Annotated in this window: 40 protein-coding genes, 3 tRNA genes and 1 pseudogene (1 of these 44 running past the window's edge); 8 read left to right on the top strand and 36 right to left on the bottom strand. The window is 69.1% G+C overall.

Translation table 11 applies throughout. The features are described 5' to 3' along the window. From WFG93_RS12830 to rplM, 4 genes and pseudogenes are all read right to left on the bottom strand, one after another. A pseudogene (locus WFG93_RS12830) lies at positions 1 to 1650 on the bottom strand (hypothetical protein); the annotation flags it as partial. A 171-nt stretch (positions 1651 to 1821) separates the two neighbouring features. Beyond that, complete coding sequence (gene glmM / locus WFG93_RS12825) at positions 1822 to 3183, bottom strand: phosphoglucosamine mutase (RefSeq protein WP_336646721.1); 1362 nt, start codon at positions 3181 to 3183, stop codon at positions 1822 to 1824. Between the two features lie 17 nt (positions 3184 to 3200). After that, the gene (gene rpsI, locus WFG93_RS12820) at positions 3201 to 3686 is read right to left on the bottom strand and encodes a 30S ribosomal protein S9 (protein ID WP_336646720.1); all 486 of its coding nucleotides are present in this window, start codon (positions 3684 to 3686) and stop codon (positions 3201 to 3203) included. Between the two features lie 29 nt (positions 3687 to 3715). After that, positions 3716 to 4162, bottom strand: a complete 447-nt coding sequence (rplM, locus tag WFG93_RS12815; protein WP_336646719.1) for a 50S ribosomal protein L13 — start codon at positions 4160 to 4162, stop codon at positions 3716 to 3718. 219 nt (positions 4163 to 4381) lie between these two features. Between rplM and WFG93_RS12810 the strand changes: the two genes are divergently transcribed. Beyond that, a complete protein-coding gene (locus tag WFG93_RS12810; protein WP_336646718.1) occupies positions 4382 to 5476 on the top strand; it encodes a LacI family DNA-binding transcriptional regulator in 1095 nt (364 codons plus the stop codon). Here the strand turns inward: WFG93_RS12810 and WFG93_RS12805 are convergent. The 11 genes from WFG93_RS12805 to WFG93_RS12755 all read right to left on the bottom strand — a co-directional run bounded on the left by WFG93_RS12805 (position 5388) and on the right by WFG93_RS12755 (position 18192). Continuing rightward, entirely contained in the window at positions 5388 to 6728 is a 1341-nt protein-coding gene (locus tag WFG93_RS12805) for an amidohydrolase family protein (RefSeq protein ID WP_336646717.1), read from the bottom strand. The genes WFG93_RS12810 and WFG93_RS12805 overlap by 89 nt on opposite strands. Next, on the bottom strand, positions 6718 to 7545 hold the full coding sequence (locus WFG93_RS12800) for a carbohydrate ABC transporter permease (protein ID WP_336646716.1): 828 nt from the start codon (positions 7543 to 7545) through the stop codon (positions 6718 to 6720). The genes WFG93_RS12805 and WFG93_RS12800 overlap by 11 nt, the downstream gene beginning before the upstream one ends. Then, entirely contained in the window at positions 7542 to 8579 is a 1038-nt protein-coding gene (locus WFG93_RS12795; RefSeq protein ID WP_336646715.1) for a carbohydrate ABC transporter permease, read from the bottom strand. Before WFG93_RS12795 ends, WFG93_RS12800 begins: the two co-directional genes overlap by 4 nt. Before the next feature lie 22 nt (positions 8580 to 8601). Next, positions 8602 to 9912: an ABC transporter substrate-binding protein gene (locus WFG93_RS12790; RefSeq protein WP_336646714.1), complete on the bottom strand. Its 1311-nt coding sequence runs from the start codon at positions 9910 to 9912 to the stop codon at positions 8602 to 8604. 28 nt (positions 9913 to 9940) lie between these two features. Further along, on the bottom strand, positions 9941 to 11167 hold the full coding sequence (locus tag WFG93_RS12785; RefSeq protein WP_336646713.1) for an adenosylhomocysteinase: 1227 nt from the start codon (positions 11165 to 11167) through the stop codon (positions 9941 to 9943). Then, positions 11164 to 12504 (bottom strand): adenosylhomocysteinase, encoded by a 1341-nt coding sequence (locus WFG93_RS12780; protein ID WP_336646712.1) that lies wholly within the window; start codon positions 12502 to 12504, stop codon positions 11164 to 11166. Before WFG93_RS12780 ends, WFG93_RS12785 begins: the two co-directional genes overlap by 4 nt. Positions 12505 to 12533: 29 nt before the next feature. Next, a complete protein-coding gene (locus tag WFG93_RS12775; RefSeq protein WP_336646711.1) occupies positions 12534 to 13937 on the bottom strand; it encodes an amidohydrolase family protein in 1404 nt (467 codons plus the stop codon). Between the two features lie 97 nt (positions 13938 to 14034). Beyond that, positions 14035 to 14703 (bottom strand): endonuclease/exonuclease/phosphatase family protein, encoded by a 669-nt coding sequence (locus WFG93_RS12770; RefSeq protein ID WP_336646710.1) that lies wholly within the window; start codon positions 14701 to 14703, stop codon positions 14035 to 14037. A gap of 75 nt (positions 14704 to 14778) precedes the next feature. Then, complete coding sequence (truA, locus tag WFG93_RS12765; RefSeq protein WP_336646709.1) at positions 14779 to 15624, bottom strand: tRNA pseudouridine(38-40) synthase TruA; 846 nt, start codon at positions 15622 to 15624, stop codon at positions 14779 to 14781. 58 nt (positions 15625 to 15682) lie between these two features. Continuing rightward, complete coding sequence (locus WFG93_RS12760) at positions 15683 to 15865, bottom strand: YbdD/YjiX family protein (protein ID WP_336646730.1); 183 nt, start codon at positions 15863 to 15865, stop codon at positions 15683 to 15685. A 53-nt stretch (positions 15866 to 15918) separates the two neighbouring features. Next, entirely contained in the window at positions 15919 to 18192 is a 2274-nt protein-coding gene (locus tag WFG93_RS12755; protein ID WP_336646708.1) for a carbon starvation CstA family protein, read from the bottom strand. A 250-nt stretch (positions 18193 to 18442) separates the two neighbouring features. On the opposite strand from WFG93_RS12755, the gene WFG93_RS12750 reads away from it, so the two are divergent. Further along, complete coding sequence (locus tag WFG93_RS12750; protein ID WP_336646707.1) at positions 18443 to 19816, top strand: HNH endonuclease signature motif containing protein; 1374 nt, start codon at positions 18443 to 18445, stop codon at positions 19814 to 19816. Between the two features lie 57 nt (positions 19817 to 19873). Here WFG93_RS12750 and WFG93_RS12745 read toward each other — a convergent pair whose 3' ends face one another. The 3 genes from WFG93_RS12745 to WFG93_RS12735 are packed head-to-tail and all read right to left on the bottom strand — an operon-like array spanning position 19874 to position 25423. Beyond that, the gene (locus tag WFG93_RS12745) at positions 19874 to 23227 is read right to left on the bottom strand and encodes an ATP-binding protein (protein ID WP_336646706.1); all 3354 of its coding nucleotides are present in this window, start codon (positions 23225 to 23227) and stop codon (positions 19874 to 19876) included. Continuing rightward, positions 23224 to 23961 carry a DUF4194 domain-containing protein gene (locus tag WFG93_RS12740; protein ID WP_336646705.1) on the bottom strand — a complete coding sequence of 246 codons (738 nt, stop codon included), beginning with the start codon at positions 23959 to 23961 and terminating at the stop codon, positions 23224 to 23226. Before WFG93_RS12740 ends, WFG93_RS12745 begins: the two co-directional genes overlap by 4 nt. Next, positions 23954 to 25423: a DUF3375 domain-containing protein gene (locus tag WFG93_RS12735; RefSeq protein WP_336646704.1), complete on the bottom strand. Its 1470-nt coding sequence runs from the start codon at positions 25421 to 25423 to the stop codon at positions 23954 to 23956. Before WFG93_RS12735 ends, WFG93_RS12740 begins: the two co-directional genes overlap by 8 nt. Before the next feature lie 140 nt (positions 25424 to 25563). On the opposite strand from WFG93_RS12735, the gene WFG93_RS12730 reads away from it, so the two are divergent. Further along, entirely contained in the window at positions 25564 to 26043 is a 480-nt protein-coding gene (locus WFG93_RS12730) for a hypothetical protein (RefSeq protein ID WP_336646703.1), read from the top strand. Next, positions 26040 to 27029 (top strand): cation transporter, encoded by a 990-nt coding sequence (locus WFG93_RS12725; protein ID WP_336646702.1) that lies wholly within the window; start codon positions 26040 to 26042, stop codon positions 27027 to 27029. The genes WFG93_RS12730 and WFG93_RS12725 overlap by 4 nt, the downstream gene beginning before the upstream one ends. A 39-nt stretch (positions 27030 to 27068) precedes the next feature. Here the strand turns inward: WFG93_RS12725 and WFG93_RS12720 are convergent. From WFG93_RS12720 to WFG93_RS12670, 11 genes are all read right to left on the bottom strand, one after another. After that, positions 27069 to 27142 (bottom strand) — tRNA-Met (locus tag WFG93_RS12720). Between the two features lie 29 nt (positions 27143 to 27171). Continuing rightward, positions 27172 to 27243: transfer RNA gene (locus WFG93_RS12715), tRNA-Thr, on the bottom strand. 66 nt (positions 27244 to 27309) lie between these two features. Next, the gene (locus WFG93_RS12710) at positions 27310 to 28662 is read right to left on the bottom strand and encodes a M23 family metallopeptidase (RefSeq protein WP_336646701.1); all 1353 of its coding nucleotides are present in this window, start codon (positions 28660 to 28662) and stop codon (positions 27310 to 27312) included. Between the two features lie 122 nt (positions 28663 to 28784). After that, positions 28785 to 29579, bottom strand: a complete 795-nt coding sequence (locus tag WFG93_RS12705) for an inositol monophosphatase family protein (protein ID WP_336646700.1) — start codon at positions 29577 to 29579, stop codon at positions 28785 to 28787. Then, on the bottom strand, positions 29576 to 30670 hold the full coding sequence (locus tag WFG93_RS12700; protein ID WP_336646699.1) for a hypothetical protein: 1095 nt from the start codon (positions 30668 to 30670) through the stop codon (positions 29576 to 29578). Before WFG93_RS12700 ends, WFG93_RS12705 begins: the two co-directional genes overlap by 4 nt. 74 nt (positions 30671 to 30744) lie before the next feature. Further along, a complete protein-coding gene (locus tag WFG93_RS12695) occupies positions 30745 to 31575 on the bottom strand; it encodes an enoyl-CoA hydratase/isomerase family protein (RefSeq protein WP_336646698.1) in 831 nt (276 codons plus the stop codon). 81 nt (positions 31576 to 31656) lie between these two features. After that, entirely contained in the window at positions 31657 to 32148 is a 492-nt protein-coding gene (locus tag WFG93_RS12690; protein ID WP_336646697.1) for an FBP domain-containing protein, read from the bottom strand. 25 nt (positions 32149 to 32173) lie between these two features. Next, a complete protein-coding gene (locus WFG93_RS12685) occupies positions 32174 to 32656 on the bottom strand; it encodes a nucleoside deaminase (RefSeq protein WP_336646696.1) in 483 nt (160 codons plus the stop codon). Positions 32657 to 32805: 149 nt separating this feature from the next. Beyond that, entirely contained in the window at positions 32806 to 35475 is a 2670-nt protein-coding gene (locus tag WFG93_RS12680; protein WP_336646695.1) for a multicopper oxidase domain-containing protein, read from the bottom strand. Continuing rightward, entirely contained in the window at positions 35472 to 36659 is a 1188-nt protein-coding gene (locus tag WFG93_RS12675) for a hypothetical protein (RefSeq protein WP_336646694.1), read from the bottom strand. Before WFG93_RS12675 ends, WFG93_RS12680 begins: the two co-directional genes overlap by 4 nt. 140 nt (positions 36660 to 36799) lie before the next feature. Then, positions 36800 to 37462: a helix-turn-helix transcriptional regulator gene (locus tag WFG93_RS12670; protein ID WP_336646693.1), complete on the bottom strand. Its 663-nt coding sequence runs from the start codon at positions 37460 to 37462 to the stop codon at positions 36800 to 36802. Positions 37463 to 37519: 57 nt separating this feature from the next. On the opposite strand from WFG93_RS12670, the gene WFG93_RS12665 reads away from it, so the two are divergent. Next, the gene (locus WFG93_RS12665; RefSeq protein WP_336646692.1) at positions 37520 to 37837 is read left to right on the top strand and encodes a DUF2249 domain-containing protein; all 318 of its coding nucleotides are present in this window, start codon (positions 37520 to 37522) and stop codon (positions 37835 to 37837) included. A gap of 18 nt (positions 37838 to 37855) precedes the next feature. Here WFG93_RS12665 and WFG93_RS12660 read toward each other — a convergent pair whose 3' ends face one another. From WFG93_RS12660 to WFG93_RS12650, 3 genes are all read right to left on the bottom strand, one after another. Beyond that, positions 37856 to 38617 carry an SDR family oxidoreductase gene (locus WFG93_RS12660; protein WP_336646691.1) on the bottom strand — a complete coding sequence of 254 codons (762 nt, stop codon included), beginning with the start codon at positions 38615 to 38617 and terminating at the stop codon, positions 37856 to 37858. A 344-nt stretch (positions 38618 to 38961) separates the two neighbouring features. Next, a complete protein-coding gene (locus WFG93_RS12655; protein WP_336646690.1) occupies positions 38962 to 39984 on the bottom strand; it encodes a DUF4236 domain-containing protein in 1023 nt (340 codons plus the stop codon). A gap of 1205 nt (positions 39985 to 41189) precedes the next feature. Next, on the bottom strand, positions 41190 to 42050 hold the full coding sequence (locus tag WFG93_RS12650; protein ID WP_336646689.1) for a DUF4062 domain-containing protein: 861 nt from the start codon (positions 42048 to 42050) through the stop codon (positions 41190 to 41192). A gap of 122 nt (positions 42051 to 42172) precedes the next feature. On the opposite strand from WFG93_RS12650, the gene WFG93_RS12645 reads away from it, so the two are divergent. Continuing rightward, positions 42173 to 43078: an LEM-3-like GIY-YIG domain-containing protein gene (locus WFG93_RS12645; protein WP_336646688.1), complete on the top strand. Its 906-nt coding sequence runs from the start codon at positions 42173 to 42175 to the stop codon at positions 43076 to 43078. A 7-nt stretch (positions 43079 to 43085) separates the two neighbouring features. Continuing rightward, complete coding sequence (locus tag WFG93_RS12640; protein WP_336646687.1) at positions 43086 to 43340, top strand: hypothetical protein; 255 nt, start codon at positions 43086 to 43088, stop codon at positions 43338 to 43340. Positions 43341 to 43572: 232 nt separating this feature from the next. Here the strand turns inward: WFG93_RS12640 and WFG93_RS12635 are convergent. Together WFG93_RS12635 and WFG93_RS12630 are read right to left on the bottom strand one after the other, a co-directional pair. Continuing rightward, positions 43573 to 43653 (bottom strand) — tRNA-Tyr (locus WFG93_RS12635). Between the two features lie 86 nt (positions 43654 to 43739). Beyond that, positions 43740 to 44657 carry a PfkB family carbohydrate kinase gene (locus WFG93_RS12630; protein ID WP_336646686.1) on the bottom strand — a complete coding sequence of 306 codons (918 nt, stop codon included), beginning with the start codon at positions 44655 to 44657 and terminating at the stop codon, positions 43740 to 43742. Between the two features lie 226 nt (positions 44658 to 44883). Between WFG93_RS12630 and WFG93_RS12625 the strand changes: the two genes are divergently transcribed. Continuing rightward, a complete protein-coding gene (locus WFG93_RS12625; RefSeq protein WP_336646685.1) occupies positions 44884 to 45489 on the top strand; it encodes a hypothetical protein in 606 nt (201 codons plus the stop codon). A 201-nt stretch (positions 45490 to 45690) separates the two neighbouring features. Here WFG93_RS12625 and rpoC read toward each other — a convergent pair whose 3' ends face one another. After that, positions 45691 to 49566, bottom strand: coding sequence for a DNA-directed RNA polymerase subunit beta' (rpoC, locus tag WFG93_RS12620; protein WP_336646684.1), 3876 nt, complete (start codon positions 49564 to 49566; stop codon positions 45691 to 45693). Positions 49567 to 49627: 61 nt separating this feature from the next. Next, on the bottom strand, positions 49628 to 51541 hold the 3' portion of the coding sequence (gene rpoB, locus WFG93_RS12615; protein ID WP_336646683.1) for a DNA-directed RNA polymerase subunit beta. The gene runs 1587 nt beyond the window's last position; only the last 1914 of its 3501 coding nucleotides appear in the window; its start codon lies beyond the right edge, outside the window; its stop codon occupies positions 49628 to 49630.

The raw sequence follows: 51541 nt of genomic DNA, 5'->3' as shown, positions 1-51541 counted from the left end.
GTCGGGGAACGTCGCACCATTCGCCACGTACGCCACCGGCACACCGGCGCCGAACGATGCCTTCGAGATCGCCGCCGACGTCTCATACCGACTCGCACCAGACAACCGCGTCACAGTCGCGGGGGTCGTCACCGACACCGCCGCGCTCGTGCGAACTTCGGTCAGATAGCCGTTCTTCGAACCCGTGACCTCCACCTTGAGCTGCTTGCCTGCGTCTGCGGAGGTCACCTTGTACGTTGAAGCGGTGGCGCCGGAGATCGCTGCTCCGTTGCGCAGCCACCGGTACCTCAACGTGACGGGCGCGGGCGACCACGTGCCCGCGTTCACGGTCAGGGTGGACCCGACAGTGGGCGAGCCCGAGATCTTCGGCGTGGCCGCCGACAGCTTGCGCGCCACTGTGAGGGAGTACGCCTTGCCCCAGGAGGCGTCGTAGCGTGAGCCGTTCACGTCGATGAAAGAGCGACCTGCAGGCAATGTCACGGAGGTCCCCCGCAGCGCGGCTCCGTTCGCATTCGCGCTGTTCAGATCGAAGGCGTAAAGACGGTCGCCTTTCGCGCTGGTCACCGTCAGCGTGTACAACGTGTTGGACCCCAGATTCGCCGGGAATCTGAAGTCGATTCCGACGGTTCCGGGCGCGGGCATGTCGACGACGTAGTAGTCATCGTCGTAGGAGCTGTTGGCTGCGAGGATGGAGCCGCGAATCGTCTTCCCCAACGGCAGCGCATCGGCAGTGGCGGACGTGTCGTTGAACTCCGTCTCCACGTACCCCGCCGTCGATGTCACCGCCAGCGAGTACTGCTTGCCCCAGCTCGCGTCGTACCTGCTCCCGCTCACGCGCAGGTAGTAGCGACCCGCCGCCAAGAACGTCTCCTGGCCACGAAGGAACGAACCGTCCCAATCCCCGCCATCGAGCGACCACGAATAGTGCGTCTTCCCGGACGCGTTCGTCACCATGAAGTCATACGCGTCGCCCGTTCCCAGATCAGCAGGGAAACGCAGGTCGAAAGACACTCGCCCCGCCGCGGGAACGTCGATCGCGTAGTAGTCGTACTCATAGGAGCTGTTGGACGCGAGAATCGAGCCGCGAATCGTCTTCCCCAACGGCAGCGCATCGGCAGTGGCGGACGTGTCGTTGAACTCCGTCTCCACGTACCCCGCCGTCGATGTCACCGCCAGCGAGTACTGCTTGCCCCAGCTCGCGTCATATCTGCTCCCGCTCACGCGCAGGTAGTAGCGACCCGCCGCCAAGAACGTCTCCTGGCCACGAAGGAACGAACCGTCCCAATCCCCGCCATCGAGCGACCACGAATAGTGCGTCTTCCCGGACGCGTTCGTCACCATGAAGTCATACGCGTCGCCCGTTCCCAGGTCACCAGGGAAACGCAGGTCGAAAGACACCCGCCCCGCCGCGGGAACGTCGATCGCGTAGTAGTCGTACTCATAGGAGCTGTTCGACGCGAGAATCGAGCCGAGGACCGTCGTGCCCAACGGCAGTGCATCCGCCGTCGCTGTCGTGTCGTTAGGCTCCGATTCGGTGATCGTCGCGGCGTTTGCTGGCGCGGCACCGAGCGTGAGCCCGGCCGCGACGAGTGCAACGGTGCTGACCCCGGCGAGGGAGTGCCGAAGGCGCTGCCATGCAGCTGATTTCATGACGGTGGATCCTCTCTGATCCGCGATGAGATGCTCGTCCCCGGAGCATTCGCGCTCATGCTATCCAACCTGTGAACTCGCTGACTACAGAATTCCATCTCAGCACGCATCCGCCGGGATGCAGAAGGGCGGCCACCCGGAGGTGACCGCCCTTCTATCTGGAACGTCTGCTCAGAGCGCGAGATGCGTGCGCACGACCTCGGCCAGCGATTCCGCGTGGGCGTTGGCGGTCTCGGCATCCGCTGCCTCGACCATCACGCGCACGAGCGGCTCAGTGCCGGACTTGCGCAGCAGCACGCGGCCGCTCGAGCCGAGCGCGGACTCGACGTCCTTGACGGCGCTCTGCACGCCGGCGTGGTCGGAGACGGCGTCCTTGTCGACGTCCTTCACATTGACCATCACCTGCGGGTAGACCGTCATGATCGAGGCGAGCTCGGCCATCGACTTCTTCTGCCGCGCCATCTCGGCCACGAGGTGCAGACCGGTCAGCACGCCGTCACCGGTGGTGGCGAACTCGCTCATGATGACGTGGCCCGACTGCTCTCCGCCGAGGGAGTAGCGTCCGGCGTTCATGTCCTCGAGCACGTAGCGGTCGCCGACGCCGGTCTGGCGCACGGTGATGCCGTGCTCGCGCATGGCCATATGCAGGCCGAGGTTGCTCATCACCGTGGCGACGAGGGTGTCGTCGGCGAGCTTGCCGCGGCTCTTCATCGCCACGGCGAGGATCGCCATGATCCGGTCGCCGTCGACGATGTTGCCGTCCGCGTCGACCGCGAGGCAGCGGTCGGCGTCGCCATCGTGGGCGATGCCCACATCGGCGCCCACGCGCACGACCTCGGCGGCCAGCTTGTCGAGGTGCGTCGAGCCGACGCCGTCGTTAATGTTCAGCCCGTCGGGGTCGGCGCCGATGACGGTCACCTTCGCCCCGGCCGAGGCGAAGACCTCGGGGGATGCTCCGGATGCCGCGCCGTTGGCGCAGTCCAGCACGACGTGGATGCCGTCGAGCCGGTGCGGCAGAGAGGCCAGCAGATGCATGATGTAGCGGTCCTCGGCATCCGAGAACCGGATCACGCGACCCACGTCGGCACCGGTCGGCTGCAGCTTCGTGCCCGCGCGCATCGTCTCCTCGATGCGCTGCTCGACGTCATCGGGCAGCTTCACTCCGCCGCGGGCGAAGATCTTGATGCCGTTGTCGGGCGCGGGATTGTGCGACGCCGAGATCATCACGCCGAAGTCGGCGTCGACGTCGGAGATGAGGAAGGCCGCCGCCGGGGTGGGCAGCGTGCCGGCATCCAGCACATCCACGCCGGAGGAGGCGAGACCCGCCTCGACCGCGGCGCTGAGGAAGTGCCCGGAGATCCGCGGATCGCGAGCGACCACGGCGGTGAGCCGCTTGCCGACGGTGCGACGCGCGTCGGCGATACGGCCCTGGCCCAGGACGACAGCAGTCGCCTGGGCCAGGTTGAGCGCGAGTTCGGCGGTGAGGGGGCCGTTGGCCAGCCCCCGCACCCCGTCCGTCCCGAACAGTGCCATAGAAGGAACCGTGCGGATCAGCGCTTCGAGTACTGCGGAGCCTTGCGGGCCTTCTTCAGACCGGCCTTCTTGCGCTCGATGACGCGGGCGTCGCGCGAGAGGAAGCCGGCCTTCTTGAGGGTCGGGCGGTTGTTCTCGGCGTCGATGTTGTTCAGCGCACGGGCGATGCCGAGGCGCAGCGCGCCGGCCTGACCCGAGTCGCCGCCACCCGAGATGCGGGCGATGACGTCGTACGAGCCCTGCAGGTTCAGCACCGTGAAGGGGTCGTTGATCAGCTGCTGGTGCAGCTTGTTCGGGAAGTAGTCCTCGAGGGTACGGCCGTTGACCGTGATGGTGCCCGAGCCGGGAATCAGACGCACGCGGGCGATGGCCTGCTTGCGGCGGCCCACGGCTGCACCGGGAACCGAGAGGACGGGGCGCGGAGCGGACTCCTGCACCTCGGTCTCAGGGGTCGAGGTCGAGAAGTTCTGCGGGAATTCGGTGGTGTCCTGGATTTCAGCCACGAGTATGTCCTTTGAAATCTGAGCGGCGCTTACTGGGCGACCTGGTCGAGGGTGTACGGCGTGGGCTGCTGTGCGGCGTGCGGGTGCTCGGCACCTGCGTAGACCTTGAGCTTCGACAGCTGCTGACGACCCAGGGTGTTCTTGGGGAGCATGCCGCGGACGGCCTTCTCCACCGCGCGAACCGGGTTCTTCTCGAGAAGCTCGGCGTAGCTGGTGGCCGTCAGGCCGCCCGGGTAGCCGGAGTGGCGGTACGCCATCTTCTTCTGAAGCTTCTGACCCGTGAGGGCGACCTTGTCGGCGTTGACGATGACGACGAAGTCGCCGGTGTCGACGTGCGGGGCGAAGGTCGGCTTGTGCTTGCCACGCAGGATGGCGGCGGCGTGCGAAGCCAGGCGGCCGAGAACGACGTCTGCGGCGTCGATGACGATCCAGTCGCGCTGGATCTGCCCGGTCTTCGGGGTGTAAGTGCGCGTCACGATAGTGCTGCTTTCTTGGAGTCGAACGGAGAGGTTCGTGAATCCCACTCCGGGGTGGTTCTCGTCTCTGTGCGGGGACGGGAACACGCCAGTGGAGGGCTCACGTTCGTCGTACGTGCGCTGCAGCCAGGCTGCACAGCACGCACCAAAGAGTCAGCTTACAGCATCCGGGGTGCGGGAAGAAACTCGGCGGGGGCACTCTCCTTCTATAGTGAGGGCGTGCCCGCACTCCGACGACCGACGCTCTCCGACGTGGCCGCCGTCGCGGGCACATCGACCGCGGTGGTGAGCTATGTCGTCAACGGCGGCCCGCGCGCGGTCGCACCGGCGACACGCGAACGTGTGGAGCGGGCGATCGACGAGCTGGGTTATCGCCGCAACCTGCTCGCGGGCGCGCTGAGCTCGGGCCGCGCCGACGTCGTGGGGCTGGTGGTGCCCGACTCGTCGAACCTGTTCTTCAGTGAGCTCGCTCGCAGCGTCGAGCAGGTGGCCCGCGAACGCGGACTGCTGACGCTGCTCGGCAACAGCGGCTACTCGATCTCGGCTGAGCGCGCGTACCTGCAGGCCTTCTCGGATCTGCGTCCGCACGGTCTGCTCGTGGTCAGCATCGCCGACGCCGCCCCGGTCGGCGTGGACTGCCCGCACGTGCACCTGTACTCCGCGCCGGAGGACGGCCGCCTGCGGGTCGCGGTGGATGATGAACGCGCGGCCGCTGACGCGGTGCGGCATCTGCTCGCGCACGGCGAGGCGAGAGTCGACTGCGTGAGCGGACCGGACGGCTTCGGCCCCACCGGCCTGCGGGAGCAGGGGTGGGCGCGTGCGCTGGCAGCCGCTGGGGCCGGCGGCGGACAGCTGCATCGCGCGCCCTTCGACCGGCTGGCCGCCCGGCCGCACCTGACGCAGCTGCTGGCGGGTCCGTCGCGCCCTGCGGCGATCTTCGCCACGACCGACGAGCACGCTCTGGCACTGCTCGATGCGGCCGCCGATCTCGGCCTGCGCGTGCCCGACGACCTCCGCATTGTCAGCTTCGATGGCGTGCGCGAGGCACTGCACGGGCGCACCCGTCTGACGACGGTGCAGGTGCCGCTGACCGAGCTCGCGACCGCCGCGCTCGACGCGCTCGCCTCCGACGAAAGCGCGGCCGGGAGCGCGGGTGCGGGTGCGGGTGCTGGTGCGGCTGCGGCTGATGCTGATGCTGCGGCTGATCTGGGCCGGGCCCGTGTGGTCATCCGCGCGCGGCTGCGGGTCGGCGATACGTGCGGTCCGCATCCGGCCGGGAGCCGGAGTGACGCACGATCCCCGCGCACACCGTGAGCGCGCACCGGCCGGCGCCGTCGACGACCACCGCCTCGCGCGGGTCTCGCTCGCCCACCACCACGTCGAAGCGCGCGAGATCGGCCGGACCGCCGACCGCCAGCGCACCGTAGCCGGAGGTGTCCAGTCCCATGGCGATCGCTCCGCCCAGGGTCGCCGCGCGGAGCATGCGCTCGTGCAGGTCGTCGCCGCGGTAGCCCTGTGCCCGGGCGAGGCGCGTGAGCTCGCGCACATCGGCCATCAGGTCCAGCGATGGGGAGGACGCCAGCGAGTCAGTGCCCACCGAGATCTCGTGCCCCTCAGTGAGGTAGGCAGCCACCGGCGCGTCATCCAGCCCGATCACCGCGTTCGAGCGCGGGCAGAGCGCGACCTGTGTGTCACGGGCGCGCAGCAGATCACGTTCGGCCCGATCGAGGTAGATGGCGTGCGCGACATGGGTGGCGGGCCCCAGCAGCCCCAGTCCGTCGGCGTACTCCGCGGTCGCGACGCCGGTGCCGCCGATGCGCACCAGCTCGAATTCGTCGCGTAGATCGCCGTAGGGCCCGAGCACGCGATCATCGCCATGCCGGTACAGGTCGGCCTCGACCGCGGACTCGCCGAGATGCGAGTGCACGCGCAGTCCGCGTTCGGCGGCGATGCGCATGAGGTCGGTGATCACCGAGCCGTCCAGGCTGTAGGGCGCGTGCGGTGAGATGCCCACGCGCACGGATGCCGGCCCTTCCAGCCAGGCCAGGAAGCCGTCTCGCCCACCGGCCGCCCAGGTGTCATTGCGCTCGGCGATCGACTCGAGATACTCGATGCCGCCGGCGCCCGTCTCGGCCAGAGCACCGCGCGCGGGATGGTCGGTGACGATCTCGGCGAACACCGTCGTCCCCGACTGCAGCCCCATCCGTGCACCGCGACGTGCGGCCGGCGCCCACGACGCAGGGTCGACCGCGTCGTAAGCTTCGCCGAACACATCCGACCAGTGCTCGAAACCGTCGTACCGCTGGGCTCCCACGTCGAGGAAGCCGGTGTACTGCAGATGCGTGTGCGCGTTCACCAGCCCCGGCACGATCACGCCGCGCTCGATCACCGGTACGCCGAACTCGGCGGGCACGTCGGCCGCGCGGCCCATCCACGCGATGCATCCCTCCTGCACTACCACCGCGCCGTGCTGGATCGGCGGCGCGCTCACCGGAACCAGCCACTCGGCGGCGTACACGGCGGCGGTCAGGTCACCCTCGCCTCGGCGCTGCCCGTCACTTGTCACTGACGCCTCCGAACCCCTTGGCCAACGCGCGCTGCGCGACGGCGAACACGACGAGCGTCGGGAGCAGCGCGACGAGCGCCGCGGCGGCCTGGCCCTGCAGGTTGACGTCCTCTCTGGTCGACAGCGACGTCGCCGCGAGAGTCACCGTATAGACAGACGTGTCGCCCTGCAGCAGCGTGGCGGCGACGAGCAGGTCGCCGAACGTCCACACGAACACCAGCGCAATCACCGACGCGACCGCCGGCATAGATAGCGGCACCGCAATCGACCGGAACGCCCGCATCACCCCGGCGCCGTCGAGCATGCTCGCCTCGAGCAGCTCAGCGGTGAGCACCTGACCGAAGAAGGTGTGCACGAGGTACAGCGCGAACGGGATGCTGGAGACTCCGCTGACCACGCCGGCGACGACGAGGTTGTCGGTCAGCCCGCCATTGGCCAGGATCACGAACACTGGGATCAGCCACGCGATCATCGGGATGGCGTACCCGGCGACGAGGATCCATCGCAGACCCTCGGCGATCCGGCCCGACGCGATGCGGAACCAGTAGGCTGCGGCGACCGAGGTCACCACGCAGACCGCGCACGCGACGACGGTCACGACGAGGGTGTTGAGCAGCGCCCGGCCGAGATCGGCCTGCGTCCAGGCGTCGGCGATGTTCTGCCAGGTGAAGGAGCGCGGCAGAGACCCGGGGCCTGCGATGTAGTCCTCGCGGGTACGTACCGCTGTGCCGATCAGGAAGACGAACGGCAGGACGAACGGGATCGCGATGACGGCCGCGATGGTGGTGCGCACGCGGCGCTGCATCCGGATGCTCATGCGCTCCTCCCAGAGGGGTCAGAAAACGCGGCATCCGCACCTCTTAACCCGACATTTATTGACCCCTCCTCCTTCGTGGCTCGGCCGACACGGCCCGCCGCGGCGCGCGCCGCGCGCTGGACGAGCAGACCGATCACCGCGACGAAGACGATCATGATCACCAGCACGACCGACTCCGCGGCCGCGGATCCGAAGAAGCCGAAGCGCATGAACTTCTGATAGATCGCGAAGTCGAGGGTGGCGCTGGCGAGCCCCGGGCCGCCGCCGGTGAGCACGTAGATCCACGAGAACATGAACAGGAAGATCGAGATGATCTGGAACATCGTCCACAGCGCCACGGCAGGCCGGATGCTGGGCACGGCGATGTCCCAGAACTCGCGCCAGAATCCGGCGCCGTCCAGGCGCGCCGCCTCGAAGATCTCCTGAGGGACAGCGCCCAGCGCCGATGCGAAGATGAGCACGCCGGTTCCGAATCCCGCCCACAGCACGAGCACGATGATCACCGGTTTGACGAGTGTGGCGTCGGTCAGCCACGGCAGGGCGAGCTGCGGCAGACCGATCGAGGTGAAGAAGCTGTCGAGCGGACCACCCGTCGACAGCAGTGACCGGAAGACGAGGCCGACGATGGCCGGCGACATCACCGCGGGGAGGAAGTACACCGACCGCCACAGCCCCGGTCGCGCGACGTGCTCGCGCAGCAGGTAGGCGACGATCAGCGGCGCGACGACCCAGAGCGGCAGGCCGAGCAGGAATACGACCTGGTTGACCACGACCTCCCAGAACTGCGGGTCGACGAACAGCTCGGCGTAGTTGTCCCACCCCACGAAGGGCGATTCGGCTCCGGGCTGCCAGTCGTGCATCGACTGGACCGCGAGATAGATCAGCGGCGCGAACAGGACCGCGAGCTCGAGCAGCACCACCGGTCCCAGCAGCACCAGGGTCGGGCCCCAGCCGGGTCCGCGCCGCGACGTGCGCCTGCGCACCGCGGAGGACGGATGCCGCGCCGCGGCGGCATCCGCCCTCTTCTCAGTCACTGCGACCATCGTGTGCAGACGATCACTTGCTCTTCGCGAACGCCGCCTGTGCCTGCTCGGTGAACTCGTCGGCCGTCATCGTGCCGCCGATCAACGAGGACGCGTTGCGCTCGTACACCGCGAGGACAGGCAGCGGGAACGAGGCGAACCCGGTGTGGTTCTCAGGGTTCTCCATCAGCGGCAGGAACGCCTGCTGCATCGGAGTCGTGCCGGTGACCTTCAGGCTCTTCAGGTTCGGCGGCACGCCGACGCCGTCCCAGATCAGCTGCTGAGCCTCGGGACCGGCGAGGAAGTTCACGAATGCGGCAGCGGCCTGCGGGCTCTTCGACCACTTCGTCACCGCCCATCCGGCCTCGGCACCGGCGTCGATCATCGAGGTGTGCTCTGAGCCGGGTACCTGCGGCAGCGCCAGCACGGTGGCCGCGCCGAGAGTATCGGCCGCCTGGGCTGCGGTCGACAGCGAACCGCTCGCCATCATCGCCGCCTTGCCGGCGTAGAACTGGTTGAACGCATCGTCGTACATGTTCAGGCCGAGGTTCTCATCGCCGCCGAAGCACCCGGCCTCGTTCATGTCGACGATCGCGTCGGTGGCGGTCGTGAAGATGTCGTCGTCGACGGGGATCTCCCCGGCGACCCACTTGTCGAGCGTCTCGTCGTCCATGAGCTGGCTCGAGATCATGTACATGAACGTCTCGAAGAGGTAGCCGTCCTTCCAGCCCGCCGCGATGGGCTGAATGCCCTTTCCGCTGAGCGTCTCACACGTCTTCAGCAGACTCGCCCAGTCGGTGAGACCGGCGGTCGGGTCGACACCCGCCTGCTCGAAGAGGCCCTCGTTGATGAGCATCGCGTACCCGTAGGTGCCGGTGGGCAGGATGTAGAGGTTTCCGTCCTTCGAGTAGTTGTCGGGAACGAACTTCAGGTCCTTCTCGACCTCGGGAAGCATGGCGTCCTGCAGCGGCTGCAGCCCGTTGCGGTAGCTGTAGGCCTGCGCCCCGCCGTACATGGTGATCACGTCCGGACCCTTGCGCGCGACCGTGGCGTTGCGCACCTGGTCGAAGTAGGTCGGATACGGCATGTCGTTCAGCTTCACCGTGACCTGCGGGTACTTGTCCTCGAACGCGGCGATCACCTTGTCGTAGGTCTCGGCGCCGGCATCGTAGTTGCCGGGCAGGAACGACCACACGGTGAGTGTGGTCTTCTCGTCGGGCACCTCGGCCGGGTCGAGTGCTGATGCATCGGAGCCGGCGCCGCTCGAGCAGGCGGACAGTGCGAGGGCGCCGATCGTGATCATCGCCGCCGCGGATGCGCGGTACCGGCGTCGGGAAGTGCTCACAGGGTCATTCCTTTCGTTGCCGCATCCGTCACCAGGCGGTGCGCGCGGATTCCAGCTCAGGGGTCAGGGGTTCCAGCGATGCGCCGTCGTGCCGCAGCCGTTCGCGGGCGACCGCCTCTTCCGTCTCGACGGGGATCGGGTGCACGCCTGCCGGCCAGTCCTTGGCCTCGGTCGCGATCAGCTCTGCCGCCAGCGCCTGCAGCGAGAGCGACAGGTCCATCACCTCGATGGGGTTGCCCTCGCCGTCGGCGCAGTTCAGGCAGTCGCCTTCGCTGATCACCAGCACGGTGCGGCCCGACGGCTGCGTGTAGCTCGTGACGCCAGGGCGCACCGAGACGGCGGTGCCCGTGGCGTCCAGCTCGGGCATGGGCAGCTCGAAGGCGCCGCCGCCGGCGGTCGCCAGGATGACCCCGTCGGGCATGAGGGCCACCTGCGCAGCCGTCACCGCACCCGCCAGTCCGGTCGAAGCGAACACGACCTCTGCGTTCGGCGCGGCCTCGGCCAGGCTCATCACCCGGTGACCGTCGTGCAGCGCCTGCAGCGCCTTGATCGGGTCGAGCTCGGTGACCACGACATCCGCTCCGAGCGCGGCCGCGTGGCGGGCGACGCCCGAGCCCACCCATCCGTAGCCGACGACCACGACAACGCGCCCCGCCAGCTGCAGGTTCGTCACGTCGAGCAGGGTCATCACACAGGACTGCCCGGTGCCGTACACGTTGTCGAAGAGGTACTTGGTGCGCGCGTCGTTGACGGCGACGACCGGGATGCGCAGCGCGCCATCGGCGTGCATCGCGCGCAGGGGACGCACGCCGCTGGTGGTCTCCTCGGACGCGCCGAGCATCCGCCCCACCATCTCGGGGAACTCCCGGTGCGCCAGGCGGGTGACCCAGGCGCCGTCATCGAGCAGGATGTCGAGGCCGGGGCTGAGGAAGGCGCGAGCGAGTTCAGTGTCGCGCGCATCCGAGGCGTCGTGCTCGGCGAACACCGCGAAGCCGTCGGCTGCGAGAGCATCCGCGGTCTCCTGGTCGGTCGACCGGCCCGCGCAGAACACGCTGACCTCCGCGCCGGCCTCCCGTAGTGCGTGCGCGAGATTCGCCGTCTTCGGCTCGAGCACGAGGCTCACGCCGATGCGCAGTCCGCGCAGGCCGCCGGACTCGGCGAGTCGGTCGGCGATGCCGGTGAGCACCGGCATCCCGCGCCGCGCCCAGTCGATGCGCGCGCGGCCCGCGGCGGCGCGCTGCTGCATGGTGCTCATCGTGCTCCCTCAGAGGTGGTGGGCTGCTCGAGCCACTGGGCGGCGTCGTCGGTCTGGTCCTCGCGATGCGCGTCGAGCACCACGCCGCGGGAGGCGAGCTTGGCGGCGGCGATCGCGTCGTCGAGCTCACGCGGGATGACATGCACGCCCGGCTCGAGCTCGGAGGTGATCAGGTGGTGCGCGCCGAGCCCCTGCACCGCGAAGGTGAGATCCATGATCTCGACCGGATGCCCGCTGCCGCCGGCGATGTTCACCAGCGCACCGCCGGTGAGCACGTGGAGGTCACGACCGTCGACCGTGTAGGTGTCGACGCCGGGACGCGGCGACGAGGTCGCGGATGCTGCGGCGGCGATCGCCTCGACGTCCACCTCGAGGTCGTGGTGACCCGCGTTGGCGAGCACCACGTCGTCGTCGAGGTGCGGCAGGTCGACGGCGCCGATCGCGCGCATCCCGCCGGTCGCTGTCACCACGAAGCCGGCGCCGGGCAGCATCTGCCGTGCCGGTCCGACCGCGTGCCCGTCCATCAGCGCCTCCAATGCGCGTACCGGATCAGTCTCGATCACGCGGGACTGCGCGCCCATCGCCTTGGCGTACTCGGCGATGCCGCGGCCCACGTAGCCGTAGCCGACGACGACGATGACCGCGCCCGCGATCTGGCGATTGGTCAGTCGCAGCAGCGCCTGGATCGTCGTCTGCCCGGTGCCGAAGCGGTTGTCGAAGAGGTGCTTGCAGCGTGCGTCGTTGGCGGTCAACGCGGGGAACGGCAGGCTGCCGGCGGTCTGCAGCGCGTGCAGCCGTCCAGTGCCGGTGGTCGTCTCCTCCGACACCCCGCGCAGGCGCGCGAACAGTTCGGGGCGGTGACGGAGCATGCGCATGGTGAGCTCCGCGCCGTCATCGATGACGTAGTCGGGCGCATGGTCGGCGGCTGCGAGCAGCTCGGCCTCCCAGCTCTCGATGTCTCCGCCCTCCTCGGCGACGACGGTGATGCCGCGCTCACGCAGCGCAGCCACCACGTCTGCACGCGTCGTGCGAGGGTTGCTGCCGGCGGCGATCACTTCGGCGCCCGCGTCGGCGAGCACCGTGGCCAGGAACGCGGTCTTCGCCTCGAGGTGCACCACCACGGCGATGCGGACGCCCTGCAGCGAGCGCCCGATGCGCTCGCGAACGAACCCGTCGAGCACCGGGGAGTTCTTGCGCACCCACTCGATCTGCGCGCGGCCGGCGACCGCGTCGCCCTGCACCGTCTTCGGCGGATTCTCCATCTGCTGCTCCTTCAGGCGCCCGTGATGGCCGCACGTGGGCGGCACCTGCGCGGGCTCCACTCCCGTGCGATCCATGTCCACGTGCTGCTCTCCCGCACAGTGATCTAAGCGCTTAGATCGGAGTCACGGGCAGAAGACTCCCGGGCGGTTGCTGCATAAGCTATCGTCGCGGCGGACCGCGCGCAATGCTCGTCGTCATATGACGACTCCGATGACGCCGCTGACGCCGCTACGGGGAACGCGGGTGTCGCGAACCGGATGTCCCCGGCGATCATCGTGGCAGCGGTGCGCCCGCCGCCGTACTCGACCAGGTCGATGAGGGCGTCGGTGCTGATCGGGATGTCGAAGAAGGTCATGTTCGCGAGAGCGCCCACCGCGAGGTATCCCGTGCGGCGCCGACCCACGTCGATGCCGAGAGCGTGCGCGCCGCCGATCGTCGCCGCGCCGAGCAGCCGAGCATGCAGGTCGCGGTCGAGGTAGTCCTGCTCGCGGGCGATGCGCGCAAGCGCCGCCACATCGTCCATCAGATCGAGCGAGGGCGACGAGGAGAGCGAGTCTGTACCCACAGCGATCGCGTTGCCCTCTTTGAGATAGGCCGCGATCGGCGGCTCCTCGAGCCCGATCACGGCGTTCGAGCGCGGGCACAGCGCGACCGAGGTGCGCCGCTCGCGCAGGATCGCGCGATCGCGCGCGGTCATGTACACCCCGTGGGCGATATGGCAATCCGGACCGAGCACGCCGAGCTGGTCGACGAACTCGGTGGCGCTGACTCCGAATCCCGCCCGCCGCAGCTCACGGAAGCTGCTCAGCCCCGCCCGGTGCCACGGTCGCTGCTCGGGGTCGTCGAGGCCGCTCTCGAACGCCGCCTCACCCAGATGGATGTGGATGCGACCGCCGCGTTCGCGCACGATGTCGGGGATCTCGAGCAGTGGTTCGATGTCGAGCGAGTACGGCGCGTGGGGCGAGAGCCCGCGTCCCGGTGGGACAGGCAGCCCATCCAGGGCCTGCTCGACGCTCGTGCGTCCGGTGCGCGCCCACTCCTCGTTGGTCCAGCTCATCACCTCCCAGTAGGTGATGCCGTGCAGTCCGGAGTCGTGCAGGACTGATGCGGCCTCGGGGTCGGTGACGATGTCGGCGACAGCGGTCGTGCCCGAACGGATCATCTCGTGCGCACCGGCGGCGGCATCCGCAGCCCAGTCCCGCCCCTCGGCGTAGACGACGCTGAACGCGCGTGACCAGTCCTCGAAACCGGCATAGCTGCCCTGCCCGACGGCGGCCATGCCGCTGTACTGCAGGTGCGAGTGCGCGTTGACCAGGCCCGGGGTCACCATGCCGTCCCAGTGCACCTCGGTCACGTCAGCGCCGCGCTCGCGCAACGACCGCAGCACCCACGCGCGATCGCCGACGTGCATGATCCGATCCCCACTGATCGCGACGGCGCCGTCGCGGATGGGTGGGGCGGTGACGGGCACCACGAGTCGCGCGCTGTAGACGGTCACCGACACCATGTCCTCCAGTATCGGGGCTCGTGGAGCCCGCCCTGTACTGTGCGACGAACGCCGCGGAGGAGGACGCGGACGCCCGCGGGCGTCGGCGGGCTGCGACCTACGCGGCTTCGGCGGTGATCAGGATCGGGCGGTGATCGCTCGTAGCCTGCGGCAACGTGGTGATCTGTGAGATGTCGAAGCCCACCGACGTCGCGAAGTCGTAATGTCCTTTGAACACCCGATAGCGCGTGTAGGTGCGATCGTCACTGAGGGTCAGGGTGTAGCCATGCTCGCGCACCGTCTGACCGAGGTTCTCTTTGAAGACCGGGTAGTTGTAGTCGCCGACCATGAGCACGGGCTTGCCGGGAGCAAGCCCCTGCAGCGCATCGAGTGCCGCACGGATCTGATTCCGTCGCAGCGAGTTCAGCGCGGTGAGCGGGGCGGCGTGGAACGACGCCACGATCACCCGCCGACCCGTGTCGATGTTCGTCAGCAGCGCGCCCAGCACCCGCTCGTGAGCGGGTTTGAGCACCCGATCGTGCAGCGACTTCTTCAGCCCGATCGTGCGCACCTGCTCGACGCGGAACTGATTGCGGCGCAGATACATCGCCAGTCCCAGCCGATTGCCGCTGGTCGCCCGCACGAGCGAGAGGCCCTCGATGGCATCCGGAAGCGCCTGCGTGTCGCACTCCTGCAGGCACAGGATGTCCGGATCGTGCTCGCGGACCAGGTTGACCAGCTCGGTCGCCGCGCGATGCTTGCGAAGGTTGTACGAGATCACTCTCATGCCTTCACGTTACCGCCGGGCTTCCGTGCGAAGACCGGGGTTGCGCCGACGCGGCATCGCACTCTTCGGTCGTCGTCAGCTTCCGCTGTCGCGGCGCGCGCGGGTCTGCTCGGCGCGTGCGGCGAGCAGGTCGTCGGCCGGATATCCGACCTCGGCGAGCGTCAATCCGCGCGCCGGCAGCACCTTGAAGGCACTCGTGCGAGTGAGTTCGTCACGCAGGCGCGCGACGTCCTCAATCTCGAGCTTGCCCTCCCCCACCGCCGCGCACGCGCCGACCAGCGCGCGCACCATGCTGTGGCAGAACGCGTCGGCCTTGACCTCGGCGATCAGGACGCCGTCGCGGTCGCGCATCCAGCGGTAGTCGAGCAGCGTGCGGATCGTCGTCGCCTCCTCGCGCGGCTTGCAGTATGCGGCGAAGTCGTGCAGCCCGATGAGGGTGCGCGCAGCGGCATCCATCCGATCGACGTCCAGAGCGACGCGCAGGGTCGTGGTGTCGTTTCGGCGCATCGGGTCGTACCCGGCGGCGGCGTCGGCGAGGCGGTAGGTGTAGCGACGCCACACCGCCGAGAAGCGCGCGTCGAAGCCGTCGGGCGCGATGCTCGTGCGCGTGACGGTGACGTCCGGGTAGTTGCCGAGGACGCCCCGGATGCGACGCGCGAGCGAGCCGGCGGGATCGGATGCCGCCTGCCCGTGACGAGTCTGCACGCGCGCCCACTGCGCCTCGTCGAGATCGACGTGCGCGACCTGGTCGGCGGCGTGCACGCCGGCATCCGTCCGTCCGGCGACGACGAGCTGCGCCTCGGAGCCGACGATCCGAGCGAGAGCCGCCTCGAGCGTGCCCTGCACGGTGCGCATGCCGGGCTGCTTCGCCCAGCCGCGGAAGTGGGTGCCGTCATAGGCGATGTCGAGACGGATGCGCACCCGACCAGCCTAGATGCGGCCCACCCGCACCGGCAGACGCCGGACGGGCGGGCCGATTTCAGCAGCAGCGCGCGCCGGGGTTGCGGTCCTGCTCGTCCATCCGCTCCCGCCAGAACTGCCGCTCGGTGAGCGCCGGCACGTCGGGGTGGTTGACCCGGTGGTGCGCGACGTAGGTCTCGTACGCCCGGTCACCCATCAGTGTGGTGACGTACCACCGGATGCCGGATGCCGCACCCCGCATCCGCTGCCAGATGGCGACGGATGCGGAGCGGACCTCGAGGCCCGGCGCGCTCATCAGTGTCCGCCTCGTGTGCGGACGGTGCCGGTCGCGCTGTCGTGCTCCCGCCACTGCTCCTCGATCTCGCGTTCGGCCTTCGTGGCGATGAATCCCGCCGGGGCGAAGCGGCGCGAGGGCACCGGCGCGTCTTCGCCGTCGTCGGTCACGCCCTGGCGGATGGACTTCACCGCCGAGATGACAGCCACGGCGAGCACGACGATCGTCAGCACCACGAACACGATCGACAGGGTGCCCTGCACGGCCGTGTTGCGGATGACCGCCTCGACGACCTCGGGCGCACCGAGGCTGCCGTCGCCGGCGGCCTGCGCGGCACGGTACTTGGCGTTGTTGGCCCAGTATCCGATGCCCGGCACCGGCGAGAAGATCTTGTACATCGACGCGGTGATCGTGATGACGGCGGTGAAGGCGAGCGGAACGGCGACGATCCACAGCCAGCGCACGTAACTGCGGCCGCGCTTGGCGACGATGGCGAACACCACGGCGAGCGCGATCGCCGCCAGCAGCTGGTTGGCGATGCCGAACAGCGGGAAGAACGTATTGATCCCACCGAGCGGGTCGGTCACGCCGAGGATGAGGATGTATCCCCAGCCGGCGACCATGATGGCCGTGCAGATCCACACGCCCGGACGCCAGCTGATGTCGCGGAACTTCGGCATCCAGGCGCCGATCGAGTCCTGCAGCATGAAGCGCGCCACACGGGTTCCGGCGTCGACGGCGGTGAGGATGAACAGCGCCTCGAACATGATCGCGAAGTGGTACCAGAAGCCCATCATCGCGGTGCCCCCGCCGATCTGGTGCATGATGTGCGCGAGCCCGAGCGCCAGGGTCGGCGCGCCACCGGTGCGCGAGACCACGGTCTCTTCGCCGACCGCCGCGGCGGTGCTGGTGAGCATGTCTGGGGTGAGGTTGACGCCGGTCAGGCCGAGCGAGTTGACGAAGGCCACTGCCCCCTCGACCGAGCCGCCGGTGAGCGCGGCAGGCGAGTTCATCGCGAAGTAGATGCCCTGGTCGATCGAGATAGCGGCGACGAGCGCCATGATCGCGACGAACGACTCCATCAGCATCCCGCCGTAGCCGATGAAGCGCGTCTGACGCTCCTTCTCGATGAGCTTCGGGGTCGTGCCCGAAGAGATCAGCGCGTGGAAGCCGGACAGGGCGCCGCAGGCGATGGTCACGAACAGGAACGGGAACAGCGTGCCCGAGAACACCGGTCCGAGACCGGTCGCGGCGAACTCGGTGAACGCCGGCACCTCGATCTCGGGACGCACCAGGACGATGGCGCCGGCGAGCATCACGATGACGCCGACCTTCATGAACGTCGACAGATAGTCGCGCGGGGCGAGCAGCAGCCAGACCGGCAGCACGGCGGCGACGAAGCCGTACACGATGATGGCCCACGCGATGGTGGTGCGATCGAGGTGGAAGATCGCCTGACCCCAGTCGGTCGCGGCGACCGCGCCACCGCCGACGATGGCCGCGATGAGCAGCACGAAGCCGATCAGCGACACCTCGGTGATGCGGCCGGGGCGCAGGAAACGCAGGTACACGCCCATGAAGATCGCGATCGGCAGGGTCATGCCGACGCTGAACACGCCCCACGGGCTCTCGCCGAGGGCGTTCACAACCACGAGCGCGAGGATCGCGATGATGATCACCATGATGAGCAGCGAGGCGATGATCGCCGCTGTGCCGCCGACCTTGCCGAGCACGTCGCGCGCCATCTGCCCGATCGAGCGTCCGCCGCGTCGCATCGAGAAGAACAGCACGGTGTAGTCCTGCACGGCACCGGCCAGCACGACGCCGACGATGATCCAGATCGTGCCGGGGAGGAAGCCCATCTGCGCGGCGAGCACCGGGCCGACCAGCGGACCCGCGCCGGCGATCGCGGCGAAGTGGTGACCGTACAGCACGCGACGGTCGGTGGGCACGAAGTCCTTGCCGTCCTCGCGCACCTCGGCGGGAGTCGCCCGGCGGTCGTCGGGTCGGGTGATGTACCGCTCGATGACCTTCGAGTAGAACCGGTAGCCGATCGCGTAGGTGCAGACCGCCGCGAACACGAACCAGATGGCGTTGACGGTCTCGCCGCGGACGATGGCGAGCATGGTCCAGGCCACGCCGCCGAGCAGCGCGATCGCGACCCAGAGCACGATCTTGGGCAGCGTCATGCGGGATTCGCGCTCGAGCTCGGCCTCGGGGACGGCGACGGGCGGCAATGCCGGGTCGTGCACGAGCGCATCAGCGCCCCTGCCGGATTCTGGGGTGAAGGTCATGGATTCTCCTTGGAGCGTCATCGCACTATGGATCGTGCTTTCGCATTTGGGGGGTCGGTTCACATTAGCGGGGCGGGGACGCGGCGCCCGCGCGCGTGTCGCACAGTGGAGCGGAGTGGACGACGCGTCGCGGGGGTGTCGAGTTTCGAGACGTGAGATCGTCATTATGTTCGGTTCTTATCGAGTGCACGTGTTATTCACCCTCGAATATTTGCTTGCCTTTGCTCACTCCCCGCTCTACACTGGAGGTATGTCAGCAGCGGCGTTGACCCCCTTGCGAGAGGCCTACACGGCCCTCGGTGAGGTGTGGGCGGATGCTGACACCGCCGCGGATCTGAACCGGCCCGATCTGGTCTTCATCACCCGCTTGATCGGCTCGGCGCGACGGGCTCTTGATGCTCTGCAGGCGGATGTCGCGGCGGTGATCGCGCACGAATCACGCCCCGAGCTCGGTCCGGATTCGCTGGCGAAGCAGCAGGGCTTCCGCACCCCCGCGCAGCTGATCGCGACGACGACCGGCACGAGCGCGGGCGACGCCGCACGACTGGTGAAAGTCGGCGAGGCCATCGCCGCACGACAGAACCTTCTCGGCGAACCGGCACCGGCGAAGTACCCAGCCGTGCAGGACGCCGTCACCGCGGGTCGGCTGGGAGCCGCCGGAGCGGCGCTGATCGTGGAGTTCCTCGACCGGGCACGCGTCGGGGCAGACAAGACCCTCGTCGCGGACGTGGAGCGGCAGCTCGTCGAACGAGCCGTCGACCTGTCGCTGGACGACGTGCGCCGCCTGGTCAAGCGCGCCGAAGCCGTGCTCGAAGCCGACAAGCTCGAAGCCCGGGAAGAAGAACGACGCGCAGCGCGGTCGCTGAGCATGTTCGAACGCGACGGGATGCTGCACCTGAACCTCATCACCCCCATCGAAGCGGGCGCTGCGATCAAGACCGCGATCGACGGGTACGTCTCCGCACAGTTCCAGGCCCGCAAAGACATCGCCGACTCTGGAGTCGTCGACGGCGACGAGGCGGACGCCGATCGGCGCACCGTCACCATGATGCGCGCCGACGCCCTCGCCCTCTTCTGCGCCCACGTGCTCGACTGCGAGAGCCGACTGCCGCTGGCCGGGGCATGCGTGATCGTCCGCATCAACCTCGAAGACCTCCAAGCGGGCACCGGATCGGGCACGATCGACGGAATCGACCAGCCTGTCTCGATCACCGCGATCCGCCGCATGGCCGCCGCAGGAAGCGTGATCCCGTGCGTCCTCGACTCCGCCGGAGACATCCTCGACTGGGGACGCGAGAGACGCCTCTTCACCAGAGCGCAGAAACTCGCCCTCGTCGACCGCGACGGCGGATGCGCGATGTGCGCACTGCCACCGGACATGACCGAGGGCCACCACATCAACTGGTGGACCCGAGACACCGGACCCACCGACCTGACCAACGGCATCCTGCTCTGCTCCACCTGCCACCACCGCATCCACGACAACGGCTGGAACATCCGCATCGAAAACTCCGACGCACGCTCCGGCATCAGGGGACGAGTGTGGTTCATCCCACCACCCCACATCGACCCGGAACGCCGACCCCGCCTCGGCGGCAGGGCCCGCTACGACATCGCCGCCTGATCCAGGGGCGCGCTCGGACGCCTAGGGGCAGCGAGTGACGGCGCCTCCTGCCGAACGTCAGTCCACCGCCACCTTCGGCTTCGCCCACGAGCGACCGCGGGTGTCCTTGAGGATCGTGTACTCGACATCCACATGCGGCTCGATCGCGCTGTACTTGTCGTTCGGCGCGCCGATCACCAGCTGGAAGCCCAGCCCCCGCCACGCCCCGATCGCCCGCTTCGTGAAGTGCGCGTCAGCCTTGATCAGCGCCTCGTCCATGAACACCGGCGCGTAGCGCGGCCGCGAGGCGCCGGCATCCCCCAGCTGATACCGCAGAGCAGCCCCGACGATGAACGCGACCAGCTCCTGCGATTCGCCTCCGGACTTCTCGCCGATGTGGTCGTACAGCGCGACGTGCTCGCCCGTCTCGGCGAGCACCCGCTCCGCGGACACGCGCACGTGATTGCGCACATCGATCAACTCGGCGAAGTCAGGCGCAGAGCGCCGCATCCGCCCGATCAGCCGGCTCATCCGCTTGTACGCGCTCTCGCGCTCGTCATCGTTCGACGCCGCCTCGATCAGCCCGCGCACCTCGCGCAGCTCGCGGCGGAACCGCCGACGCGCCTCGGACTGATTCTCACGCGGCGAGATCTGCAGACGATGCCGGTCGTCGTAGAACGGCAGCTCGCGCATGATCGCGTTGATCGGCTCGATGCGCTCCCTGATCTCGCGCACCGAGCGGCTGAGCGTCGAATCGAGGCTCGTCAGGTCGTTGCCCGACAGCTTCAGCAGGCTGTCGCGCCACTCCCCCTCCAGCTCGTGCAGCCCGTTGGTCTGCAGCGCGTCGAGGATGCCGACGAACTCATCGACCGACGCGTCGGGATCCGGCAGCAGGTTCAGGTTCGGCCAGCGCTCGAGGAACGACGTCATCAGCTGCCGCATCCGCTCCCGCTGCTCCTGCTGCGCCTCAGCGGCGGACCGCCGGTCGGCGGCGAGGCGCGCGCCGGCGCTCTTCAGCGCGAGATCCAGCCGCGCCAGCCGCTCATCCGCGGTGAGCGCCTCGGCATCCGCCGCGGTCAGCAGGAACCGCTCGGCGAGGAACGCACGCTGCCGCTCGTCCAGCACCAGCGCGCCCTGCTCGGCCGCATCGATCACCCGCTGACAGTCGTCGACGTCGTCGGTGACAGCCGCCCAGCGCTCCTGCGCCTGAGCCCGCTGCGCGCTGAGCGCCCCGATCTCGTCGCGCAGCACCGCGGCGGCCAGCTTCAGCCCCGCCGCCCGCTCGGTCAGCTCGGCGATCTGCGGGTTCGCGGTGGTCACCTCGGCCTCGACGGCCGCCCAGCGCTGCTGCTCCTGCGCCACCGCGTCGACGTCGATCTGCTCCCAGCTCAGGTCGCGCACCACGGCGAACGCCTGCAGGCGGGCCTCGATGGCATCCATCTCGCTCTCCGCGGCGGTCACCGCAGCGGTCGCCTCGGCCACCCGGGCCTCCAGCGCAGCCGCTTGCTCGTCGAGCGCGCGCAGGCGCCGCTCGTTCGAGAAGCCCAGCACGTTCTCCCGCCCGTGCCCGCCGTGCCCGCCGCGACTGCCGTGGGACATCTGCCCGGTGATGGTCAGCGCCATGGCGTGCGCCGACAGCTGCGACGAGGAATCGACGCAGACGAAGCCGAAGCGCTCGTCGAGGCGCTGCTGCAGCCACCCGGTGAACGGCGTCGGGCGATGGTCGAGCCGCCCCGGCAGGGTGCGCTCGTCCGCGCTGGCGGATGCGGCGAGCCCGGTGTGCACGCCCTCGTACCGCAGCCGCATCGGCAAGCGCACGGCGTCGATCGCCGCGCGGAACCGGTCGAGATGCGCCACGTCGATCAGCAGCGTGGTCGCGAATCCGCCGAGCGCGAGGTTGAACGCCTCCCGCCACGGCTCGAACTCGGTGCGCACCTCGATCAGCTCACCGACGAACGGCAGCGCGTCGGCGTCGAGGCCGGCGGCTTCCGCGAGCAGCGTCCGTGCACGATCGAGAGCGGGAGGGATGCTGCCGCGCAGCCGCCCGGCCTCCGCGCGCTCCTCGGCCAGCTCGCGACGCTGCTTCGCGAGCGCCTGCCGCGCCGACTCCGCCTCGGCGAACGTCGCGCGCGCGGAACGCCGCACACCCGCCTCCGACTGCGCGGCGCGGGCGGCGGCGAGCACCTCGGCGAACTGCTCGGCCGACTCGGCCGACAGCCCGAGCTCGGCCAGCACGGCATCCACCCGCTGCCGCTCACGCTGCACGTCGGCCAGCCGCCGCTCCACCGCGCGCAGCTCGCGCTGCGCGGTCTCGAGCCGGTCGCCGCCGGACTGGCGCAGCAGATCCAGAAGACCGTCGCGCTCCACCTCGGCCGCATCGACCTGCGCCTTCTTCTCGCGCAGCACCGCATCGAGGGCATGCGTGCGATCACGCAGCTCGTCCTCCACCTCCCGCAGCAGGTCGAGGCGCCGCTCGGCGCGCCAGAGCGACGCACGGGAGTCCGGGTCGGCGAATTCGCCCAGCTCGTCGACGAGGCGCAGCTGCTCGTCGGCGGCGGCGATGCGCTCACGGATGCCGTGGATCGGTGCCAGCGCGTTCACCTGCTGCCGCGCAGTGACCATGCTGAGGCGCGTGCTCTCGAGCTCGTCGAAGTGGGCCACGACGGCATCCGCCGCCGCCATCGTCTCGGGCTCCTCGAGCACGAGACGCTTGTACAGGTCGTCGACCGTGGTGATCTGCTGACCGGCCTGGATGCGCGCGAGCAGACTCATCGCCTTCGCGCCCGACCCCGCCGCGCCGATGCCGAGCACCGCGTGCAGCCGCGCCGAGAACTCCCGGTCGGTGCCGAGGGTCTCCAGCCCCGCAGCGCGCAGCGCCGAGTCGGCCAGGCGCAGCCCGGCCGCCTGCTCGAGCCGGGCGAGGTCGAAGAAGCCGTCGGTCGTCGCGCGCACCCGGACGGTGTCCTCGAGGATGCGCGCGCCGGCGGGGATGTACCAGGCGCGCAGCGCCGTGAAGCGCGAGCCGTCGTGGTCGCGCCAGGTCATGGCGATGGCCGTCCAGGTGTCCTCACCGTCGCCGCGCAGCACCCGCAGCTTCGTGCCCTCGTCGGTGCGGGACTCGTCGATCTTCCCGCGCCCGTAGGAGAGGATGTTGCGCTGCTCGTCGCCGCGGGGACGCCCGGTGATGCCGCCGTTCGAGGCGCCGTTGAAGGGGGTGGTGTGCGGCATCATCAGCGCGATGTACGCATCCATCAGGGTGGACTTGCCCGATCCCGACCCGCCGCACAGCAGGGTGGCGTCGGGCGAGAAGCGCACGCGGTGCGGCCCGCCGTCGTAGCCGCCCCAGTTGATCAGCTGCAGCTCCTCGGCCACCCACTGCTGGCCGCGGGAGGCGGCGGGGATCAGCCCGAACAGGGTGTCGAGCATGGTCACAGGGCGGCCTCCTTCGGCATCCGGTCGGCGTCGGCGATCGCCTGCGAGCGCAGCCACGTGCGCAGCTCGGCGAGCTTCTCGGCGCTGAGCACCACCTCGATCAGCGCGCTGATGCGATAGCGGCCGACGCTCTCCTCATCGATCACGCCCTCGCGGTCGAGCCGCTCGAGCGCGGCGCGGATCGCCTTCTGCTGACGCGCCGTGCTGCCGTCGGCGTCGGTCAGGTAGCTGAGCACGGTCTGCTCGACGTCCTCGATGTCGATGCGCGGGGCCGCCTCGCCTGCCGCCGACTCGCGCTGGAACACCGTGCGCAGGTGCACGAGCACGAGCGTCTCGGTGCGGTTGTAGGGCGCGTCCTTCAGCAGGATCGGCACCTCGAACTCGTCCGAGCGCACCTGCTGCTTGTACGCGAGGCCGCGGCCGAGGTCGACCACGAGGCGCAGGTACAGATCGTGCAGGCGCGATTCGATCACCTGCTGGTGCGCGAGCAGCAGCGCCCACTCGGCCCGGTTGTCGGCGCTGAGGAAGCGGCGCTGCAGCACGTGCACGAGAACGCGCCGCACCTCCGGGTCGAGAGTGCCGCGGTCCCCGGGGAAGAGCTCGTCGGGGTCGTCCTCCATCGCCACGGGGGCGATGAACGGCGCCGGATGCTGCGCTTCGGCATCCGGATGCTGCGCCTCGGCGTCCGTTTCGAGGCCGACCTCGGGGGCGGATGCGGTCGTGGTGTCAGTCATCCTCGTCCTCCTTCGCGCGCCGAGCGGTCGCCGACACGAACGCGAAGCGCCGGGTCGTGCCGTCCGGGCGCTGCGTCTCGACGGTCGAGAGATCGTCGATCTCGGCCATGCCGTTTCGGTGCGCGATCTCGAGCAGCCCGACCAGGTCCACCGGGCGACGGGTGCCGTCCGGTGCCGCGGTGAACGCCTCCGCCAGATCGAAGCTGTCGCCGAGACCGGCGACGTGCGCCTCCAGCTCGGCGTAGCGCGGCCCGCCCCACGAGCGCGAGTCGGTCTCGAGGTACTCCACATCATCGGCATCCGTCAGCGGCGCCGGGGCGGTCGGCGGACGCACGTCGCCCACGCTCTGGCGCAGCCGTCCGAGATCGATCAGCGGCAGGCTGCGCACCGGCTCGACCGCCGCACTCGCCGGAGCGGTCTGCGCCCACTGGTGCAGCCCGGAGATGACGTCGCGCAGCAGATCGTCGATCTGCCGGTCGCGCAGCGGGTCGTGCGTCTTGACCTGCCCGGTGATGACGTGCGACGCGCGGCGCTGCGCGGCCAGCACCTCCTCGACGCCCAGCTCGACGCGGCGGCCGATGGCATCGAACTCGGCCCGCTGAGCAGGGTCGAGAAAGCGCGCGAACGGATGCGCGAGCAGGTCGTGCAGCTGCTCGGCCAGCGCGTCGATGCGCTCGGGATCGCCGATCAGTCGCAGCGCGCCGGCGAACGCCCGCCCCTCGGGGGTGGCCTGCATGACGTCCTTCGCCCGCTGCAGGTATTCGCGCAGCACCTCGCCGGTGGGCCGCTCATCACGGCGCAGGTGCGCGACGACATCGCGCTGCATGGCCTTGAGCGATTCCGCGACGCGGGTGAAGTCGGCCGGCAGCTCGCGGGCGAGGTGCAGGATGTTCTCGGCCTCCTCGTAGAGCTCCTCGTCGTCGACGGGCACCGCGCCGTGCGCCTGCACGCGCAGGATCTCGGCGTCGAGGGCGTCGCGCTCGGCGGTGAGGCGGGCGATGCGCTTGACGGGGTCGGCCTCGGCCTCATCGGCGAGCCGCTCGACGGCGTCGAGCAGCGTGCGCACGCGCGAGTTCGACACGCGCGTGCGTCCGCCGCCGGTGCGTCCGGTGATCTCCAGCGCCTCGACGGCGTGCGCGGAGAGGCGGTACACCTCGCCGTCGTCGTCGATCTGCTGCACGAGCCAGCCCTGCTTCGCCCAGGTGCGGCACACCTCGCGTCCGCTGCCGGCGGGCAGGCGGCGATCGTCGTCGTCGAAGCCGGCGGCCCGCAGCTCGTCGAGCGCCTCGGCGACCTCGGCATGCGCGTCGGCGACGGCGACGGCGGGGCGGTCGGCGGTGAACAGCATCGACAGCGCGGCGATGACGAACGGCGCCTGGCGTCCGTGCAGCAGCCCCAGCGTCGGCGTGCGGAACGCCGCGAGGGAGCGAGAGTATGCCGCCTCGGCACGCGCGCCAGTCACACGCTCCAGTTTATCCGCAGCGTTAGGCGCTCCCCCGCGCCGCCGTCGCCGCCGTCGCTGCCCGCCTCCGGCTCTGCCGCGGGCGCCGGCATCCTGTCAAGGACATTCCGTGCGCGGCATCCGTCCGTCACCGTCTCAGCATGAGACATCGTCCTCGTATCGCTCTCGCCGCGATCGCGACGCTGTGCGCCCTCGTGTCACTCGCCGGCTGCGGCATCCGCATCCCCGCCGACCCCCACGGCACCCTCACCGGCGTCGAAGGAGACGAGCTGCACGTCGGCGTCTCCCCCGACCCGGGACTGATCGACGTGTCCGGCGCGACGCCCACCGGAGCGCTCATCGATCTGGCGGAGGACTACGCGCGCACCCTGGACGCGACCCCGACCTGGACCGTGGCCAGTGAGGAGACCCTGGTCGGGATGCTGGAATCCGGCGACATCGACCTCGCCGTCGGCGGGTTCACCGAGAAGACCCCGTGGACCGCGCGCGCCGCGCTCACGCGCGGCTACGCGAACATCCCGGGTGCGGACGGCCGGAAGCTGGTGATGCTCGTCCCGCTCGGCGAGAACGCGATGCTCAGCGACCTCGAGCGGTTCCTCGATGAGGAGGTGGGCTCGTGACCGAGACCAAGGCCGCCCAGTTCGGGCGCACCGATCTGCCCGAGAAGCAGCAGCGCGCGCTGAAGAGCGCGATCCGGTGGGAGATCTTCACCATGTGCTACACCGGCATGACGATCACCGTGGTGGCGTTCGTGCTCGGCGGCTCGCAGGCCATGCGCACGGCGTGGATCGAGGACATGCTCTCGCTCACCCCGCAGGTGGCGTTCCTCGTCGCGATGATCTTCGTGCGACGTCGGCCGACTCGCCGGCATCCCTACGGACTGCATCGGGCGATGGGCGTGGGGCACATGGTCGCCGGAGTCGCGCTGCTGGTGATCGGACTGAACCTCGCCGTCGAGTCGACGATCGGGCTCGTCTCGGGCGAGCATCCGACGATCGGCACCGTCAAGCTGTTCGGGCACACGGTGTGGCTGGGCTGGCTGATGGTCGCGGTGATGGTCGTCATCGTCGTCGGCCCGGTGTTCATCTACGGCCCGGCGAAGGCGCGGCTCGCGCCGGTGCTGCACAACAAGCTGCTGTACGCGGATGCCGACATGGCGAAAGCCGATTGGCAGACGAACGCCGCGTCGATCGTCGGCGTGCTCGGCATCGGGGTGGGCTGGTGGTGGCTCGACGGCGCGGCAGCCGTCTTCATCTCGCTGGGCATCGTGTGGGACGGCTTCCGCAACACGAAGGGTGCGCTGCTCGACCTGATGGACCAGCGCGCCGCGACGCCCGATGACAAGCACGCGCACCCCGTGGCGAACGAGATCCTCACGCTGCTGCATGCGCAGAGCTGGGTGGCGGATGCCGCGGTGCGCATCCGGGACCTCGGCCAGGTGCTGCACGTGGAGGCATTCGTCGTGCCGACCGGACGCAAGGTGCGCGTGGCAGAGGTGGACGCCGCATCCGAGGCGATCGCGCGCCTGGACTGGAAGGTGCAGGACGTCGTGGTCATCCCCGTCTCGCAGCTGCCGCAGGAGGCGGACGACGGGCGAGGGGAGTGAGACGACAAAACCCCCGGCTTCACCGGGGGTTTCATGCTGTAGCAGGAGCGGGGCTTGAACCCGCGACCTCACGATTATGAGTCGTGCGCTCTCACCAACTGAGCTACCCTGCCGCAGGGCATCCGAGAGATCGAATGCTGCGAGCCCCGAGTCAGGATTGAACTGACGACCCCTTCCTTACCATGGAAGTGCTCTGCCACTGAGCTATCGGGGCGTGCTGCCCGCTTCCGGGCAACCAGATGAGATTATCACCTCACGGTGTCTCGCGCGAAATCGAGCCTCAGTACTCGTACCGGCCGGCGTTCTTCTTCATCCACGGCAGCGGATCGACCGTCGAGCCGTTGATGATGATCTCGAAGTGCAGGTGCGCGCCGTAGGAGCGGCCGGTGTTTCCGACGTGGCCGATGACGTCGCCCACCTTGACCTTGTCGCCCGCCTTGACCTGCATCGAGCCGTGCTGCATGTGCGCGTAGTGGCTCGTCACGACCTGGCCGTCGATGACGTGATCGATGTAGATCGTCACGCCGTACGCGCCGCCGGACTCGGTCGCGATGCGCACCGTGCCGTCTGCGATCGCCTGGATCGGCGCACCTTCGCCGGGAACGAGGTCGATGCCGGCGTGCAGCCGGCCCCAGCGCTGGCCGTAGGGAGAGCTCATCGCCACACCGACCTTGAACGGCCACTGGATGGCCGCGTCGGGGTCGTTCGTGTACAGGCTCGTCGAGAAGCGGATGCCCTCTTCGGCGGCGACGTCGGCCATCGACACCGACGAGAAGGAGTCGGAACGCACAAGTGCCTCGTCCTGCACGTCGGAGGAGGCGACGAACGCCTGAATCTCCTCGTCAGCAGCCGTCGAGCCCTTCGCCGCGCTCGACCCGGCGACGAGGGAGGATGTCGACGCGGTGCCGTTCGAGGCGGCGACGGCCGAGACCGGCAGCGTCATCGACACTGCGATCAGTCCGGCGATGCCCATCACGCCGAGGCTCGCGCCGGTGGCGATCACGCGGCGAGCGATGCGCGGTCGACGGGCGGCGACGTGCGCGGCGTCGTTGAGCGCCTCGGGGGTCGCACCGGCCGAGACGGGGTCGGCGGCGACGGGGACAGCGGTCGGCTCGTCGTCGACGGATTGAAAGCCGAAGGCCTCGGATGCCGCAGCGAACGCGTCATCGCCGAGCTCGGCCTCGACGTCGACGACGATGTCGGTGATCTCGTCGGCATCCGCGACCACCGGCTCGACGACCTCGGGCGCCGACTCGGGCACGTCCGGGGTGGCGGCCACCGCACGCTCAGCGACCTCGCCGGCGGGCTCCTGGGCCACGGCGGCAGCGGCGATGACGATGTCGGCGATGACAGCGCTGGGTTCGACGACGACGGTCTCGGGCTCGGTGAGCACCTGCACCGATGCCGCGCCGGCGGCGGCCGCGCGACGGGCGCGGCGGCTGGTGGCGGCGGCCGAAACAGCGGCGGCGGTCACGGCCGCGGCAGCCGTCGCGGCGACGTCGGCGGATGCCGGCGACCCGGCATCCTGCGCATCAGCGAAGGTCGACGAGAGCGCAGGGGCCGCGGAGGCGGCGCGGAGTCGGTTCGAACGACGCGTGGGCGCAGCGCTGTTCTGAAGATGCTCAGGGGGCAAAACGAATCTCTCGGTCGGTCAAGCTTGGGGGGCTTGGTCAGCCTCGCTCTTCGGGAAGCGAAGGTAACGATCAGGTAAACGATACAACGCTCAAGCTGAAAAAGCCATGAGGCGGAGGGCGGTCACCCCGCCCCGTCGGCGATGAGCGCGCGCAGCCGCTCGTGCACGCCGGGTCCGCCGGCGATCAGCATCGGCCGCGCCGATTCGACCTCCAGACGCGTCACCGTTCCGCCGGCCTCCTGCACGAGCAGGGCCCCTGCGGCGAAGTCCCAGGGGTTCAGCCCGCGCTCGAAGAAGCCGTCGAGCCGGCCCGCGGCGACGTACGACAGGTCGATGGCAGCCGAGCCCATGCGGCGCAGATCGCGCGCCATGCTCATCACGCGGCGCACGGTGGCGAGGTCGCCGTCGTGGGTGGCGGGGTCGTAGCCGAAGCCCGTGCCCAGCAGGGCGCCGGCCGGAGTCTCGGTCGTGACCGCGAGGCGGGCGTCGCCCAGCCACGCCCCCTCGCCGCGGACGGCGGTGAACAGCTCGCCCAGCGCCGGCGCGTACACCGCCGAAGCGACTCCCTGCCAGCGGTCGGGGTGCGGCTCGCCCTCCACCACGGCGATGCTGACGGAGTACGTCGCGATGCCGGAGGCGTAGTTCACGGTGCCGTCGATCGGGTCGACCACCCAGGTGAGGCCGCTGGCGCTGTGCGCGGCGCCGGTCTCCTCGCCGAGGAAGCCGTCGTCAGGACGCTCGGCGCGCAGACGATCGCGGATCAGCCGCTCGACCTCACGGTCGGCCTCGGTGACGATGTCGGCCAGCGTCGACTTCGTCGCTGCCAGCGAGACTCCCTCCGCACGGCGACGCCGCGCGAGATCTCCCGCCTCGTGGGCGATGTCGGCGGTGAGCGCGCCGAGTTCAGCCGCGCTCATCGGGGAGCCTCCGGGCCGCGCGCAGCGTCCGGGGCGGGCGGCACCGGCGGCGTCGGCGGCGCCGGTGGCGTTGCGGGGGCACCGGGTCCCTCCGGTGCGCCAGGCGCGCCCGTCAGACGCCCGTCGGTCACGTGCGCGAACGGCGCCGTGGCGGCATCCGGAGTCCGCTCGGTGCGCGGGGCCACCGGCACTGCGGGCGGAGGCGGCGGGAAGCCCTGCTCGCGACCGGCGTGCGCCGAGCCGGCGTGCGGGGTCGGCTGCGTCCCGGCATCCGGCACGGGGAAGCCCTGCGCGAGCTGCGGCGCGTACGTCGGACGGCCGGTGTAGTACGCGTTCCAGTCGGGGCTGCCGTCGGGCATCACCGGCAGCGGCGTGCGCCCGTCGGCGTAGGTCGGCCACTGCTGCTGCGCGGCGACCGGCTGCGCAGCAGGACGCGGAGCGCGCGGCGCGAACAGCGCGTTCAGCAGCGGGATGAGCGTGGTGCCCACGGCGGCGAGGATGGCCAGGGCGATCACGATCCGCCAGTACAGGTCGCTGTAGTCGACCTGGTCGGGGAAGGTGAGGAAGAAGACGAGCATCGCCACGAGCGCGGCGAGCATGGCGAAGGTGACCATGACGATCACGCGCGTGAACGTCGTGACGTAGCGCTGCGACGCCCGCACGTACATCCGCACGTGCAGGAGCGCGAGCTGCAGGATTCCGATCACCAGCAGGAACTGGAAGAAGCGGCCCGGCCCCCACCCGAACTCGTACTCGGAGAAGCTGCGCGGCAGCCAGATCTTCACCGCCCCCACCAGCAGCACGATGATCCAGCTGATCATGCTGGCCAACGCGAACCAGTCCGGCCGCTTCTCGGCGAGATGCGCCTCCGCGATCGCCACCCCGGCGAACAGCGCCAGCAGCAGGATCGTGAGGAACGCCCGCCCGATGATGCCGTCCTGGTCGCCCACCAGCACCCAGACCACGCAGACCAGAGCGGCGGCGATCAGTGCGCCGATCGCGATCCAGATCGCCCCGCGCAGCAGCTTCGAACCCATCGGCCGGCGCTCGGCCGGCGCCTGCTCGGAATGAGGGGGCGTGACGTCAGACATGAGATTCCTCCCGCGGTCGGTGCTCTCATCCTCGCACGCGCGCACGAGGGGCACCGGCAGATGTGGACAACCGCTCAGCGGCTGCGCGTTGTGGCGGCGAAGGCGGCCACGCGCGCCTGCGCATCGGGGGTGTCGAACGCGGCGCCGATCGACTGCGCCTCCACCTCGAGCTGCTCCTCGAACGAGCGGGACGGCTGCGTGCGCACCAGCTGCACGGCGCGCCCGTAGGCGCCCGCGGCGCCGGCGAGCCAGAAGCGCGCGATCTGCTCGGCGCGCTCGCGCACGGCATCCGCCTCCGCTGCGGCATCCAGCCGGCCGCCCGGCTCGGCGCCCGGTTCGCTGCCCGACGCCGCCGGAACCGCCTCGGCGACCAGACCCCAGTCCACCGCCTCCTCCGCCGAGAGCATCCGGTCCTGCAGCAGCAGCTGCAGTGCACGCCGCTCGCCGACCGCCCGCGCGAGCTGGGCGGAGACCGACAGGTCGGGTGTGAGCCCGATGTTCGCGTAGCGGCTGCCGATCTGCGATCCCGCGCCGACGACGGCGTAGTCGCTGCACATGAGGATGCCCAGCCCTCCCCCGGCCGTCACGCCATGCGCGGCCGCGACGACGGGGATGGCGGCGGTGGTGAGCGACAGGATGCCCGCGTTGATGACCCGGGCGAGCGCGGTGATGTCCGAGCCGCCGCCGATGCCGCCGGCCATCGCCCGCACGTCACCTCCGGCGCAGAATGCGCGCCCGTTCGCGTCGATCAGGATCGCGCCGACATCCGGGCGCGCGACCACCTCGGCTGTCGCGTCTCGCCAGGCGTGCGCGAGCTCGGCGTCGAAGGCGTTCAGGCTCTCCGGCCGGTTGAGCGTGAGCCGCGCGAGGCCGGCATCGATCGTGAGCAGGAGCGGATCGGTCATGGCTCTCCTTTGCAGCGCAAGACGGGGTTCCAGGCTATCTGGGACTGCGGTTCAGGTGTGCCGTCGCGTGCCCGCCCGGCGTCACTCCTCTGAGAGCACCCGCGTGACGAACGCCTCCATGCGGTGGCGCGTGCCGTCCAGGCGCATGTCGGCCTGCCCGGGCGCGCGCACCTCGCTGGGCGCGAGCGGATGCGCGAGGCGCACGTTGTCGTGGCACGACAGATCCGCGCAGATGTAGGTGCCGGCGCTGTCGCCGCGGCGTCCCTTCGCGCCACCGCGGCGCGCGGTGAGCAGCGCCACCTGGTTGCCCGGCTGCATCGTGCGGCAGATGTTGCACATGCCCGAACGCACGCGGCTCGGTTCGGTGGAGCGCAGCACGATCCCCGCCGGGTGCCCCTCGTGCTCGACGATCACCACCGCGCGGCGGCTGGATTCCGGGTCGCGCCAGGCGAGGAAGTCGATGTAGTCCCAGTCGGTGAGCAGGAAGTCGTGCGGCATCCCGATCTGTTCGATCTCGTCGGCATCCGCGTTGCGAATCGCCGCACGCACCTCGGTCTCGGTCAGTGGTCGCATCGATCCAGTCTAAGAACGATCCGGGTCAGCGGCTCGAGCGCTCGGCAAGACGATGCTGCAGCTCCTTGACCTCATCCACGAGCTGGTCGGCGGGCCCCTCGACGGGGACGCCGGGAGCGACAGCCTGGATCGGCAGCCCTGCCACCGGTCCTGGAGCGACGCCCCACTCGGCGTGCCAGGCGCCGAGCTGCGCCGACGAGGTCGCATACACGATCCGCCCGAGTCCGACCCATGCGTGCGCGGCTGCGCACATCGGGCAGTGCTCGCCGGAGGTGTAGACGACGGCATCCCTCCGCTCCTCGGGCGGAAGGTGAGCGGCCGCCCACCGCGCGATCTCGAACTCCGGATGCCGGGTCTGATCGCCCCCGGCGACGCGATTGCGGTCTTCGAAGAGCACCTCCCCCGTGGCGGAGACCAGCAGCGACCCGAACGGCTCGTCGCCGTCTTCGAGGGCTTCGCGGGCGAGGTCGACGCAGCGGCGCAGGTGGGTGAGGTCGGTCTCGTTCATGGCATCCACTCTGGCGTACTCCGTGTGCTGGGGACGGTCACATTCCGGGGGCCGACACTCCAGATGTCGGACGTTCTGGCCGGATCTGTCCGACATCTGGAGTGTCGGCCCACGGTTCGCAACGGCACGCCAGAGGGACCGGTCCGCGGTCAGCCGTCCACCGCGAACAGGCCGTGCGCGCCGCGCTCGGCGTCGATCATGAAGTGCGACACGAACGGGTAGTGGCCCTGCTCGGGGAAGGTCAGCTCGACGAACCCGCCCTGGGCGGGCTGCAGACCCAGAGCCTGCGATCCGGTGTCGGGCGAGCGGTCCAGCAGGTACGCCCCTTCCGACCACACCGTGTCGAACTGCCCGCCGACGACGTGGAAGCTCGTGGGACGCTCCACGCCGGCATCCAGCACCCACACCCGCACCCGCTCGCCCACCTTCGCCGCCAGCGGGGCGTGATCGTACTGATTCGCGTAGCCGTTGAAGGTGACCAGATCCGGGTTCCCCGCGGCGAGGCGATCGAGGTCCACCATCCCGCCGTCGTGATCGCCGAGGTAGTACTCGCCCTGCACGAGCGCGTAGGTGCGGTCGACAGCTGGCAGATCGCCGGGCTCGATGATCACCGCGCCGTACATGCCGTTGGCGATGTGCGCGGTCATCGGCATGGTCGAGCAGTGATACATCCAGATGCCGGCGCGGGTGGCGGTGAAGGTGTAGGTGAGGCTCTCGCCGGGCGGAATGGTGCGCATCGGCTCGTCGGGCGCGAGGGCTCCGGCGTGGAAGTCGATGGAGTGGCCCATCGTGCCCTTGTTCTCGAGGGTGATGACGAAGCGGTCGCCGACGCGGCCGTGCAGCAGCGGCCCCGGTGCGGTGCCGTTGTAGGTCCACAGCGTCTGGGTGACGCCGGGCGCGACCTCGCGCTTCTCGTCGCGGACGGTGAGCGTCATCTTCCGGGTCACCGGAGAATCGGATGCCGGCAGCGCGGGCACCTCGGCGTCGTAGGGCTGGAAGTCCGGGCCGGGATCGGCCATGAGGTCGATAGGCGCGGAGGAGCCGGCCGAGGCCGAGGAATCGCCCATGTGGCTCATGTCGTGGCCGCCGGCATCCGGCTTCGCGGCGTCACCGCTGTCTCCCGCACCCGCTTCCGCCGCGGTCACGACGATCTGCATCGTCATGCCCATCTGGCGGTGTCCGAGGATCGTGCACCACCCGTCGAGGTCGGCGGTCAGCACGCCGACGTCGATCGTCTGGGACTCCCCGGGTGCGAGGCGGCGGCCGGCGATGCCGTTCGCGAAGACCAGGTCGTGCACCTGCTCGACATCCGTGTTGGTCACCTCCACCACCAGACGCGTGCCGGCGGCGACCTCGATGCGGTTCGGCGTGAAGCGCATGTTCGCCGCCTCGACCTGCACGGTCTTCACGGGCGCGTCCGCGTCACCGGCGGGCGCCGCGCTCCACCCCAGACCCACCGGGTCGACCGCGGCGAGACCGGCGGCGACGAGCACGACCGCGAGCAGTCCGCCCACCGCCTGACCCGCGCGGCGTCCGGGAGCCTTCTCGCCCTCGGGGACGATGGGGCCGCGGCGGCGCGGAGCCGGCGCGTCGGCCGCCTCCTCCGGCACCGGCGGCTTCTTGGCGTTGCGCTGCGCGCGCATCGCCCGCCACATCACGAGCAGGAAGGATGCCATCGCGACGAGATACAGGATGGACGCCGCGACGCGCATCAGACTCGACACCGGCAGGGCGCAGACGGCGAGCGCCGCGTTGGCGACGGTCACCCGCAGGATGCCGAACGCGTCGAACGCCGCGGTGCCGACGCGAACCGGCGCCGGGCCGCCGCCGAGCACCACCGGGATGAGGTAGCTCAGCGCGCCGATGAGCACCTGCGCGGCGAATCCGGCGGCCAGATACGGCACCACCTGGCCGAACAGCGCGTCGAGCGCGGCGAATCCGCTGCCCTCGACCGCGGCGACGACCGCGCCGATCGTCACGGTGGCGACGGTGCCCGCCCACCACACCAGCGCCGCGCCGACGGAGAGGGCGGCGAAGCTGTGCGGGGCCTTCTGCCGCGCCGCGCGCAGCAGCGAGACGAAGATCAGCGCCAACCCGACGAGGTACGCGGCCAGCCCCGCGGCGACGACGATCAGCTGCGTGAAGGCCGCGCCGGTCGCGGCGACGACGACGCCGACGGCGAGCACGGGCAGGGCGCGGGCGGCTCCGGTGGCGGCGTGCTCGTCGGCGCGCGTGCGCAGGATGGTGGGCCAGAGCGTGACCACGGTGCCGGCGACGGTGAGCCCGATCCAGCCGAGCACGTTGATCAGCGCGTGCGCCACGACGAGGTTCGGTGCGGCGTCGCCGCGCGCGAGCCACGCGCCGAGCGCCGCGCCGAGGGTCAGCAGCGCCGCGGAGGCGACGTAGTACCGCAGCGTGCGCCCGAACCGGCCCGGCATCGCGCCGCGGCTGCGCCGGATCAGGCTGGCACCGTGCCAGGCGACGGCCCCGATGAGCAGCGCCGCGCCGGCGAGGGTGAGCGGCCAGATACCGCTGAGCACGCCGGCGATCACGATGGCCGCGGCGCTGTTCGACAGGATGAGGCGGACGTTCTGCCGCCGCCGGTCGGTCTCGGTGGCGGCGCTGCGCAGCAGGGCGAAGGAGAAGTACTGACTCCACACCAGGATCGCGTGCGTGACCGCCCCCAGCAGCAGCAGGTGGATCATCAGCCAGCCCGGCATCGGCAGCGAGCGGTGCGCCAGCGCGGCGATGACGGTGAGCAGCAGCCAGAGCACAGTGGGGATGTCGCGCATGGGCCAGAATCCGCGGTTCCGAGTCATCGTGCTCCTCCGTCAGGTCGGGCTGCCGGGGTCGCGGCGCCCGCTGGGGAGGAGTTCTGCCTGATCGGAGGGCCCGGGCGCAGCATCCCTCCGCCCGAGCGCGAGTTCTCCTCCCGAGCCGGCGGGCGCTGTGCGCGCGCCGCCCCCGAACCCTTCCCCCGCACCGCGCTGTACACCGCGGTCAGCAGGAACAGCAGCAGCGCCAGAACGCCCAGCACTCCCCCGATGCGCCACGCCACCGGCATCCCGAGACCGTCGCCGATCCACACCCGCACCACCAGGGCGAGCTGCAGCAGCGCGATCGGCGCCCAGAAGGCCGGTCGATACGGCAGCGGGATGCGCAGCACTGCCGGCAGGATCGTCGTCGCATGCGCCATGATCATCGAGAACGTGTAGCCGAGGAACACCGCGTGGATGACGGCATCGTAGGCGGGCTGCGCGTCCGGCATCCCGAGTAGCAGCACGAGTCCCGCGACCGTCAGCCACACGTACCCGGCGAGGATGCACGCGGCCATGTACCGCGTCACGCCCGTCGCGCGGATCGTGCGCCGTGCCACGTCGTGCACGACCAGCCAGCCCGTGAGCGAGAGCAGGACGAGCCCGAGCAGGATCGCCCCGAGATCGGGGAAGACGAGTCCGACGACGAGCGCGGCGGTGATCGCCCACGCGTGCACGAGCAGTCGGATGCCGGCGCGCAGCCCCATCGTGATGCGGGCGAGCTCCACCCGCTCGGCGGCGATGGTCAGCACGAGGAAGCCGATGAGCCACGGGATGACGCGGGTCATCGCATCCTGGCCGATCCAGATCAGCGCCGCGGCGAGCGCGAGTCCGGCTGCCAGCAGCTGCGTGAGCAGCGCGTGATCGTACTGCCGCCGCCACAGCGGCACGTACAGAAGGAGGAAGGATGCCGCACCGGCCGCGAGCACGACCTTCGCGACGACCAGCGGCACGGCCGGGGCGATGAGCAGGATGCCGCCGACGCCGAGCAGGGCGGGCGCGAGGTATCCGAGCGGGCGGGCGAGAGCCGTGGCGCGCTCGAGGCTGATCAGGGTGCCGACGAAGCCGAGCACCAGCAGCATCCCGTGCACGTCGGGCAGTCGGTCGGCGGTCACCGGCGCCGGCACGCCGAGCAGCAGCAGTCCGGCGTCGAGGCCGGCCAGCAGGGCGATGCCGGCGGGCAGCATCCAGATCAGGCGCAGGCCCGGGCGGCGCGACCGGGCCTCTCTGCGTGAGAAACCACTTTCGCCCTGAGAAACCACGCGTGGGGTGGTTTCTCGCGCAGGATTCGATTTCTCGGCGGGGGCGGCCGGGCGCTGCGGGCCGGTCACGATGCGGTCCGGATGCGCAGGGCGCATGCGCCGTCGGTGTGGAAGGGCAGCAGCGTGGCATCCGCGGTCGCATCGCGGGAGCGCAGGATGCCGGCGATCATCCCCTCGTGCACCGCGCACACCACGTCCGCGCGGCGGGCAGCGGCGGCGAGCAGCGGGCAGCGGTGCAGCAGGATCTCCGCGCCCTCGTCGTCGGGTGCGAACCCCTGCTCGCGCATGACGTCGAGCACGATCGTGCGCGGCGCGCCGATGGCATCCGGATGCTGCGCGGCGATCCGATCACCCCACTGCTCCCCCGCGGCCCGGGCGATGCCGACCGGGTCGGGCGCGGTCGCGGCGAGGGAGTCGGCGAGGGCGAGGGCGAGGCCCGCGTACGGGTCGATCGCGTCGGCCGGCGGCGCCGACCAGCGCCATGCGGGGCGCCCGCGGCCGCGCACCTCGGCGCGCACGCGGCGCAGTCGGCCGTCCTGGCGCAGCCGCTCGAGGTGTTCGCGCAGGGTGTTCTCGTGCAGCCCCGTCGCCGCGACGAGGTCGGCGAGGGATGCCGATCCGCGCGCTTCGACCTCGCGCAGCACCCGCTCGCGCGTGGAGGAGTAGCGTCTGCCGTCCGCTCCGCGGCGGGGCTGTGCGTTTTCTCCGGCGCGGGATTCATTTTCCACGGTATCCAGTGTAATAAAATGAGTGCAGTTCCCCCACTCGTCGAGACGGAGAAAACCATGGGCAGCATCGAGATCCACCGGTCACGTTCCGAGGCCACCACGCAGATGCCCGGCGGCGGTGGCTGCGCGTGCGGCGGCCATGACGAGGAGCTCCCCGAGCTCGACGCGCAGGCCATCCCGCACGCGGTGCGCCATGCCGCGATCTTCGGCGCGATCGAGTCGCTGCAGCCCGGAGCGGCCCTGGTCATCTCCGCGACGCACGACCCGGTGCCGCTGCTGACGCAGCTGCGCGGCAAGCACGGCGACGCGTTCCACACCCGCTACCTCGATGAGGGTCCGCAGCGCTGGCGCATCCTGGTCCGCAACGCCCGCTGAGCTTCTGGCGGTTCGTTTTCAGCTCTGTGGCCGAGCCGCCTGCGTGCGGAGCCAGTCGCGGTGATGCACGGCGCCGATGTGCGCCCCGGGTCCGGGAAGCAGTTCGTCGCCGGTCACCGTCGCACCGAAGTACGTGGCACTGTCGTCAGCCACCACCTGCCGCGGGTCGCCGAGCGCACGCAGCCCGGTGGCGACGAACTCGGGCAGCCGGAAGCGGTCGGGTCCGGCCAGCTCGACGGTCCGGTTCTGCGGCGCCGACGTGGCGACATCGGCCAGCATCTCCGCGACGTCATCACTGCAGACCGGCTGGTCCCTGACATCCGGCAGCCGCACCTCTGAGCCGACGGTCGAGGCATCCGCGATCCCAGTGACGAACTCGAAGAACTGCGTGGCGGCGACGATCGTGTACGGCCTGGTCGACGAGTGGACGACATCCTCCTGCGCGACTTTCGCCTGCAGGAATCCCGCACTCGGCAGGCGCCTCGCACCCACGACCGACAGCAGCACGTGGTGACCGACGTCGGCCGCGGCGCCGGCACGGAGCAGGTTCCGCGTGCCCGTGACGAAGAACTCGCGCGCGTGCTCCGGCCGCATCGACGGCGAGCGCGACACGTCCACCACCGCGTCTGCTCCGGCGACGGCATCCGCGAGACCCTCACCCGTCACGATGTCGACGCCGGTGCGGCGCGACGCGGCGATGACGGAATGCCCACGCGTCTGCAGCACGGCGACGAGCTTGGCCCCGATGAGCCCCGATCCCCCGATGACGACGATCTTCATGCGACATCCCTCCCTCACGACCGGTGCATCCACTCTGCCGCACGGGCGCGCTCTCTCGGGAGCCGAGGGGAAATGACGAAGACCCCCGCTCGGCGGAGGTCTTCATCAGTTTTGTGGGCCGATCCCGTATCTCGTTTCGGCATACTCTCTACAGGTCCGGCGAAACGCTATTCCTACGCGTTTCCCAAGCGTTCCTATCGCTATTCCCATGACCGCTCTCGCCTGCCATACTCCCCCTTGAGTTTCAGCACTCAGATTCTCGCGCCGGCCGACTCGTGCGGGACAGCAAGTGTCGCCGGCGCCCGGCGAGGTTGAAGGGGCTGGCGCAGGCCGTGACGCTCGAGTCAGTCGGTGGCGGCTTTGAGCATCTCTTGCAGGCCGGGGTACGCAGCATCATCGGCGAGTACCCGCTCGTAGTCTTTCCTCGCCATGGCCCTCTTGCCCTCGGCGAAGTAGGTGTGTCCTCGCGCGACAAGCGCGAGGTGCCGCAGCTCGACAGGACGTGAACGGGGCCGCAGGGCTTCCTTGAGTGCTTCGCGTGCGGCTTCGAAATACCCCTGCTCACGAAGCGCCGTGCCCCGTTGAATGAGCAGGAAGGTCGCTGCGACGTCCTCGTTCGTCAGGCCATTGGTGATGTCGACGACGTCCGCCCACCGCGCCGACTCTGCGTACAGCTCCGCCAGCGACACGGCGGCAATGGTTGTGGGTTCGAGGCTCTCGACGATGGCGATAGCACGGTCCGGATTGCCAAAGGCCTGCTCGATCTCAGCGACGAACAGGCCCATCGCCTGACGGTCCCACAGCATCTCCGCAGTGACTCCGGTAGCCACGGGGATGCTGATCTCTGGACGTTCCATGTACTTGGTGATGAACGGGTCAGCAGAAGGGTCGTATCCGATATCGAACAGCCACCCGGCGAGAACACGAGCGCGGTCGCCGTCCTTGCTGGGGCCGACCACGCGAAGCATCTCGACCATGGCCGCGGTCGCCGCTGCCATCGGGTGCTGCTGGCCGACAGCATGGATAGCAGCAGCGTCAGGTGTGCCGTTGAGCTGTTTGAAGAGTTGCTTCTCCCACGCAGGAGCTGTCAGACCGGGCTTGATTTTTTTCGGGACTACGGGCCTCGTCGGCTGGGGTTGCGGCTTGGCGCGCGTCGACGACGATGAAACCGACCGCCTGCCAGACGTGGTGGTAGACGTATGCGAGATGCCGGTGCCTGGGATACCCAGCGTTCGAGTTGTGCGCCCGTTCGTGTTCACGCTGACGCGAGCCCCACGAACGCCAGCGGAGATGCCTAGGTTCTTGCTCGATACGTTGAGGCGCACCCCAGGGGCGATCTTGATGGACTTACGGACCTTGAATCCCATGGCTGCCTCATCCGGTCAGGTGTCGACTACTCAAGAGCACCCTAGTGGAGCCCCGATAGCGGCTCGTGCAGTCCGATGCCGAGAGCCCACTCCAACTTGACCGGTAGCAGCGGCGAAAACAGAAGTGGGGCGTCTCGACCAGCGAGACGCCCCAAATCTTGTGATTACCCTAGCGCGCCGACGGGGGATGATCCCACCGCCTCGTCTAGAGCGTACGTACGGCGTCTGCCAGTCGTTCGGTCGCAGATAGCATCCCTCGAGAACGTCGAGCACGTGGGCGACGGCGAGCTCGTCACTGGCCAGGTCCTCCGGCGCCGGTCGCTGCAGCGCGGCGGGGAGCGCGCGAGCCCATCGGTCCTCGTCTTGGCTGGTCTGGCTCACGCGTTCATCGTGCCGGAGAGGCTGAGGAACATCAACACGGCACGCCCCCCGGGCTTGTGTCGTACAGCAGCGGCGCCTGGTGGAGCGTGGATCTCGGTGTGGTGCGTCGAGCGCAGAGTGAGGCTGAGGACGAACTCACCGACCGAGCAGCCGAGACCGAATGCTCCTTCGACCATTGGGGGGCAGGTCTTGCCGAGTCACCTTCACGGAGCCGTCGCGGCCGACGGCTCCGTGCAATGTCGGCACTGCGACCCGTGCCTTCGGAACTGCATCGGCAACCGACGGGATAGGTTGTCCCGTGCGTCGGACGATCCCGCCAGCGTTCATGACGGAGCGATCTTCATCCAATACCAATCGGGTGACCTGCAACGTGCCTTCATCGATGCGGGGGCTTGTGTCCTTCCAGGACGACGATTCAAAGCTACTCAAGGTCCACGTCAGCCGACCTAGGCGAGTTTCGCCGCGGTACACCCACCAGCCTTTATCCCCGTCGAAGCGAACGTCCACCACGTCGCCGATTCGGAGCCTTGCGACTTCCGCTCGGTTGACAGAACGCTCGTACATCTTGTTCACCAGGTTGTGGCCTTGCGCCCGGATCTGCGCGGCAGCATCAGGTAAAACGCGCACTCCGATGTGCGTGCTTCCGTCCTTGTTCGGACCACTGAGAACGGGCCAACGTCCGACAGGATTTCTCATGATCTCGGCCCGGCGACAACCCGAGAGATCAACGAAGACTCAAGGGCTACTGAGCTCATGCACGGATCCTGTCAGAGAGATCGGAGATGCGAGGGGCGAGGAAATGGTCCACACGGCCGAGGATGCCGTCAGATGAGCGACAGAGAATGCGAGCTCGTTCTCTCCTTGCCATTCTCTGTCCAAGAGAAGTCCACGCGAACGTGGTTCGCGGTGCCGGCGAAGGCGAGAATGGGCACGGTGTACACGCCGCCGTTCGCGGGCACAGTGAAAGGCACGTCAACGTTGTGCATTGACGGGGCTGCCAGGTCCCCGTCGAGGGGCGTGAGCGTGATCTTGACATCCTCAGCCGCTGCCGTTCCGGAGTTCACAATCTCGATCCGCTCTCGACGAGTGTGCATGCGGCCCTTGCTATCCGGTTCCCGGTCGCGCTTGTAGTGACCTGCCAGTTCCGCCCCTCCCGCACTTCGCACCGCGGGGTCGCCCAGACCAAGCCCGCTGATGTCATGCTCGACAGCCGCGCGGACCTTCTTCTCGAGGTCACCGGCCGTGTCGAATGTCCCATACAGCCCGATCTTCTGGAGCGACTTCTTAAACGCGTCCAGGGCTGCGAGCTGTTTCCGGTCATGGTCTCTACCGATGGGCATGGCGCTGAAGAACACATGGACCGGCTTCCCCGCGTCACGTGCACGCTCCAGCTCCTCCGCCGTCCCGGACGCGGCACGCGGAGTCGCTGACCCAAGGGTCTCGCTGAACACCCCGACGATGATGTCAGCGTCGTCGACCAGCTGATGATTAATCACCGACTGCCCGTCCTCGCCCGTGAGCTCGGGAACAGCGCCGCTCTCCCATCGCCGCGGCAACAGGATCACCGACGAAGCTTCCGCGCGGTCCGTGTTCCACGTGTGCAGTGACTGCTCCACGCTGTCACGAAACGCGCGAGCGTCGAAGGGTGATGCGATGAGCACCTTCAGAACATGAGCGTCGAACATTAGACCTCCCGTGCACGTGCGTGGCGGTGCACCACCCCACGCTACCGGGGAACTCTCGTCCCGCGGCGAGAGCGGAGCGACCCTTATCGCTGTTCGCAGAACCGCGGTGCCAAGATCAGATGGTGAGTGTCACCGATAACAAGATTCTGATGCAGGTTGCCAGCGAGCTGAAGACGTACGTCTACCTGCTCATCGACCCCCGGGACCGCACACCCTTCTATGCCGGGAAAGGGCAGGGCCTCCGATTCGACAGCCACTTCGCAGACGCCCTCACACCGGAGGAGGATGGTGCTGACGACGAAGAGCAACCGCGAAAGCGTCGCCTGATTCGCGAGATTATCGACGCCGGCCAGAGGCCGGAAGTCTGGATCATTCGGCATGGGATGTCGGGAACGAGCGAGTACACCGCCGTTGAAGCGGCTGTCATCGACTTGCTGATGAGCGTCCCCGTCGGCTCTCTCCCTCACGCGCCACTGAACATGCCCGGGCAGCTGACGAACGCGCGACGCGAGCAGGCGCGGGGGCACGGCATCCGCTCCCTCCAGTCCATCGTTGACGAGTATGCCGCCCCCGAGCTTGCGACCTCAGAGCCGCTCCTACTCATCACTCTCAACGGCGAGAACGATGATCCTGACCACTTCATGCCCGAGGGTGAGCGGCGCACGTTCGCCGGCTACAAACCCGAGTGGCGAGAGTCGGCGATCCGTGTGACCGTCTTCGACGAGATCGGGGAATCGGTGCGGGGCTGGTGGTCCATCAGCCCTCGTACCATCGAACGACGCGGCATCCGCCACGTCGTCGCGGTCCACGAGGGCGTCACCCGTGCACTGTTCGAGATCGTCGAAGATTCCTGGGTGAAAGCTCCTCCTCGCAAGTCCAAGACTGGAAGAAGTATCAACGATGTCGCGTTCCGTGTTCGCGCCGTCACCGAAGGGCCACTCTTCGACGAGGTTGTCGGCGCACACGGGCATCGTCTGCCGATGAAGCGGACGCAGAACGCCCTGCGCTATTGGCCGCTCAGCAGCTAGGAAGGCGATGTTTGACTCGACCTCTCCTACCGAAAGCTGTCGGGTGCGCTCAGCGAGACTCGACCAATTGAGCGAAGAAGTTTGCCTGCTCCGTGTCGATGTGCGCGTCGGGCAGCATCACACCGTGCTGGACGCAGTCGAACCCGATAGCTGGCATGGAGAAGTCACACTCTTCGACGAAATCATCATCAACGTTCCCGGCCCCTTCCCCGATGAAATCGCAGCGTTGGCGGCTATCGAGGTCTTCCGGGAAGCGCGCTGACAGGTATCCGCAGCGAAGGCTCACACCTTGTTCCCGGCGCAAGCAGGTGAAGATTCTGTGGGGAATCAGCAGCCGTGATGGGCGCGAGCGGAGTTCAACGAGCGTCCTCTTCGAGTCGCTGGAATCAGGGTTCGACGCAGAAAGCCGCCGGGATTCCGGCGGCTTTCTTCGTTTGACCTGGGATTCCGAGATACGAGAACAAAATCCTCGAGATCCGGGAATGGCCCTCTTGTGGCAAGTGAGGGATTCGAACCCCCGAAGCTTACGCGGCTGATTTACAGTCAGCTCCCTTTGGCCGCTCGGGCAACTTGCCAGTGCACACCCGTCCGGCTTTCTCAGCCAACCGGGGGCGCGAAGATCAAGCATACTCGTCCGCGTCGGTCACGAGAAATCGAGCGGTCAGCTGCCGAAGACGCCCCGCTCCTCCTCGTGCACCGACTCCGGGGTGTGCAGCAGGCCACCCGCCGCGCGGCAGGTCGCGGCGGCGACGAGCATCGCGTGATCCAGCAGCTCCTGCCATTCGGCATCCGATTCCGGCTCCCCCTGCGACAGCCCGGCGGCGACGGCCGCAAGCGTGGCATCCCCCGCGCCGACGGTGTCGACGACCCGGCCGGGCAGGCTCGCGATCGGGGCGCGGAAGGTGCCCGCATCCGATTCCAGCACCGCACCGTCCGCACCGGCCGTGGCGAGCACGGCGTTCACTCCCGCTCCGCGCAACCGGGCGCGCAGCGCGTCGAGGTCGCCGTCGTAGAGCAGGGCCGCGTCGTCCGCGCCGACCTTGACCAGCGAGGACCGCGCGGCCAGCCGCTCGAAGCCGCGCACGAACTCGTCGACATCGCGCATCATCCCGGTGCGCGGGTTCGGGTCGATCGCGACGCGGGCGTCCCCCAGCGCGTCGACGAGCGCGTCGACCTCAGCGGGGACGTCGAAGGGGAAGCAGCTGATCGCGACGACGCCGGCCGCGGCGATGGCCGCGCGCGCCTCGTCGCCGTACCGGATGCTGCGTGCCTGCGCCGCTTCGTTGAAGACGTACTGCGGCTCGCCGCTCGGCGACCAGGTCACCACCGCTCGGGACGAGCCCAGCGGCGACGGACTGTCGATCAGACGCACGCCGTGATCTTGCAGGTACCCGCGGATGTGCGCGCCGGCATCGTCGTCGCCGACCATCGCGATCAGCGTGGTCTCGACGCCCAGTCGCCGCAGGCCGACAGCGACGTTCAGCGCGGCTCCGCCGACCAGTTCGCGGACGCCTGCGGCATCCCGGATCTCATCGATCAACGCATCGCCGATCACAACGGCACTCGCATTCGCACCCATGTCGTGAGAATACCGCCCCAGCGCCCCCCGGCGCCCACCACCTTCTTCCTCCCCCGCCGCCGAGCACCGCTACTCGCTCCGGTATGAGTTCGTGCCGCCTGGAGCGCGTCGACGCGGCAGAAACTCATACCGGAACGAGGGGCGGGTTTCCTCGGGGGCGGGCGGGCGGGGGTGTGAGCGCGGCGCGGCTCCGCCGGCGCCCGAACTGCGGTCCTACTGTGAGGGCATGAAGCTCCGCGTCGGCGCGGCAGTCGCGCTCATCTTTGCATCCGTCGGCCTGCTCTCGGGGTGCGCACCCGGCGGCGGGAAGCCGAGCGCGTCTCCGCCGGTGAGCGCGTCCGCGGATGCCGGCGAGCCGTCGTCCTCGCCCACCGCTTCGGCGCACCCGACGCCCAGCCCGACACCGACCACGAAGCCGCTGCCGCTGCCCACGGACTGCCGAGCGATCCTCTCGCCGGACGTCCTCGCGCAGCTCGACGGCGTGCCGCTGAACGACGAAGCCTTCGGGCCGAGCGGCGTGCTCGCGGACGGCTCCCTGCAGTGCAATTGGGGCGATCCGCGCGCGGACACCACCGGGCTCACCACGACCATCTCCCGCATGAGCCGCGGCCCTGCGCTCGACATGCTGAACGAGCTCGCAGAGGCGGAGGGCTTCACCTGCTTCACGCCCGACGGCGGCACGCGGTGCGAGAAGACCTGGGACAACGAGCAGTACCCCGTCACCGACGGGCGCACCCTCTTCTGGCGCGACGACCTGCTCATCGACACCCGCTACTCGAACCTCGCCCCGAGCGGCTACACCTCGAGCATCATCGCGTCGCTCTGGGGCTGACCGCCGGCCGACCCGCCCGCCGGTCCCGCCGCGCACCCGCCACTGGTTCCGGTATGAGTTCGTGCTGCCGGAAGCGCGTCGAAGCGGCAGAAAGTCATACCGGAGCGAGAAGCGGTATTCCCGGGGGGAAGAGGGCCGGGGGACGGGAAAGGCCCCGGCCCTCCGAAGAGGGGCCGGGGCCGTTCCGAGATCACACCAGGATCAGTTGTAGGTGCCGGGGGTGATGTCGTCCGTCGAGAACGCGTCGAAGTCGACGTAGCCGAAGTCGCCATCGGCGTACGCCCCGTCGGATGCGAAGATCCGGTTCGGGTAGCGCTCGCTCTTGGCCTCTTCCGTCGCCTCGACCGTGATGTTGCGGTACTTCGACAGACCGGTTCCGGCCGGGATGAGCTTACCGATGATGACGTTCTCCTTGAGACCGACCAGCGGGTCGCGCTTGCCCTCCATGGCGGCCTGCGTGAGCACGCGGGTCGTCTCCTGGAACGACGCGGCCGACAGCCACGACTCGGTCGCGAGCGACGCCTTCGTGATACCCATCAGCTCCGGGCGGCCCGACGCGGGGCGCTTGCCCTCGGCCACGGCCTCGCGGTTGATCTGCTGGTAGCGCTTCGAGTCCACCATCTCACCCGGCAGCAGCGTCGTGTCAGCGTGGTCGACCACGGTGACCTTGCGCAGCATCTGGCGCACGATGACCTCGATGTGCTTGTCGTGGATCGGCACACCCTGCGAGCGGTACACGCCCTGCACGCCGCCGACGAGGTACTTCTGCACCTCGCGGGCACCCATGACGCGCATGACCTCCTTCGGGTCGAGCGTGCCGACCTGCAGGGGCTGACCGACGGTGACGTGCTGGCCGTCCTCGACGAGAAGCGTTGCACGCTTCAGCACCGGGTAGACCACCTCTTCGTCGCCGTTGTCGGGCGTGAGGATGACCTTCTTGGCCTTCTCGGTCTCCTCGATCGTGATGCGGCCGTCGGCCTCGGCGATCGGGGAGGCGCCCTTCGGGGTGCGGGCCTCGAAGAGCTCCTGCACACGCGGCAGACCCTGGGTGATGTCGTCGGCCGAGGCCGAACCACCGGTGTGGAAGGTGCGCATCGTCAGCTGGGTACCGGGCTCACCGATCGACTGCGCGGCGATGATGCCGACGGCCTCGCCGATGTCGACGGTCTTTCCGGTCGCGAGCGAACGGCCGTAGCACTGCGCGCAGACACCGACAGCCGAGTCGCAGGTCAGCACGGAGCGGACCTTGATCGTCTCGACGCCGGCCTCGACCAGCTTGTCGATCAGCACGTCGCCCACGTCGTCACCGGCGGAGGCGATGACCTCGCCGGCCTCGTTGACCGCGTCGGATGCCAGCGTGCGGGCGAACACCGAGTTCTCGACGTTCGGGTCGCGCACCAGCACACCCTGCGAGTTCGGCGCGGCGATCGGGAGCTCGAGGCCCTTCGACGTGCCGCAGTCCTGCTCGCGGATGATGACGTCCTGCGACACGTCCACCAGACGACGGGTCAGGTAACCCGAGTCGGCGGTGCGCAGCGCGGTGTCGGCCAGACCCTTACGGGTACCGTGCGTGGCGATGAAGTACTCCGCCACCGACAGACCCTCGCGGTACGAGGAGATGATCGGACGCGGGATGATCTCACCCTTGGGGTTGTTCACCAGACCGCGCATACCCGCGATGTTGCGGATCTGCAGCCAGTTACCACGAGCACCCGACGACACCATGCGGTTGATGGTGTTGTCCTCGGGGAAGTTCTCGCGCATCGCGGCCTGGACCTCGTCGGTCGCCTCGGTCCAGATCTTGATGAGCTCCTGACGGCGCTCGGCGTCGGTGGTCAGACCCTTGTCGTACTGGGACTGGACCTTCGCGGCCTGCTTCTCGTAGCCGGCGACGATCTCGGCCTTGTTCGGCGGGGTGAGGATGTCGCTGAGCGCGACGGTGACACCCGAGCGGGTCGCCCAGTGGAAACCGGCATCCTTGATGCGGTCCAGCGTGGCGGCCGTCTCGACCTTGGGGTACTCCTCGGCCAGCTTGTTCACGATCTGCGACAGCTTGCCCTTGTCGGCCACGCCGCGCACGAAGGGGTAGCCCTTCGGCAGCGCGTCGTTGAAGATCGCCTGACCGAGCGACGCGTCGACGAGACCGTGGCGCTCGTAGCCCTCGGGGGCCTCGCCCTCGAGGAAGGTCAGACCCGGGATGCGGATGCGGATCTTCGCCTGCAGGTCGAGGGTGCCCTCGTCCTTGGCCAGGATCGCCTCGGAGACCGAGCCGAACGCACGACCCTCACCGGCAGCGCCCTCCTTGACCGTGGTCAGGTGGTGCAGACCGATGATCATGTCCTGCGAGGGCAGGGTGACCGGGCGGCCGTCCGACGGCTTGAGGATGTTGTTCGAGGCGAGCATCAGCACGCGCGCCTCGGCCTGCGCCTCAACCGACAGCGGCAGGTGCACGGCCATCTGGTCACCGTCGAAGTCGGCGTTGAACGCCGCGCAGACGAGCGGGTGCAGCTGGATGGCCTTGCCCTCGACGAGCTGCGGCTCGAAGGCCTGGATGCCGAGGCGGTGCAGCGTGGGCGCGCGGTTGAGCAGCACCGGACGCTCGCGGATGATCTCCTCGAGCACGTCCCAGACCTCGGGACGGGTGCGCTCGACGGCACGCTTGGCGGCCTTGATGTTCTGCGAGTGACCGAGGTCGATCAGGCGCTTGATCACGAACGGCTTGAACAGCTCGAGTGCCATCTGCTTGGGCAGACCGCACTGGTGCAGCTTCAGCTGCGGGCCGACGACGATGACCGAACGGCCCGAGTAGTCGACGCGCTTGCCGAGCAGGTTCTGGCGGAAGCGACCCTGCTTGCCCTTCAGCATGTCGCTGAGGGACTTCAGGGCGCGGTTGCCGGTGCCCGTGACGGGACGCCCGCGGCGGCCGTTGTCGAACAGTGCGTCGACGGCCTCCTGCAGCATCCGCTTCTCGTTGTTGACGATGATCTCGGGAGCCCCGAGGTCGATCAGACGACGCAGACGGTTGTTGCGGTTGATCACGCGGCGGTACAGGTCGTTCAGGTCGCTGGTGGCGAAGCGGCCACCGTCGAGCTGGACCATCGGACGCAGCTCCGGCGGGATCACCGGAACGACGTCGAGCACCATCGCGGCCGGGCTCATGCCGGTCTCGAGGAACGAGTTGACGACGGTCAGGCGCTTGATCGCACGGATCTTGCGCTGGCCCTTGCCCTCGGAGATCTGCAGGTGCAGGCTCTCGGACTCGGCCTTCAGGTCGAAGGTCTCGAGGCGGCGCTTGATCGCCTCGGCACCCATGTGCGCCTCGAAGTACTGACCGAAGCGGTCCTGCAGCTCGTGGAACACGTCGTCCTCGGGACGCAGCACGCCCACCTCGAGCGTGCGGAAGTCCTCCCACACGCGCTCGAGCCGCGCGATCGCCTCGTCGGCGCCCTTGCGGATCTGGGACATCTCCTTCTCGGCGGCGTCCTTGACCTTCTTCTTGGCGTCGGCCTTGGCACCCTCCGCCTCGAGAGCGGCGAGCTCCTCCTCCAGCTTGGCCATGCGCTCTGCGATCTTCGCGTCGCGACGGTCGCCGAGCGTCTTCAGCTCGAGCCGGATGTTGTTCTCCTGCGTGGCGAGGTCGCGGTGGCGCGCGTCCTCGTCGACCGAGATCACCATGTAGGCGGCGAAGTAGATGACCTTCTCGAGGTCCTTCGGCGCCATGTCGAGCAGGTAGCCCAGACGCGACGGCACACCCTTGAAGTACCAGATGTGCGTCACGGGGGCGGCCAGCTCGATGTGACCCATGCGCTCACGGCGCACGGAGCTCTTGGTGACCTCCACGCCGCAGCGCTCGCAGACGATGCCCTTGAAGCGGACGCGCTTGTACTTGCCACAGGCGCACTCCCAGTCGCGGGAGGGGCCGAAGATCTGCTCGCCGAAGAGGCCGTCCTTCTCGGGCTTCAGCGTGCGGTAGTTGATCGTCTCGGGCTTCTTGACCTCACCGAAGGACCATCCGCGGATGTCGTCAGCGGTGGCCAGGCCGATTCGAAGCTCATCGAAAGTGGTTGATTCGAGCACTAGTTCTCCTGTGTAGAAAAAATCTGTCGCGACCCGATGGGTCACTGAGCTTGTCGAAGGGTCAGATCTCGTCGATCGATGCGGCTTCGAAACGGCTGGAGATGTTGATGCCGAGCTCCTCCGCTGCGCGGAAGGCCTCGTCGTCGGTGTCTCGCAGGTTGACAGCGGTGCCGTCGGCCGAGAGGACCTCGACGTTCAGGCAGAGCGACTGCATCTCCTTCATGAGCACCTTGAAGGACTCGGGGATGCCGGGCTCCTGGATGTTCTCGCCCTTGACGATGGCCTCGTACACCTTGACGCGGCCGAGGATGTCGTCGGACTTGATCGTCAGCAGCTCCTGCAGCGCGTATGCGGCGCCGTAGGCCTCGAGCGCCCACACCTCCATCTCACCGAAGCGCTGTCCACCGAACTGCGCCTTACCGCCGAGCGGCTGCTGGGTGATCATCGAGTAGGGACCCGTCGAACGTGCGTGGATCTTGTCGTCGACCAGGTGGTGCAGCTTCAGGATGTACATGTAGCCGACCGAGATGGGCGCCGGGAACGGCTCGCCGGAGCGGCCGTCGAACAGCTGGGTCTTGCCGGAGCGGTCGATCAGGCGCACGCCGTCACGGGTCTCGCGGGTCGAGTCGAGCAGGCCCGAGATCTCGGACTCGCTGGCGCCGTCGAACACCGGGGTCGCGACCTTGGTGTTCGGGGCGACGTCGTAGGCCTCCTCGGGCAGCTTCGCCGCCCACTCCGGGTTGCCCTCGATCTTCCAGCCCTGCTTGGCGATCCAGCCGAGGTGGGTCTCGAGCACCTGGCCGAAGTTCATTCGACCCGGGATGCCGAGCGGGTTGAGCACCACGTCGACCGGCGTGCCGTCGGAGAGGAAGGGCATGTCCTCGACGGGGAGGATCTTCGCGATGACACCCTTGTTGCCGTGACGGCCGGCGAGCTTGTCGCCCTCGGTGATCTTGCGCTTCTGGGCGATGTAGACCACGACGCGGCGGTTGACGCCCGAGCCGAGCTCGTCGTCGCCCTCCTCGGCGTCGAACTCCTTGACGGCGATGATCGTGCCCTGCTCACCGTGCGGCACCTTCAGAGAGGTGTCGCGCACCTCGCGGCTCTTCTCGTTGAAGATCGCGCGCAGCAGGCGCTCCTCGGCCGACAGCTCGGTCTCGCCCTTCGGGGTGACCTTGCCGACGAGGATGTCGCCGGGGCGAACCTCGGCGCCGATGCGGATGATGCCGCGCTCGTCGAGGTCCTTCAGCAGCTCGGGGCTGACGTTGGGGAGATCACGGGTGATCTCCTCCTTGCCCAGCTTGGTGTCGCGGGCGTCGACCTCGTACTCCTCGATGTGGATCGACGAGAGGGTGTCGTCCTTCACCAGCTCCTGGCTGAGGATGATGGCGTCCTCGAAGTTGTGGCCCTCCCACGGCATGAACGCGACGAGCAGGTTCTTGCCGAGCGCCAGCTCGCCGTTCTCGGTCGCGGGACCGTCGGCGATGACCTCGCCGACCTCGACGCGCTCACCGGCGCTGACGATGACGCGCTGGTTGTAGGAGGTGCCCTGGTTGGAGCGGTCGAACTTGCGCAGGTGGTACTCCTGCGTGCCGCCCTCGTCGAGCATGACGACGACGCGGTCGGCCGAGACCTCGCTGACCACGCCGGCCTTCTGCGCGGTGACGACGTCACCGGCGTCGATGGCGGTGTAGCCCTCCATACCGGTGCCGACCAGCGGCGAGTCCGAACGCAGCAGCGGCACGGCCTGACGCTGCATGTTGGCGCCCATGAGCGCGCGCTGCGCATCGTCGTGCTCGAGGAACGGCACCAGCGACGTGGCGACCGACACCATCTGGCGCGGCGAGACGTCCATGTAGCCGATCTCCTCGGGCAGGAACAGGTCGACCTCACCCGAGCCGCCACGCGGACGGGCGAGAACCTGGTCCTCGCTGAAGCGGCCCTTCGCATCGAGCGGCGCGTTGGCCTGCGCGAT

This window comes from Microbacterium sp. USHLN186, assembly GCF_037145155.1.
Lineage (GTDB): Bacteria > Actinomycetota > Actinomycetes > Actinomycetales > Microbacteriaceae > Microbacterium.
The sequence above is the reverse complement of the archived record's forward strand: the minus strand, read 5'-3'. Positions and strand labels throughout refer to the sequence as shown.

Bases quoted from the DNA above. Each gene is read 5' to 3' on its own strand.
- WFG93_RS12800 (WP_336646716.1), bottom strand. From the start codon at position 7,545: ATGAGCATCCGGATGCAGCGCCGCGTGCGCACCACCATCGCGGCCGTC.
- WFG93_RS12705 (WP_336646700.1), bottom strand. From the start codon at position 29,579: ATGAGCGCGGCTGAACTCGGCGCGCTCACCGCCGACATCGCCCACGAG.
- WFG93_RS12630 (WP_336646686.1), bottom strand. From the start codon at position 44,657: ATGGGTGCGAATGCGAGTGCCGTTGTGATCGGCGATGCGTTGATCGAT.
- WFG93_RS12755 (WP_336646708.1), bottom strand. From the start codon at position 18,192: ATGACCTTCACCCCAGAATCCGGCAGGGGCGCTGATGCGCTCGTGCAC.
- WFG93_RS12760 (WP_336646730.1), bottom strand. From the start codon at position 15,865: ATGCGGGGTGCGGCATCCGGCATCCGGTGGTACGTCACCACACTGATG.
- WFG93_RS12660 (WP_336646691.1), bottom strand. From the start codon at position 38,617: ATGAAGATCGTCGTCATCGGGGGATCGGGGCTCATCGGGGCCAAGCTC.
- WFG93_RS12785 (WP_336646713.1), bottom strand. From the start codon at position 11,167: ATGAGCACCATGCAGCAGCGCGCCGCCGCGGGCCGCGCGCGCATCGAC.
- WFG93_RS12685 (WP_336646696.1), bottom strand. From the start codon at position 32,656: ATGAACGAGACCGACCTCACCCACCTGCGCCGCTGCGTCGACCTCGCC.
- WFG93_RS12730 (WP_336646703.1), top strand. From the start codon at position 25,564: ATGAGACATCGTCCTCGTATCGCTCTCGCCGCGATCGCGACGCTGTGC.
- WFG93_RS12640 (WP_336646687.1), top strand. From the start codon at position 43,086: ATGTTTGACTCGACCTCTCCTACCGAAAGCTGTCGGGTGCGCTCAGCG.
- WFG93_RS12665 (WP_336646692.1), top strand. From the start codon at position 37,520: ATGGGCAGCATCGAGATCCACCGGTCACGTTCCGAGGCCACCACGCAG.
- WFG93_RS12700 (WP_336646699.1), bottom strand. From the start codon at position 30,670: ATGTCTGACGTCACGCCCCCTCATTCCGAGCAGGCGCCGGCCGAGCGC.
- WFG93_RS12750 (WP_336646707.1), top strand. From the start codon at position 18,443: ATGTCAGCAGCGGCGTTGACCCCCTTGCGAGAGGCCTACACGGCCCTC.
- WFG93_RS12770 (WP_336646710.1), bottom strand. From the start codon at position 14,703: ATGAGAGTGATCTCGTACAACCTTCGCAAGCATCGCGCGGCGACCGAG.
- WFG93_RS12780 (WP_336646712.1), bottom strand. From the start codon at position 12,504: ATGGATCGCACGGGAGTGGAGCCCGCGCAGGTGCCGCCCACGTGCGGC.
- WFG93_RS12675 (WP_336646694.1), bottom strand. From the start codon at position 36,659: ATGCTGCCCGCCGGCATCGCCCTGCTGGCCGGCCTCGACGCCGGACTG.
- WFG93_RS12775 (WP_336646711.1), bottom strand. From the start codon at position 13,937: ATGGTGTCGGTGACCGTCTACAGCGCGCGACTCGTGGTGCCCGTCACC.
- glmM (WP_336646721.1), bottom strand. From the start codon at position 3,183: ATGGCACTGTTCGGGACGGACGGGGTGCGGGGGCTGGCCAACGGCCCC.
- WFG93_RS12695 (WP_336646698.1), bottom strand. From the start codon at position 31,575: ATGACCGATCCGCTCCTGCTCACGATCGATGCCGGCCTCGCGCGGCTC.
- WFG93_RS12625 (WP_336646685.1), top strand. From the start codon at position 44,884: ATGAAGCTCCGCGTCGGCGCGGCAGTCGCGCTCATCTTTGCATCCGTC.
- WFG93_RS12655 (WP_336646690.1), bottom strand. From the start codon at position 39,984: ATGGGATTCAAGGTCCGTAAGTCCATCAAGATCGCCCCTGGGGTGCGC.
- WFG93_RS12680 (WP_336646695.1), bottom strand. From the start codon at position 35,475: ATGACTCGGAACCGCGGATTCTGGCCCATGCGCGACATCCCCACTGTG.
- WFG93_RS12650 (WP_336646689.1), bottom strand. From the start codon at position 42,050: ATGTTCGACGCTCATGTTCTGAAGGTGCTCATCGCATCACCCTTCGAC.
- WFG93_RS12740 (WP_336646705.1), bottom strand. From the start codon at position 23,961: ATGACTGACACCACGACCGCATCCGCCCCCGAGGTCGGCCTCGAAACG.
- WFG93_RS12690 (WP_336646697.1), bottom strand. From the start codon at position 32,148: ATGCGACCACTGACCGAGACCGAGGTGCGTGCGGCGATTCGCAACGCG.